The sequence below is a fragment of the Tardiphaga sp. genome, from assembly GCF_041424195.1.
Taxonomy (GTDB): domain Bacteria; phylum Pseudomonadota; class Alphaproteobacteria; order Rhizobiales; family Xanthobacteraceae; genus Tardiphaga.
On record NZ_JBGMOE010000142.1, the window covers coordinates 1 to 57,671 of the forward strand.

Below are 57,671 nucleotides of genomic sequence, written 5' to 3' on the forward strand. Positions count from 1 at the left end.
CCCTATGAATCAGCGATTGAACCTCTTGGGAATCCTGAATGTCGATCGGCCCTAGACCGCGCGCTCGGCCAGCTCAGGGGCGACATCCTCGTCTTCGAACTGTTCGAGAAAGAACCTCTCCATTCGAGGCCGCGGGACAACGGGGCATTTCTGGAACCCGGGGTGCACGGGCCACCATGCTTCGAGGATCGACCGGATCTGGCCGGGCGCCTCGCTTCACCACGTCTGGTTTCGGGAATTATCACCGATGCCGTAGCCGTAGCTGGTCGGCGCCCTCGCATAGGAATCCATCAGCCGCACCGCCGGAGCGGAGGAAGGCACGCTCACGCGGGCCGGAGCATGGACACGCCGCGGCGCGCGACGGGCTGCGCCGATATCGATGGAGAGCCGGGAATCCCCGATCCAGCGATAGGCCCTGTCGGACGCCGCCGAGCTCTCCGCCATGGAGGCCAGCATCACGAAAGCCACGGACGCGGCTACCACGAGCCGCCGCCTGGCCGATTTCACCATCGTCATGCGCGCAGACATTTGAGCGATCCTTTCATAGTGGTTGAGGTAGCGAGATATCTTGAGGAGCGGCCGTGTGAACTATTCATCAAAGGCAGAGACGATCGTGCAAGCGTCCGCCGCGGCGTTTCCGGATACTCCTGAGGAGCATCACTGCTGTCCCGCGAGTTCGGATGTCATCACGTTGTTGCGCCGCCAGGCATTGGGGCTGGCTCCGGTCGCGCGGCGAAACTGGCGGCACAGGTGCGCCTGATCGGAGAAGCCGCAATCGATGGCTATCTCGCAGAGCGATTTGCCGCTGGATTTCATCAGCTCCATCGCGCGTGTCAACCGGCGGGAGACGATATAGGCATGGGGAGACTGGCCAAATGTGGTCTTGAACGCATTCGAGAAGTAACCGCAGCTCAGGCGAGCGATACGCGCGAGATCCGATACCTGGATCGCTTCATCCAGATTTGCATCAATGTGGCGCTTGATACGATCGGTCTGCCAGCGCGCGAGGCCGCCCCGGGCGGGGCTGACGGGCGACGGCTGGACCGGGGCTTCGAGCAACGAAGCGGCCTGTTCGATGCATCTAAGAGCCGCACCGACATCCGATCCGATGGCCTGCCGCGCATCTAGCAGGAGTTGTGCGACCGTCGTAGAACTTGCGTCAGACAATACGCCGACGAACGTGTCAAAACTCCTGGGCTGTGAATCGAGCAGCATATCGGTCTCTCCTTCAGGTGGTGAACGTCATCAACATCGCGATGACTTCGACAATCCGAAGGTGGGAGATTCCGGCCCCATGGACCATTCTACGAGAATAGAGATTCAGGAAACAAAGGTAATCCCACCATATACCAAGGTTTACCGAGGCAGGATGATGCCACCGAGGTCGACGATTTTCCCATCCCCTGCAGAAGGCGGGACCTGCTTCTTGTTTTGCGGCTCACATGACCAATTCTGATCGGGAGCGACGACCCTCACAGCTGCCCATGGCCGTTGCGGCAGCCATCCTGGCCGCAGGCATTTTTGTGTTCGACGCCTTCAGCACATTCGAGATCGCCGTCGCGGCGCTTTATATCGTCGTGCTGCTGATGGCGCTCCGTTTCACCAATGTCACGGGCATCATTCTGATTGCGTTGGGCTGCATCGGCCTGACGCTCCTCGGTTACCTGATCGGCCACGTCAATGCCCCCAATGAGGGAGCGATGCTGCGCGGCATCGTGAGTGTTCTCGCCATTGCTATCGCCGCGGTGCTCTGCGTCCAGATCAGGATGTCGGATGCAAGACTCCGGCAGAGCGAAGAGCGCTATCGCAATATCTTTCAGAGCACGAGTGTCGCCATCTGGGAGCAGGATTTCACGGAGGCGGCCAATGCCTGCGCGCCGATCCTGCAACAAGGCCTGCCCCGACTTCGGGACTATCTCATCGCCAATGAGGACTTCCTCAAGCATTGCCTGTTTCTGGTGCGGACCATCGACGCGAATGACGCCGCGAAGCAATTGATCGGCGATCTTGGCCAGAAGAACGTTCAGCAGTCCTGGGATGCTGCACTTGAGCCGGAGACTTTGGTCGCCTTTCGCGAAATCCTGCTCGCATACCTTGCGGGAGAAAGCTCTTTCACGATTGAAGCGACCATCCGTGCCGTCAACGGCGAATTGCGCACCACCATCGTCACCGCAACCTTCCCGAGCGATCGCTCTCGCTCCGTCCTGATCAATTCGCTCGATGTCACTGCCAAGATCGCAGCCGAGCAGGCACTCCAGCAGAGCATTGCAGAGCTCATCCGCGTCTCGCGCATCGCCACATTGGGCGCCCTGACCGCGTCGATCGGCCATGAGGTCAATCAGCCTCTCGCCGCCGTCGTGACCAATGCGGAGGCGGCCTTGCGCTGGTTATCGCGCGAGCGGCCCAATCTTGGCGAAACCACGACCTGCCTCAAGGAAGTGGTGCAGGAGGGGCGAAGGGCCGGCGATATCATTCACCGGCTGAGGTCCCTCGCCGTAAAGGGCGAACTGGCGCGCGGTCCGGTCGATATCAATGCGATCATCATGCAGGTACTGGCGATGGTCCAGCGCGATCTGGCGCAACATCAGATCGCCGCTGCCCTCGATCTGACGCACGATCTGCCCACCATCGCTGGCGACGAGGTGCAGCTTCAGCAGGTGCTGATGAATCTCGTCAGCAACGCCGTGCACGCCATGAAGGCGAGCGCGACGAAGGAGCTGAGGGTGCGATCGACACGCGACGCGACACAGGGAATTCTCGTCACTGTGCGCGATTCAGGATCAGGTATCCCGGACGACCATGTGCAGCGCCTGTTCGCGCCGTTCTTCACGACAAAGGCCGAGGGGATGGGCATCGGTCTCTCGATCTCCCGGTCCATTATCGAGTCGCATCACGGGCGCATCTGGGCGGAGCGAAACGAGGATGGTGGAAGCACCTTTCATTTCATGATACCGACAGCCACCGCAGAGGGACCCGGCAACCTTGGCTAACGACGCAGAAGCACCTTTGGTCGTCATCGTCGACGACGAAGCCGCCATCCGCACTGCGGTCGGCAGTCTGCTGCGTTCGGTTGGTTATGCCGTCAGTTTCGCCTCCTCGGCCGCCGAGCTGCTCGACAGCGATATTCTCACCAAGGCGAGCTGCCTCGTCCTCGACATCAGGCTGCCCATCGTCAGCGGCCTCGATTTCCAGAAGCGCCTCGCCGATCTCGGCAGCAATACACCCATCGTATTCATGACCGGCCATGCCGATGTGCCGATGACGGTCCGCGCCATGAAGGCCGGCGCCGTCGACTTTCTGGCCAAGCCGTTTCGCGATCAGGAGATGCTCGATGCCGTCGCCGGCGCCGTTGAGCGCGACCGCAAGGCGCGGCAGGAGCGCGATGGGCTGGCCGGTATCAAGGAACGGTTCGGCACATTAAGCGCACGCGAACGCGAGGTGATGGAATTTGCCACCGCCGGGCTGCTGAACAAGCAGATCGCCGCAAAGCTGAACCTCAGCGAAATTACGGTTAAGATCCATCGCGGCAAGATGATGAAGAAGATGGATGCAAAATCCTTCGCCTCTCTGGTGCGCATGGCTGAGGCCATCGGCATGAAACCGGCTCCCGGTACCTCACGATAAACCTCAGTATGATTTCGCTGCACGGCGATATTTGACAATATTCTGGGCGAAACGGCTCAACACTGGGGTCGCTGTCAAAGCTGCCGTGTGGAGATTGCGTTGAACGCTGAACATGCCATTGCCATCATCGACGATTCCTCGTCGGTTCGCCGCGCGCTTGAAAGCCTGCTGCGATCGCTGGGCTTCGCTGTCCTCAGCTTCGAATCCGCCGAGGCGTTTCTGACATCGCCGTCGGCCCTCGATACGTCATGCGTGGTGACCGACGTGGAAATGCCGGGCCTGACTGGCATCGACCTCTATGAGCGCATGCGCTCAGACAACAACGAAACGCCGGTCATCTTCATCACGGCCAATTCCGAGCAGAAAGTGCGTCAGCGGCTGGGCAACACGCCCTGTGTCCTCAACAAGCCGTTTGAAGTTGACGAACTCGCGGACTGCATCAACCAGGCCATCGCAGCGCCATAGCCACCGGTACCCGCCCCGATCATCCTGGCGCCGATCCCCCATGAATGACGGGCTCGCATGCCCTGCACGCCGTCACGCGGCGGTTTTAACCCGCGTGGGTGTCGGATAGTGTGCGCCCACTTGCATGGGGGGAAAGACATGAGCTTGTCCGGAATATTTGCGCGCGTCGTCGCGGTGATCGGTGGCGCGGCGCTGCAGTGGCGTCGTCTACAGGGCAACGTGCACGCGCCCGCCTGGGGCAGCGCGCCGGTGGTGCCGGAGGCAAAGCCGCAAGGCGCCATCCCCACATTGAAGATGCCGACGGCCCAGGGCTGGGCCGCGGGACAGAAGCCCGTGGTCGCCCCCGGGCTCAAGGTCAACGCCTTTGCGACCGGCCTGAAACATCCGCGCTGGATCAACGTGCTGCCCAATGGCGACGTTCTCATCGCGGAGGCGACGCAGGTTGCAGGCCCGGTGCGCAACATGTTCGGCTATGCGATGCAGGCGACGATGCGCCGGGCCGCCGCGCTTGGCGTCAGCGCCAACCGCATCACGCTGCTGCGCGACCGGGACGGCGACGGTGTCGCCGAGATCAGCCAGACCTTCATGGAGGGACTGAACCAGCCGTTCGGCATGGCCCTGCTGAATGACACATTCTATGTCGGCAATGTCGATGGCGTCGTGGCCTTCCCCTATGTGGCGGGCGCAGACAGCATCACCGCCCCGGGCAAGAAACTCACTAATTTCAAGTCAGGCGGCCACTGGACGCGGAGCATCCTGCCGAGCCCGGATGGCAGCAAGCTCTATATCGGCGTTGGCTCGCTGAGCAATATCGCCGAGAGCGGCATGGAAGCCGAAGAAGGCCGCGCGGCTGTCTACGAACTCGATATCGCTACTGGCAAGAGCCGCATCTTCGGCGCCGGATTGCGCAATCCGGTTGGTCTCGCATGGGAGCCCACGACCGGTTCGCTCTGGACCGTGGTCAATGAGCGCGACGGCCTCGGCGACGAGACGCCGCCGGACTACCTGACCTCGGTGCGCGACGGCGGCTTCTATGGCTGGCCCTATTGCTACTGGGGCAAGACGGTCGATGACCGCGTCCCGCAGGATCCGGCGCTGGTGGCCACCGCGATTACGCCCGACTATGCACTGGGCGGGCATACTGCGTCGCTCGGCCTGTGCTGGCTGCCGGCCGGCACGCTGCCGGGATTTCCAGACGGCATGGTCATCGGCCAGCACGGCTCATGGAATCGCAGCACGCTGAGCGGGTACAAGGTGGTCTTCATCCCGTTCGTGAACGGCAAGCCATCCGGGCCGCCGCGGGACATCCTGTCAGGCTTCCTCGCGCCCGACGAGAAGGTGTCCTACGGACGCCCGGTCGGTGTCACGCTCACCTCCGACGGCGCATTGCTGGTGGCCGACGATGTGGGCGATGTGATCTGGCGTGTAACGGGCGCGGCCTGAGGGCTGCGGAATAATCCGGCAGGCTCGTGGAGCACGCGTTAGCCGCGCGCTCCACGCTCCGACCTACTTCATTGTGGGCATCACGAATTCCGGACCCTGCGCAATGCTTGTCGGCCAGCGGCTGGTGACCGTCTTGAGCCGGGTATAGAAGCGAACGCCTTCGGGTCCGTGCATCGAATGGTCACCGAACAGCGAGGCCTTCCATCCCCCGAAGGAGTGGAATGCCACAGGCACGGGGATCGGCACGTTGATGCCCACCATGCCGACGCGGATGCGATGAGCGAACTCACGCGCGATGTCGCCGTTCTGGGTGAAGATAGCGGTGCCATTGCCGTATTCGTTGTCATTGATCATGCGCGCTGCCGTCGCGTAGTCCGGCGTACGCACTACCGCGAGCACAGGCCCGAAGATCTCTTCCTTGTAGATCTTCATGTCCGGCGTCACGTGATCGAACAGCGATCCGCCAATGAAGTAACCACCCTCGTTGGAGCGGAATTCGCGGCCGTCGACGATCAGCTTGGCGCCCTGTTCGACGCCGGAATCGACATAGCCGCGCACCTTGTCGAGATGCTGCTGGGTCACCAGCGGACCCATTTCGGACTCGGCGTTGAAGCCCGAACCAACCTTCAGCGCGCGAATCTTCGGCTCCAGCTTGGAGATCAAGGCATCCGCCGTCTTCTCGCCGACCGGGACCGCGACCGAAATCGCCATGCAGCGTTCGCCGGCCGAGCCATAGGCAGCGCCCATCAGCGCATCGACGGCCTGATCGATGTCGGCATCGGGCATCACCACCATGTGGTTCTTGGCGCCGCCGAGTGCCTGGCAACGCTTTCCGGTGCTGGTCGCGGTCGAATAGATGTAACGCGCGATCGGAGTCGATCCGACGAAGCTGATTGCTGCAACGTCGGGATGATGCAGCAATGCATCGACGGCTTCCTTGTCGCCATGCACGACGTTGAATACCCCGGCTGGCAGGCCGGCTTCAGCCAGCCATTCGGCAATCAGAAGCGACGCCGAAGGGTCACGCTCCGAGGGCTTCAGCACGAAGGTGTTGCCGCAGGCCAGCGCCACCGGGAACATCCACATCGGCACCATGACCGGGAAATTGAACGGCGTGATGCCCGCGACCACGCCCAGCGCCTGACGTACGCCATAGCTGTCGACACGCGTGCCAACATTCTCGCTGACTTCGCCCTTGAGCAACTGCGGCGCACCGACGGCGAATTCGACGACTTCGAGACCGCGCTGGATCTCGCCCTTGGCGTCCGACAGCGTCTTGCCGTGCTCGGAGGTGATCACCGCGGCCAGATCGTCGATGCGATCCTCGCAGATACGCAGGAACTTATTGAGAATGCGGGCACGGCGCAGCGACGGCGTATCGGCCCAGCTTTCGGCAGCCGCGAGCGCGGCAGCAACCGCGGCACCCACTTCGGACGTGCTGGCAAGACCCACCTGAGCCGTCTGCTCACCGGTGGCAGGGTTGAAAACAGGCGACGTCCGGCCGCTGCGACCTGCCACCTGCTGTCCGCCGATATAGTGCTTGATTTCCGAAGCCATCGAACTCTCCTTTGATGCTCCGGCGGTCTTGCGCCGCTTCCCCCGCCCGGACAACGCGAAGTATTGCGGCTTCGATGTGCAGCAAATAAAGTCCCGCGATGGATTGGGACAAAGTTCGGATTTTCCTGGAAGTCGCCCGTACCGGCCAGATTCTCGGCGCCGCCAAGCGGCTGAAGCTCAACCATGCGACGGTGGCGCGCCAGCTCACCGCTCTCGAGAAAGACCTCAAGACAAAGCTCCTGAACCGGCAGACCACCGGGTCTTCGCTGACCCCATCAGGGGTTGCGCTTCTTGCAGCGGCAGAGCGCGCAGAATCCGAACTGCTCCGGGTCGGTTCGCAGCTTACCTCGGCCGCCGACAAGGTTGCGGGCACAGTGCGGATTGGCGCACCGGACGGACTCGGCAATTACTTTCTGGCAGATAAGCTGGGAGGCTTTGCGGCCGCCAATCCCGATCTCATCGTCCAGCTTGTGGCGCTACCGCGCACTTTCTCGCTCGCCAAGCGCGAGGCCGATATCGTGGTGACGCTGGAACGTCCCGATGAAGGCAAGCTGATCTGCACCAAGCTCACGGATTACACGCTGAGCGTCTACGCGTCGGAGGACTATCTGGCCCGATCGACGCCGATCCGCGAGCCCGGCGATCTCGCCGACCACCTGCTGATCACCTATATCTACGACATCATCTACAGCCGCGCCCTCGACTATGCGTCGACCTTCAGCGAACTGATCACACGACGTTTCGAGTGCGGCAGCGTGGCCGGCCAGCTAGAGGCCGTTCGCGCCGGCCATGGCGTGGGCATCCTGCACGATTACGCCGCGCAGCTTTATCCCGAGCTGAAGCGTATCCTGCCGGCCAGCCGCTTCACCCGCAGCTACTGGCTCGTCTCGCATCCCGACACGCATGACACGAGCAGAGTCCGCGAGATCCGCCGCTACATCGTCGCCAGGGTGCGTGAGGCACGCAGCCAGTTCGTTGTGCAATAGCGGGCGTCGCACTCAGCTCGCGGAAACGACTGCGCCGAATTTGGTGAAGAACTCGCCGGCCAGCTTCTTGGCGGTGGAGTCGATCAGACGCCCGCCGAGCTGCGCCAGCTTGCCACCGATCTGGGAATCCACCTCGTAATGCAGGATCGTTTCGTCGTCGCCGGCTGCTTCCAACCGGATGGCCGCGCCGCCTTTGGCGAAGCCGGCCACGCCGCCGGATCCCTCGCCGGTGATCTTGTATCCGTTCGGCGGATCGAGATCGCTCAACGTCACCTTGCCGCCGAACGTCGCCTTCACGGGCCCGACCTTGATTACAACCGTCGCCGTCATCTCGGTCGGCGAGGTCATGTCCAGCACCTGGCAGCCGGGAATGCACTGTTTCAGCACCTCCGGATCGTTGAGTGCGGCCCAGACCTTGTCGCGTGAAGCCGGGACGGTCTGGCTGTCTTTCATCTGCATGGAATCACCTGTCTGCAAGCATGCGCGTCAAACCGCGCAATAACGTTCCTGGATTTCCTTGTCGGCGAGCAATGCGGCCGAGCTGCTTTCATAAACGACCTCGCCCTGATCCATGATGATCGCGCGATCGGCGAGGCGCAGCGCCCATTCGACATTCTGCTCGACCAGCAGCAGTGTGACGCCCTGATCGCGCAGCTTGCGGAACAGCACGCCCATCTCCTCGACAAGTACCGGCATGATGCCTTCCGACGGCTCGTCGAGCAGGATCATCTTCGGCTTGGCGATGGTCGCACGGGCGATGGCCAGCATCTGCTGCTCGCCGCCCGACATGGTGACACCTTCCTGGTCGAGACGTTCCTTGAGGCGCGGAAAGCTCTCGGCGATTTCCTCGATGGCTTCACGTTCATCGATCTTGCCCGCGCTGGCGACGAGGCCGAGCTGCAGATTCTCGCGCACGGTGAGACCGGGAATGATCCGGCGCTCTTCGGGCACGTAAGCGAGGCCGAGCCGGAACCGGTCATGCGCCTTCATCGACACCAGATCGTGGCCATCGAAGGTGATGCTACCGGTGGTCTTCGACATCAGCCCCATGACCGAACGGATCGTGGTGGTCTTGCCGGCACCGTTGCGGCCAACGAGTGCCACGACCTCGCCCTGCGCCACTGAGATCGAGACCCCGTGAAGCGTATGGCTGGCGCCGTACCAGGCGTTCAGGTCTTTGGTTTCAAGCATAGCCATCGTTCTGTCCCAGATAGACGCGACGGACCTCGGGGTCCGTCTGAATGTCACGCGGTGAGCCGTCCGCAATCAGCCGGCCGTGATGCAGTACCAGGATCCGGTCGCTGAGGCCGAGGATCATCTTCATCTTGTGTTCGACCAGCAGGATAGTGCGCTCCGCTGCCAGCTTCTCCAGCAGCGCCACCATTTCCTTGGTCTCTTCCGGCCCCATGCCCGCGGTAGGCTCGTCCAGCAACAGCACTTCCGGATTGGAGATCAGCGCGATGGCGATTTCCAGCGCCCGCTGCTGACCATGCGCCAGAAACTTCGCGGTCTCGTCACGCTTGGCGACCAAACCCACCGCATCGAGCGCGGCATCGGCCCTGGCATCCAGCTCGGTGAACTTGTTGCGGTTGGTCCAGATATTGTAGCGCGAACGGCTGGCTTGTGCCGCGACGCGGACATTCTCGTGGACGCTGAGATCCGGGAAGATGTTGGTGATCTGGTAAGAGCGCGCAATGCCCCGATGCACGAACTCATGCTGCTTCGTGCCCTTGAGGTCCGCGCCCTTGAAGCGGATCGATCCGCTGGAGGGCGTCAGCACACCGGACAGCACGTTGAAGAACGTGCTCTTGCCGGCGCCGTTGGGGCCGATGATGGAAGTGACGCGACCGGGCCGGAACTCCGTCGTCACGCCTTGCAGCGCGACGAAGCCACCGAACCTCACTCCGATATCGTTGACGGCGAGAAGCGGCGCGTTCATCGCATGACCCTTGTGAGAAATGTACCCCAGATGCCCTTGGGCAGAAACAACACGAACAGCACGAAGATGGATCCGACGATGATCTGCCAGTGCGATGTCCACAGCGAGAACACGTCTTCCATCACCAGGAAAACCAGTGCGCCAATGAACGGGCCGAAGAAGCTGCTGGCGCCGCCGAGCAGCGTCATCATCACAATCATGCCGGATGACAGATAGTGCAGTGAGTCCAGCGGCACGAAGGCCAAATGCAGCGCCGACATGGTGCCGCCCAGCGCGCAGATCGTGCCCGACAGGGTGAATGACAACAGCTTGGTGCGCTCGACATTGTAACCGCAGGTCCGGGCGCGCCGCTCGTTCTCGCGGATCGCCTCGATGGCTGCGCCGAAGGGAGAATTGAGAATGCGCGAGACCAGCCATAGCGCCAGCGCCGCGAACACCATCAGCACATAGTATTTGTTGACCGGATCGAGAAAATTGATCTCGAACCCGAATAGATTGATCTTGTTGACGGTGAAACCGCGCAATCCGTTCTCGCCACCCGTCCAGGATGGCGTCTGGAGCGCCACGTAATAGACGAGCTGCGCGAGCGCGAGCGTCACCATCGAGAAGTAGATGCCGCGCGTGCGCGTGGATAGCGCGCCCATGATGAAGGCCAGCAGTGCGCCGCCAATAACGCCCATCAGCACGGCGAGATACCACGGAACGCCGAACTGACCGATGGCGATGCCGGTGATGTAAGCTCCGGTGCCGACAAATGCCGCATGGCCGAATGACAGCAGGCCGGTATAGCCGAACAGCAGGTTGTAGCCGACGGCCACAACGCCATAGATCAAGACATTGACCGCCAGTGCCTTGGACGGCAGCAGCCAGGGTAACAGACAGAGTGCGAGGATCGACAAGGGAACGCGATATTTGGTCATGAGCGATTTGAAGCGCACAGACCTACGCATGCTTGCAGAAGGGGGAACGGCCAGCGCCGGAGATGTCATGGTCCGCTCCGTTACGCGAGTTTGCCGAACAGGCCCTGCGGCCGGATCAGAAGAACAATGGCCATCAGCGCGAACATCACGATGGTCGCCATTTCCGGCGCGAACAGCGCCGTCATGCTGATCACGACGCCGACCAGGAGACCGGCGACGATCGAGCCGAGCAGCGAGCCGAGACCACCGATCACCGTCACGACGAAAGCTTCAGCCAGTACCAGTGCGCCCATTTCCGGATTGACTGACCGCATCGGCCCGGACAGCACGCCACCCAGCGAGGCCAGTCCAACGCCGAGACCGAACACCAGAAGCCAGACCTTGCTGATGTCGACCCCAAGCACCTTCATCATGGTCGGATCGCGCGCGCCGGCGCGCACGATCAGGCCGAACTTGGTCTTCTCGAGCCCGAGCCACAGCAGCACCACGACAAGGAACACGACACCGACGACGAAGATGCGATAGATCGGAAAGAATCCGACGCCGAGATCGACGACGCCGGTCAGTGACGACGGCGTCGGGAACGGAATGCCGTCGCTGCCGAATACGATCCGCACGCCTTCCACCAGCACATAACTGAGGCCGAAGGTCAGCAGCAGCGGGTCATCGATCGAGCGGCCATAGAGCGGCCGTATCAGCACATACTCGATCAGCATCCCGAACGCACCGATCATGATCGGTGCGACAATCAACCCCCACCAGAAGCTCCCGGTGAGCGAGGCGACCCACAGCCCGGCATAGGCGCCGACCATGAACAATGCGCCATGCGCGAAATTCACCACGCCCAGCATGCCGAAGATGATCGACAGGCCGAGCGCGGTGATCACGAGGATCGCACCGAGGGCAACTCCAGAGAAGAGCTGCATCAGGATGAGTTCTGTATCCATGGGAAGGCGCGTACTTTCGTTTAGGTGGGGAAGCCGAGTTCGGTGCAGCTGCGCAGCACATCTTCGGATGGCGCGTCATTGGCGAGGATGCTGAACAGGTCGCTGTCGCTCTTCATGTCGGCCTTTTTCTTCGACTCGAGCACGAGCACCGACTGTACCGACTGGTGATCGCACTTCCGGTAATATTGCGGGCCCTTGGCGACGTCATATTTCAAGGCTTCCAGCGCCGCGATCACCTTGTCAGTGTCAGTACCGCCGGCCACCTGCATCGCCTGCAGCAGCGACGAGACGCCAGTGTAGCCGTAAGCGCCGTAGTCGGTCGGAATCGCGCCGCTATTGGCCGCACGATAAGCATCGTTGAACGCCTTGGCGCTCGGCAACTGGCTCTCGAGGCCCCAATAGTAGTTTGAGCCACCAACGACGCCCTCGAACACTTCCGGGCTGACTGCCAGACGCTGATTGTGCAGCAGCACCGGGACGACGATCCTGGACTGCTGCTTGAGGCCGAAATCCACCGCCTGCTTGATGGAATTGGCCTGGTCGCGGCCGAAATTGCTGATGCACAGCACGTCGGCACGCATCGAACGCAGGCGCGGCATGAAGGTCGAGTAATCGGCCGCGCCGAACGGATGCATGATCTCGCCGACGGTCTCGGCGCCAATTGCGGCCTGTGCGCGTTTGAAGCCGCGCAGCATTTCATGGCCATAGGCATAGTCGGCTACAAGATGTGCGACCTTGGTGCCCTTCTTGAAGGCGTGACGCGCCACCGCGCCAGCGGTCATCGTCGGGTTGAGCGCCTCATGGAACGTATATTTGCTGAAGTCCTTCACCTCATTGATGGTGTCGGACTGGCTGATCGAGACGTAGAGTACGCCGCGCGCGCGGGTGACTTCATTGACAGCGAGCTGCACCGCGCTGGACAGCGATCCGACGATCGCATGCACCTTGTCCTTCTCGATCAGTTCGAGGGTGCGCGTCGCCGCCTCGCCGCCATTGAGTTTGTCGTCGCGCACCAGCAGTTCGACCTTGCGGCCATTGACGCCGCCCTTGTCGTTGAACTGCTTGACTGCGAGTTCGGCGCTCTTGACCTGATCCTTGGCCTCAGCCGCGAACGGGCCGGTCAGGGGCGTCGGAAAGCCGATGCGGATCGTGTCGTCAGCCGCGCGTGCGATCCACGGCATAGCGACGACGCTCGCGCCGGTGCCGAGTGCAGCCAGCACGTGACGACGGGAGATGTGATTGCGCGTGGTGCCTCGAATATCCTTCGTCATGATGTCCTCCGTTTGATTTCTTTTATGGGTCAGATGTGTCCAAGCGCCTTGAGTATTCGTGCAGGTGTCATCGGCACCTGCGCGACCGTGCCTCCGAATGGCTTCATCGCATCATTCATCGCATTAAGCGCTGCTGCTGATGCCGCAGCCGTCCCCGCCTCGCCGACACCCTTGGCGCCGAGCTGGGTGTCCAGGGTCGGCGTCTCCACATGGCCGATTTCGATATCGGGCATCTCCACCGCCATAGGCACGAGATAATCGGCAAGCGAGCCATTGGTGAGCTGGCCGTTGTCCCCGTAGACGCATTCCTCGAAGAAGGCCGCGCCAAGGCCCTGCACGACGCCACCGCGGATCTGCTCGTCGACCAGCAGCGGATTGATCACCCGACCACAATCCTCGACCACCCATAGCTTGAGTATCTTGACCAGGCCGGTCTCGACATCGAGTTCGAGATGGCAGGCCTGAACGCCATTGGTGAATGCGAACGGATAGCCCTGCGGCGCATGATGATGCGCGACCGAGAGTTGCGCCTGGGTGCCGGGCGGCAGCGTGTCCGAGCGGAAATAGGCGATGCGCGCGATCTCGGAGAGTTCAATACGCTGTTGGGCGGTCGCGGCATCCACGATCCAGCCGCCCTGGATGTCGAGCTTCTCCGATTCGTCTTGCAGGATGGCCGCGGCCACCGCCAGCACATTGGCCTTCAGCTTCCTGGCCGCCTGCAACGCCGTTTCACCGCCGATGCCGGCGCCACGGCAGGCGTAGGTCGCGCCGCCATGCGGGGTGGTGTCCGTATCGCCTGTCATCACCTTGATGCGATTACGATCGACGCCGAGATGTTCGGCAACGATTTGCCCGATGATGGTTTCGGTACCCTGCCCGAGTTCGGTCACTGAAATCGAGCAATGAACATCCCCGGACGGCGTGACCTTGATTATGGCGCCGTCCTGCGACGAGATGCGCGCGCCGCCGACGCCATAGAATGCCGGGCCGGGATTGGTGATCTCCACGAAACTCGCAATGCCGATACCGCGATGAATGCCTTTGGCTCGCAGCTCGGCCTGCTCGGCGCGCAGCCCGTCATAGTCCATCATCGCCTTCACCTTGGCGAGGCAGGCGTGATGGGACAGCGCCTCGAACTGATAGCCGGTCGGGGACGTGCAGGGATAGGCATCGTCGGGGATCAAGTTGCGGCTGCGGATGTCGAACACATCCTGCGCCGTCCTGTCGGCGATCAAGTCTACCAGGCGCTCGGTGACGGTGCAGGCCACCGGGTGCCCGACGGCCCGGTACTGACTCATCTGCACCTTGTTCTGGAACACCACCTGCAGATCGGCGCGGTAATTCCTGAACGTATAAGGCGCGCCCATCAGGCGATAGACCTGATTGCCTTCAACGACACTGGTGCGCGGATAGGCGGAGAATGCGCCGATGCCGGTGACATCCTCCACATCCATCGCCAGGATATTGCCATCCGCATCCGCCGCCATGCGGGCACGGACGCGATGATCACGCGCGTGAATGTCGGACACGAAAGATTCGACACGATCGGCAACGTATTTGACGGGGCGGCCAAGCATCATGCTGAGCCCGACCACCGCCATGTCCTCGTGATACACGTGCAACTTCATGCCGAAGGAGCCGCCGATATCCGGTGCGATCACGCGCACGCGGGATTCGGGGATACCGTAGTGGCGAGCATAGATGTCCTGAAATTGATAAGGCGTCTGCGTGGCATGATGGACCGTCAGCTGCCCCTCACTGGCATCGTAGTCAGCGATGATCGCGCGCGGCTCCATGGTCACCGCGGTATGCCGGCCGAAGTGAAATTCTTCTTCCACCACATGGGCTGCGTTGGCGAAGATCTCCTCGACGCCGCCAGTATCGATCTTGCCGTGGAAGCAGAGGTTGCTGCCCAGTTCCGGCGAAATTACCGGCGCCCCCGGCGCACGTGCGGCATCGATATCGACAATGGCTGGCAGCTCGTCGAATTCGATCGAGACCGCCTCGGCGGCATCCTCGGCCAGCGCGCGCGTATCTGCCACGACCGCAACCACCGCCTGACCGGACCAGACCACCTTGTCGATCGGCAGCGGCAGCTGCGGCGGCGACTTCATGCCCTTGAAGTGATCCATGGCACCGACCCATGGCGTGCAAAGCTTGGCGAGGTCCTCGCCGGTGGCCACCAATCGCACGCCGGGCATCCCGCGCGCGGCCTGCGCATCGATCGAGACGATGCGGGCATGCGCATAAGGGCTGCGCACATAAGCGACATGGAGCATGCGCGGCAGCGTCATGTCGGTGACATAGCGCCCACGGCCGGCCAGCAGCCGCTTGGCATTCGGCCGCGGCACCGAACGGCCGATATAGGAATTCGGACGGTCGAGTGAGGTCAGTGCACTCATGCGCCCACCTCCTCGTCCTGTGCGGCAGAGACGCCCTCGTAGCGCTTGCGCGCGACCATCTCGATCGCATCGACGATCGCTTCATAGCCGGTACAGCGACAATAATTGCCCGACAGCGCGTCGCGAATCTCTTCGCGCGACGGCACGCCGGGCTGCGACAGCAGGCTGTGTGCCGTCATCAGCATTCCGGGCGTACAGAATCCGCATTGCAGCGCATTGCGTTGATGGAACGCCTCCTGCAGATCGGCAATCGCTGCGCGCTCCGACAGGCCCTCGACCGTCTCGATGGTCGAGCCGCTCGCCTGCACCGCAAAGGTCAGACAGGAATGCACGACACGGCCGTCCAGCACGACGAGGCATGCGCCGCAGACGCCCATCTCGCATCCGGTATGAGTGCCGGTGAGCTCCAGTGTCTGTCGCAGAAAATCCGCCAGCGTATTGCGCGGTTCGATGCTGCGCGACACCTGGCTGCCGTTCACCGTCATCGTGACTTTGACGAGATCGCTCATGGCGCCTGCCTCGCGATCTGGCCAAGCAGACGCCCGAGCAGAACCCGCGCAAGATGGCGCTTCATTGCCGGCGGCACGTGCTCGTCTTCCGGGGGATCGATGTCGTCGCCGACGAGCGCCTGCGCCGCAGCGATGGCGGCCTGGTCCAACCGCTTGCCCATCAGGCTGTCCTCGGCCTGCCGCGCACGGATCGGTGTGCTGCCAACGGAAAAGAACGCAATGCGAATCTCTTCAACCACGTCATCCGCGAATTCCGCCAGAATCCCGCAGCCAACCAGCGCAAAATCGCCGCGGCGGCGCGCAAGCTCGTGAAAGGCCCAGCGATGGCCGGGCCTGACCACCGGCACATGAATGGCAACGAGAAGCTCGCCCGGTTCGATCGCGGTCTGAAACAGATCGACAAAGAAATCATCGGCGGCGACGCGGCGCGTACCGTCGCGATTGGCGATCTCAAGCTCGGCGCCCAGCGCCAGCGTCATCGCCGGAAATTCGGAGGCCGGATCAGCATGAGAAATGCTGCCGCCGAGCGTACCCTTGTTGCGGATCGCCGGATGCGCCACATGCGGCGCGGCCTCGCTGTAAAGCGGCGCGTGCATGCGAATCAAAGGATCGGCCAGCACTTCGCAATGGCGCGTCAACGCACCGATCCGCAACCAGTCGCCCTGCAGTTCAACGCCGCGCAACGTCTCGATATGAGCAATGTCGATCAGCAATTGCGGAGCCTGCAGACGCAAGGCCAGCGCAGGCACGAGACTCTGACCGCCCGCGATATAGCTCGCGTCCTCGCCAGAACCCTCGAATGCCTCCAACGCCTCCATCACCGTGGAGGGCCTGGCATAGCTGAACGCCCGCGCCTTCAAGCCTGAACTCCCGACCGTTTCACCCGCGCCAAATTTTGTGACCATTTGGTCTGAAATCTAGATCACGCGGAATTGCCCCGGTCAACTTAAAATGACCATTTGGTCTCTTTTTCGAATTGGGTTATTCAGAACTCCCGCAAACTGAAGCCAAAATGGCCAAAAAACCCATCAAGTCAGCCAAAAAGCCGCCGCGCCGCAACATGCGGGCGGCCGAGCGCGAGCGCTTCATCGTCGATGAGGCCGTGAAATTTTTCGCCGAACAGGGCTTTGGCGGGCAGACGCGCGAACTGGCAAAACGCATGGGCATCACCCATTCGGCGATCTACCGACACTTCCCGAGCAAAGAGGCGTTGATCGAACGCGTCTATGAAGAGATTTACCTGAGCCGCTGGTCGCCCTCGTGGGCTGGCCTGATCCAGGATCGCACGCTTTCGCTGCAGGCACGGCTGTCGCGCTTCTATCTGGAGTATGTCGAGCAGGTCTTCGAATACAATTGGGTGAGAATCTTCGTCTTCTCCGGAATGAAATCGTTCGACATCACCAAGCGCTACCTTCAGATCGTCCGCACCCAGATCATCGAGCCGGCCTGCTGCGAACTCCGCCACGATCTGAAGCTCCCGTCGATCGAAGAGGTGCCGCTTTCAGAACGCGAGATCGAACTGTTCTGGGGATTGCATGGCCGTATCTTTTACATGGCCATCCGGCGCTTCGTTTACGACACCCCTACACCCGAGCGGCTCGACGACATCGTAACGGACGCAGTCAGGGTGTTTCTCGACGGCTCAAAACAACTGATGCCCGAGCTTGTGCAAGCGGCATCGTGACGTTGCGACCCTGTGCGACCGCCCTCTTTGGCGATTAGCGCGGTTGTTTCTTGATCTCATCCGAACGCTTGCGATCCCGATAGACCCGCATCGGAACCGCGGCTTCGCCGAGGCTGTTATCGATCGGCCTGCACGACTATCGATCAGCACAGCCGCGCCGACGGACTGATCAAGTTGATCTGAAGTACATTTACGGAGTCTGGCTCTGCCCGAACATTGATGTAGCTCGGCTACGGGTGCGCGTTTTTTCTGCCGAAGGTAGTGAAATCGTACCACGCAGGTATTACTGGCTTTCCGGCGCGCCACACTCGAAGTGAGCACTGCCGCGGCAGAGGAGAGAATCTTGCTATCGTTGTCGCAAGCACAACTGCCGTAGAGGAAGCCGAAACGCGCATCATCGAGTATCATTTCTCTCGGCGAGTCTTATTAGCGCGTTGTGTAGTTCGCTTACCTATCGGGGCTGTTGAGAAATACCACTGCGAACACGCTATAAATCTTTGCGCACCGCGCTACCGCAGCTCTGATACCAGTCTCCAAGTTTCAGCACAATAAACTCACTGTTTTGCCCATTGCTGCGCCAAACTCCCGCCTCAAACGTAAACAAACGTTAATCCACGGGCGCTTCGATCGAAGCTAATGCAGAACTGTAGTTACGTACCTGCACTTTCTTTTACGAAGTTTCTTGGGGGCTTCGTCAACACAATACAGGGGAACGGTATTGGCAACTTTACACTTCGCTTCCGGTAATAACATCAACGCGCAAGGTACATTCACTCCAGCTCAGGCAGGCTTCAATCTCGCCGACGTTTCGTCGGTCGAGGAAGTGAACGCTTTGCCGGCAGGCGTGAAGGGCCTCGTCTGGCTCGATCAGGGTGATGGCGTCACCCAAAGCTTCATCGACGCTGTGAAACCTTACATCGGTAATCCCAACGTCTACGGTTTCTTCCTCAAGGACGAACCAGATCCCACGGGGCAGTGGAATACCCTCGTGACCGCTGCAAACCTAAAGGCAGAGTCCGACTGGATTCACGCCAACGTACCGGGCGCGAAGACGTTCATCACCATGATGAACATGGGATCTTCAGAGAATCCCAGCTTCGCGAATACCTATACTCCGGAGAACACCCACATCGACCTCTTCGGAATCGATCCGTATCCGGTGCGGTCGGATAGCTCGACAGTCGACTACAGCATGATTGACAAGACTGTTGCTGCCGCCAAAGCCGCCGGAATTCCGGAGGCCAGCATGGTCCCGGTATTTCAGACATTCGGCGGCGGTAACTGGGTCACCGATCAGGGTGGTCACTATGTGATGCCGACCGCCGCGCAGGAACAGCAAATGCTCGCCCATTGGGCATCTGTCGTTCCCAATCCGGCTTTCGACTACGCTTATGCCTGGGGATCGCAGAACGGAGACCAGGCGCTCGAAAACTCGCAAGCGCTCCAGAACGTATTTCTGCAGCACAATACGAGCACGACGACGACGGGTTCGACATCGACTGGAAGCACGACTCCGGCTGACACGTCGAGCAGCAGCCCGACGACACCGGTCGACACGTCGCATAGCGACACCTCGACGGGCACGACGTCTTCGAGCGATTCTTCGACGACGCCCACGACCTCCCAGCCAACAACGACGGCGCCGACCACCGATACCAGCAGTTCCGGGCACAACTACCATCACAAGGCTGACTCATCCCAGTCGACAGATGGAAGCACACCGTCCGGATCCGGAGGCGGACACCATCACCACTCGTCAGCCGCAACCGGGTCCGTGAGCGCAGCAGCGGATACCGCTTCCAGCAGCGTTACCGACACTGCGTCGGTCGATACGTCCACAACGACGGACTCGACCTCGTCGACCGGCACTTCGACTGCGCCCACGACCTCCCAGCCAACGACAGCGGCTCCGACCACCGATGTCAGCAGCTCTGGGCACAACCACCATCACAAGCTGGACTTCTCCCAGCTGACCGATGGAAGCACGTCATCCGGAGGTGGACACCATCACCACGGATCCGCGGCAACCGCGTCCGTGAACTTTGCAGCGGACACCGCTTCCAGCAGCGTTGTCGACACCTCGACTGCGGCGGCTACCACCGAGCCGACGACGACGGCTCCGACCACCGACGTCGGCAACTCCGGGCACAACCAGCATCACGGGCTGGACTTCTCCCATCTCACAGATGGGAACAAATCGTCCTGGGGTGGTCATCATCAGCAGGCATCCGCTTCGCCCGCTGCAATCGCAGCAGCGACGGCTGCAACGGATACGGCTTCGAGCGACGTCACCGACGCAACTCTGGCGCCGCATCTGGATCTCGCCAGCCTCCACAACAACCATCATGTGGATCACCATTCGTGGCACTGGTAAGCCCGCAGAACTGAATTTGCGGTAAAGAACGACATATGCGCGGTGATCCGCGCATATGAAAGCGACTTGGGGGGCCTTCATGGCCCCCCATTTGGGGATCATCGCGACCCGTATGGTCGCGAGAGGAATGCGTCTCGCGCAGTGCGGGATGTGTTGCGTACGAGCGCATTCGCGCTCGCTTCTTCGCATATGGCTTCTCTAACGTTAGCGCCGTCCGATTCGGGCGGCCTGGATACACACATGTATACTTCGACAAGACCGCCCGCACTTGCGGATGCGTTCCGCCAGATACGGCCAGGCCTGATTGCCGCGGGCGGGCTGTCTATCTTCATAAATCTCCTGGTGTTCGTTTCGCCGCTCTACACGATGCAGATCTACGATCGTGTGCTGACGAGCCGGAACGCGATGACACTGTTGATGCTCTCGCTGATTGCGCTCGCGCTTTTCATCAGCTACGCGGCACTCGAACACTTTCGCAGCCGCGTTCTGGTTCAGACCGGAATGCGCTTCGACCAGTTGCTCTCAGGAGAGGCTTTCGAAACAGCACTTGCGCAGGCGGTGCGCACGGGCAGCTCGCATCATGTTCAGCTGCTGCGCGATGTCGATACATTGCGTGACGTTCTTTCCGGCGGCGTGATCACGTCGCTGATGGATGTGCCCTGGACCCCGATTTTTCTCGGCATGTGTTTTCTCCTTCATCCGTCGATCGGCCTCGTTGCCCTGACGGGCGCGCTGGCCATCCTTGCGCTCGCCTTTCTCAATGAGCGCGCGACCAAAGCGCCATTGATCGCGGCCTCGTTCAAGAATCTCCACGCTCTGGACCGGTTGACCTCATCGCTTCGCAACGCGGAAGCGATTCGGGGACTCGGAATGGGACCCGCCGTGCGTGCTGCATGGAGTGCCACCCGTGGTCAGGCACTCGTTGAAGGCACCAAGGCCGGAGAGCGCGGCGGCACCTTGATCGCAATCTCGAAGTTTCTGCGGATGGCGCTTCAGGTGGCCATTATGGGTGTGGGAGCTTACCTCGCAATCCATCAGGAGATTTCGGGAGGCGTTCTCTTCGCCGCGTCCTTGATTATGGGTCGTGCTCTCGCGCCGGTAGAGGCGGCTGTCGCGCAGTGGAGAGCGCTCATCTCCGCGCGCACGTCATTTTCCCGCCTCGACGAAGCCCTGCGAACTCGGGCGACGGAAAGACAACCGACGCGGCTGCCGCCTCCGGTCGGCGACATCTCCGTCGAGGCTTTGACCGTCATGGTTCCGGGATCGCAATTGGCGGCGATTGCCGATGTCACTTTCCGGCTGACCGCTGGTGAAGTTGTTGCGATCGTCGGCGCGTCCGGCTCCGGCAAATCATCCCTGGCGCGTGCATTGGTGGGAGCCTGGCCAGCCGCGCAGGGTTGCGTGCGTATCGACGGAAATGACATCCGGCATTTCGACGCCAGCTTCCTTGGGCAAAGTCTCGGCTACCTGCCGCAGGATGTTGAACTGTTCGCCGGCACTGTGCGCGACAATATCGCTCGCTTTCGTGACGGCGCCCTGGATGAGCAGGTCGTCGAGGCTGCCCAACTGGCCTCGGCGCATGCGATGATCCAGCGGCTGCCGCAGGGCTACGACACTGTCATCGGAGAAAACGGGGCCGGTCTTTCCGGCGGCCAGCGACAACGCATCGGATTGGCCCGCGCTCTTTTTGGCAGGCCCGTCTTCGTCGTGCTCGATGAACCAAATGCCAATCTGGACGGCGACGGCGATCGTGCTCTGGCTGACGCCATCCAAATGCTCCGCAAGCAACGCGTGACGATCGTGATCATCAATCACAGACCCAATCTTCTTTCATTGGTCGACAAGATTGTTTTCATGCATGACGGCCGCATCGGGCGCGCAGGCACGCGCGAAGAGCTTCTTCCCTTGCTCCTTGGTGAGACCGTTGCGCCCATACGCCGCGAGTCCCGGGGGGCGGTGGAAGATCATCGAGCTGACAGGGTTTCACGCCACGCGCCATTCTCAAATTCGGCGCGGCCTGTCCATGTGACGAGGCAATGATGAAGATTACCAGATTGCGAGCAGAGATTGCTGCTCAGGACGAACTCGCGCGACTCCTCAGACGTTTGAGCAATGGCGGCCACGCGTTTCGCAGGTCCGACGTCTTGCACCGATTCAGCGAGATCAAGAAGCGGTCGCTGACCTGGCTCTCAAAAGTATGGCTGTCGATATTCCAGAACCGCGACGCTGGAAGCGCAAATGGCGACCCATCGGGCGATTGGCGCACTCCGGCGAGACGGGGCTTTGGTATCGTCTTCCTGACCTTCGTTGTGTTTGGCGGCTGGGCTGCCCTGGCATCGATTGATGGTGCCGTCGTGGCCCCGGGCTCGATCGTCGTCGAGAGCGACCGTAAGACTGTCCAGCACCTTGAAGGCGGCATTGTCAAAGATCTGATGGTGACGGGCGATGCGCATGTCGAGCAGGGGCAGGTGCTGTTGCGCCTCGAACCAACTCAGGACCGGGCACGGGAGGAGATGGCCCGTTCGGCGGTGTATTCGGCAATCGCGGAAGAGGCGCGCTTGCGTGCGGAAGCCGATGGGGCCGACACAATCACGTTCCCATCCGAACTAACGCAGAAGGTCTCCGACCCCTCCGCGCTACGCGCCATCGGTGATCAGAAGCGGCGGTTCGAGGAACGCCGCGCTGCGCGAAAGATCGAGGTCTCTATTCTTGAGGAGAAAATCGGACAAGCGCAGCGCCAGATCCAGGGCAACGCTGCGCAAAGCAAAGCCGCACGAGCGCAGTTCGACAGCATGGCGCAGGAATATACCAAGCTCAAGCCGCTCGCCGACCAGGGAATCGTTCCGTTCGCGCGGATTGCGACTCTGGAGCGCTCCAAATCCGACCTTGAGGGGCGGATTGGTTCATACGAGGCCGACATCGCGCGCTTCGGACGGATCATCGACGAGGCGCGGCTGCAGATCAACCAGGTCGGCCAGAAAGTTCTGGAGGAAGCCACCGGCAAGCTTGCCGACACCCGCGCTCAGCTCGCCGACGCGCGCGAGAAGCTACGCATGGCCGCCGACGTTCTCGGTCGGATGGATGTCCGTGCACCTCGCTCCGGACGTATCGTCAATCTGAAAGTCCACACAGTCGGCGCGGTGATTAGGCCGGGTGACGTCTTGATGGAGATCGTGCCCGACAACGACCTTCTCGTGGTGGCCGCGAAAGTATCTTCTCTCGACGTCAATCATGTACAAATCGGCATGCCTACGGAAGTGCGGCTTCCCTCGTTCAAGGCTCGCTCGACGCCGATCGCCATCGGCGAGGTTCTCTCGGTGGCGGCGGACGCGCTTCGCGACGAAGCCACGCACCAGCCTTACTATGAAGTCAAGGTTTCAGTTGAAGTAACGAAATTTCCCGAGAAAATTCGCGAAAAACTGAAACCAGGCATGATGGCCGACGTGCTGATCGCGACTGGTGAACGCACCGTTCTTGCCTATCTCATGCAACCGATGACCGACGCGATACGACGCGGTATGCGGGAGGACTAAGGAGACCTACCGGCGTCGCGACTTGCCGGGGCCTGCCGCCGGTCGGTCAGGGCGCGGGCCAGCTGCATGCTGTCGCTATCTTGCGCCGGACAGAATCCAGACCGACCAGTTGAAACGTACTTTCATATGGCGGAGCTTTCCCAACGTGGACCCTAACGAGAAGTTGGCTGCCTTCCGGCATTGAGCGGAGCAAGCGAACAACGTCGCCCGGAAAGGCAAGACCTTTCCCCGTTTCCAACGCCCGCCAGCGCTGTTCAACAACTGGCTCTTCGTTGATCCGGTGCGCGACCTTCACCTCGCCATCCGCGCCCTGCTTCCAGGATCCCGTTGTGGAAATGGTCAGCTCTGTGCGATGGGCGCGGCAATGGATGGCGAGCGCGGAAGCAGCATTTTGCGATGCTGTGCGCGCTGCCATCTGCGCCTCAATCTGCGGCTGATAATCCACCGGAGAGGTGGTCTCGCTGATGATCCAGTTCGGACTTGGAGACGGCGTGGCAGCATGGGTTTCGGTCATCTCCCCCAACAGCTCATCGACGCACTTCAAGCGCTCCATGCCTTCAAACTGTGAGCAGGTCTTCAAGCGATCTATGGCGCCACCGGTTTGAGCACACACAGCCTGGCTCATAACCAAGAGCACAGCCAGACCGAGAGTACCCGTGTCCTTCATGGGGACCGTCCCGCTGTTACGGCCTGCGGAAGATCAAGCCATTCCTGCGCCGGCTTAAACCGGGCGAGGCTCGGCACGCTGGCCCGCAGATTGACCTCTTTCCATTTCGGATCGAAACCAGGGGACTGCAACCGGTCGAACCGACCAAACAGGTGATCTACAAGGCGCGCCATGCGCCGGTATCGGTCAGACTGTTGTGGCCAGTTATAGGCCGCAAGAATGGTGGGGACTGCAATCGTCGCTATCCGCTCACCTTTCGGCACCAGACTCGGATAGTCCGCCGCGTCGATGGACGATGGAAGATAGTAGTCCTCAAATTTGGCGCTGTATTCGACGGGAAGGAACTTGAATCCGGGATCCCAGCGTCCCTTCAGAAAGGCGTCCACGGGCTTTGACGTCACAAACACAACGGCCGCGATTTCTCCGCGCTTCATTTGCTCCAATGCGACCTGGTGCGGAATGAACATCTTTTCCACGTTCAGTCCCAGCCGACTGAAGATCAGCGGACCGGAATAGGCGGCTGCCGTGCCTTGCGTATTGAAATTGACCTTTTTTCCCTTGAGCTCTTCGAGCGACCGGATCTCCGGCCGGACGAATATGTGCAGTTCCGACGGAAAGAGGTTCAGAACGTAGGTGATGCGCCGCTCGATAGACGGAACTTGAGCTTTATATTCCTCAAGAGCGTCCGTGTTGATGATCGCCGCATCAACGCCTCTAAGATACAGCAACGAATTGACGTTTTCCGTTGCTCCGCGCGTCACGATCGGGAGGACGTGAAGCTTATCCTCCTCATTTACGACGCGAGCGACCTCTGCCGCGAGACGAAGCGGAGCGCCTTCAATGAGCCCGCCAGCGAGGCCGACAGTCCATGCATTGATGCGCTCTTTCGCGGCCGTTTCGGTCCTTTTCGCCGCCGCCGTAGCCTGCGTCTCGCGCGTCGGGAGAGATTGGGCATGGGCAGCCAGTTGCAGCCCGAACGCCGCTAATGCCATAGCAAATGAGAACTTGATGAGCGACATGCGACTCTCCATTCTCGGGATGACCATCCAGGGCTGACGCGTCAGGAGCTGGCAGCTATTTCAGCGACTCAATCCTCGCCTTCGCATCCTCAATGCCGCCCGCCTGTGCCTTTTCATACAGTTCACGTGCCTTTCTGGAATCACCGAGGACCCCACGAGCGCTCCACGATTTCAGGACGCGGGCGTCGTAGGTCTCCGCGAGCATAAAGGCGGCTCGCGCGCTGCCATGTCCAAGAGCGTGTTCAAGCAATGGGCGCGCCCCGCTGATGTCAGCTTGCCGGAGCAATGCGTTGGCCCGAACAAGCAGTCTCTGTTCGTCCGTCACAGAATAGGGAGCGACACTCGCCAGCACGGTTGCCTCTGATGCCACGGCGACTTGCGGCTCAACACCTGGCACGGCTTCGCGAGCGGTCGACCGTGCTTGCGGTGGCGTTTCCAACACGGACGATCGTTCCGCATATAAAGCGACGGCCTGAGTGGAAGCCCACTGCGGCAAGGCGCTCTTTCCCTCGGGCGTCTTCGCGCGGGGCTCCGCTGTTCCTTCGTTCCGGCCAGAGGGGGCGGGTTGGCGCGAAGCGAGAGTCTGAGAAGCACGCACGGCAGCAAGCTTACGGTTTTCCGCCTCCAATTGGTTCTTAACGAGAGCAAGCTCCTGCACAAGTGCGTCAGCACGCTCGCGCTCGCTGGCAAGAGCTCGCTTCTGCTCTGCTACCGTGGTGTTGCTGGCCTCCGTCACCCGAAGCAGCTCAGCGTGTGCCGCCGCGAGACGGCTGGCATGCTCCTCGATTTGCTGACGCGCCGAGGAGAGCTCGCGGGCGACTGCCTCGGTCCGACTGCGCTCCTTTGCAGATGCGCGCTCTTGTTCGACCTTCGCAGCCTCGACAATCTGCACAGCCTCCGGCGTCGCGGCACGCGCCGCGTCGAGCTCCGCCCGGAGGGAGATCAATTCACGCTTGAGGGCTGCCGCTCCGTCTTGTTGCTGTTTAAGCTGCAGTTCGAGCGCCTGCTTTTGTTCGATCTCCGCCGCGGAGGCTTTTGCGGCGTCCGAAGCTGCGATCCGCATCGTGTCGAGTTCCGCCCGAAGGGAAGCAAGGTCATGAGCGAGCGCGTCTGCCTTTCCCCGCTCCTGCAGTTCGAGCGCCTGCTCTTGCTTGATCTCTGCCTCGGTGGCTTGCACAGCTTTCGAGATCACGATCCGCGCCGCGTCGAGTTCCGTCCGAAGGAAGGTAAGCTCACGCATAAGGTTGATTGTTTTTTCTCGCTCCTGTTCGAGCGCTTGCGTTTGCCTGATCCCTACCTCGATGGCTTGGCCAAATTCCTTTTCCTTGCCTGCCGCCCGCGCCGTCTCGAGTTCCGCTCGGAGGAGCGCAAGGTCACCCGCAAGGGCGTCTGCCCTAGCTCGCTCTTGATCAAGCCCGTCTCTTGGCATGGTGCTGGTCGCTTCAGCCGCCGGCTGCTCCGCGTCGAGTTCTGCTCGGGGGCGCGCAACAAGCACAGGTGCAGGGGTTGCCCTGTTCCGCTCCCGTTCAACGGCCAGTTCCTGCTCCCGTGTTTGAGCGGAGTCGGAGGCCTCCGCGCGGAATTTACTTTCACCGCATAGCCCGTCCGCCGCGGCGCCAATGAAGACCCACAGAATGCAAGCTATTACCGCAGACGAGGCACGCACGGCGGTTCGGCTTGTTACGCGAGAGCCCTCAACAGCTTTGGATCGCGGTAGCCAATGCGATGCTACCTCAACTGCCTGTGACCACATCGTGACAACTCAGGTGAGCTTTTATGCGTGTCCATTTTCATGACACAGCCTTCATCGGCCGTTTGTCGATGTAGCAATGGAAGTAATCACAACGAGGTAGCCGCACCAATCGCGGCAATTAAGTAGATCACGACTGTATTGTCCGAACCATTCTTGACCCGCCTGTTCGCGCACGACTACGCTGTAGCGCACGCTTGAGCCAGCACTCCCAGCACACTCAAGGAAACAACATGAACAGATCACTCGCCGTCTTCGCCAGCGTGGTTGTCATTGGGAGTATCTTGGTGCTGAGCACCCAAACCAGCGGCGCTGTAGAAATCAATACTTCTGCCAAGACTTCTGCCAGAATGAACGTTAACGCCAAGATGACCACTGCCGCCATCCGAACGCAGCCACATCGGCTCGTTGTACAGGTTGACGTCAATGACCCCGCGATAATGAATCTCGCTCTCAACAATGTCAGCAATGTCGCTCAGTACTACAGCGAGATCGGTCAAAAGGTTGGGATCGAAGTGGTCGCTTTTGGACCCGGACTGCACATGCTGCGAGATGACACTTCTCCCGTCAAAACGCGCATCAAATCCATGAGCGAAACCATACCACAGCTGACCTTTTCAGCATGCGGAAACACCCGTGAGAATATGTCAAAAGCTGAGGCGAAAGACATTCCTCTTATCTCGCAGGCCAAGGTCACCAAGTCCGGAGTGATACGGCTCATGGAGCTGCAAGAGCGAGGCTGGAGCTACTTGCGACCTTGATCCAGAGGAGTGCCTCTGCGATCTCCATCGCCTCGCTCCAATCTGTTGGATCTGTTGGTCGAAGATCAGGAACAGGACGACGTGATCGCTCGTTCGATGACCGGTCGGTTGACGGTCAGATGCGGATCGATAACGAGATCGAGATGGCCGCCAGCAATCGGAATGACCTCCAGTTTTGCAAACAGAGAGTCCCATCCGAGATGGGCCGGCACCCCCCGCCGGTTGCAAAGGAATAGCGTTCCGGTGATTGGCAGGCGAGGCTTAGCACTCGCCACCCAGCGGCCGAATTCCTGCATCCGGAGAATCTCCTCGAGTTCCAACTTGAGCATGAAACGGGTGTCGGACAGACGCGTCCAGATCCTCGCATCGAGAATTCTGCAAAACTTCACCTCCCAGCGGAGTCGGACAACGCATTTTGCGATGGAGCGACACAACATTCGGTACATCGTGACCCGGTGCGATCTAATCCGCTGCAACGTACGTGACACTGCTTCACGATAGTTGCGCCTGCGGGGGCCGATATTCGTATCCAGAATACCCAGAAATTTCACCGACCGGCCTTGTGCAATCAACCGGGCGGCCACTTCAAATGCCACGCCGCCGCCCAGAGAATAGCCGATCAGACTTATGTCGCCGCGAGGATGAACGGCGTTGATCTGCTCCAGAGCTGCCGCCGCCATGTGATCGACTGAACCACATCCGGTCAGGGCGGACGTCAAATCCGGGTAGCGGATCGGGATCACATGAGCCGTCTTGCTCAACTGCGCCCCGAACGCCGCCAGACTTGGGCCGTACCCCATCGAACCTGGCAACATCACAAGATGAGGGAGCAGGTCCTCGGCCGGTTGTTTCCGCGGTGCTTTACCTGCTGCAGCAACGATCTGAACCATATCGGCTGCGCTCATGTCCACCGTGAAGGCTTCCATGTTGAGCTCTTCACCGACCAGCTCTTCCAGCTCCATCACGCATCGCAGAAGCTTGAGGGAATCGCCACCTGCCTCGTCCCAACAGCCGACAACGTCGCTCGTGCCGAGAATCCGCGTCCATACCTGCGCCACCATTTTTCCGGCCTGCTTCAATTCGTCGGCTCCGGGTGGCTGAGGTGAGGGCGGACCTCTTCGGTTCTCGGCATCCAGCGCCTTGAGTTTCGCGACGTCTATCTTTCCGCCGGCGAGGCGCGGAAGTTCCGCGATTTCATGCAATCTGGTGGGGTGTAATGCGGAGGGAAGCGTCTGCCTGATGACGTCTCGAACGTCAGCCGTGAATGTTGCATTGGCTTCGGAGCCTGGCGATGCAAAAATAATCAACTCGTTTGAATCGGTGACGATGGCGACAGCGTCACTCACATAGGGAATTCTGCGGACGACAACCTCAAGTTCGGCGGGCTCGACACGCCGTCCATTGATCTTGAGCTGACGCCCCTTTCGCCCCAGCATCTGCATTAATCCGTGCGCATCGACAGTAACAAGATCGCCTGTCGGGAAGATGCGGCAACGGTCGTCATCCGGGTCAGGCAATGCAGGGAGCACCTGACCGTTCTCCCAATAACCAAGCAATACGTGCATGCTCTTGATGATCAGTTCTCCGACCTCGCCGGTGGGCACAGGTGCTCCGTTGTCGTCGACGACGGCAAACGAAATTCCTGGAAGCAAATAGCCAACGGGTGGTGCGTTGAAATCGCTTTCCTTGCAATCGTCGGGAAGAAACCACTGCGTGCCTGTGGTTTCAGTCGACGAATAGCTGATCTGGATGAAGCAGGATGGCCTCACGACCTTTCGGACGAGCGCAATATCCGTCCATAGGACCTTCTCGCCGCCGATGCGGACAACCCGGAGCGATTCGAAATCACCGGTATCGCTCGCGGCAACCACTGCCCTCAGAAGAGCGGGAACGATATATGTGATCGTTATCTGCTGCGATCGGATCTGACGCAGCAAGCCGCGAAGCCCAAGGGCCTCGACATCCGCCATATGCAATCTCGCGCCGGTCAACAGGGCCGTGAGCATCTCTCTGGTGCCCGCAATGGTCGTGGGGCCGCTCAAAGGCATGAAGACGTCGGTGGCGTCTATGTGGCATGCATCCGCGTATTGCTGGACGCGCTGGAGCAAGCTGCGTTGGCTATTCACAACGCCCTTTGGCTGTCCGGTGCTGCCCGATGTGTAGAGCACGAGGGCAGGCGCATCCACCGAAACTGGCTCAAGCGGTGCGGCATCGCCGAAAGGTTCGTTGGCGAGGGCAATATCGATCCAACGCAGGCCGTCTTCGTGGACCCCTTTGGTTGAACTACCGTCGCCCTGCCCGATCAGCACAGAAATCCGTGCATTTGCGGTGATGTGGGCAAGTCGCTGGTCCGGATCGCGCGGATTGAGCGGCACCAGGGGTCGCCCTGCGGCCATACATGCAAGCATGGCGATCGGATGCCAGATCGAATGGCGCAGTAACAGGCCGACGGCGCCCCCCTCTGGAGCTGCCGTTACAATCGCCTGGGCCAATGTCAAAACTCTGATCAAAAAGTCCGAATACGTGATTTGGCGGGTGTCGTCGCTGATGGCTACGTTGTTCGGAAATCTCTTTGCCACCGCATTCAGATGCGCGATGGCGGGCAGGCTGGCAAATTCGGCTCCCAGACAATTGAACGGACGATCAACAGGCCCGCCCAAGTCGAGGGGCAGCTGGGGAGGTTTCATCCAGAGAGCTTCTGCAGATTCCTCTAGATCTCCGGAAGGTACGCGCCGGACAGCGAAGGCCTTCGCGTGTTTCGACAGGGATTCATCGGGGAATCTTTGAAGTTGCATGACGGTACTCACCGTTGCTGGACGAACATCGTAGATTACAACTCGGCGATTAGCGTCCTTCGAGTGAATGATAAAGCTGCACCAACTTTTCCGCCTCGAACCACTTTCCGGTTACCTGGTTGCGGCAGGTCGACGAAGCTCCGCAACGGCGAACAGCAGGCCGGCCGTCATGTTCGCGCGTTTGTAGATGTAGATCGCCATTGCCGTGTTCCAGGCCACATTCGTCGCGGCCGTCGCCACGGCAGCCCCCATCACTCCAAAGAAAGCGATGCCGATCGCACAGGCGACGACGTTCATGACAGCTCCGATCGCTGTGATCGTGGTTGCTGCCCGTTCGTGCCCCGTCATGGTCAGAAGATTCTGTTGCGGACCGGTAGCTGCAGCAAAGATCTGTCCAACGACAAGAATTTGGGCGACCGGGGCTGTCGCAACGAATTCCTCCCCAAAAAAACGGAGCAGCGGCACCGTCAGCAACAAGAGTGGAAGCGCCAGCGCGGCCGTTCCAATCAGCGACAGAACGGTTGCTCGGGCAAACAGGCTCTGAAGCGCGGCCTCATTCCGGTGCGCATGAAGCTTCGAAACGTTTGGTGAAAAGAATGTTCCCACTGCCATGCGAGGAAGAACGAGAAAGAGAGCCAAATTCAAGCCCAGCGCAAAGATGCCGGCCTCGTGAGCATGGCCAATCCAGCCGAGGATGATCACGCCGGCGCGGCTCATGAGAACCTCAACTCCAATCATGATCATGACAGGACAAGCAAGATGCCACCAGTCGCGGGGCGCATAAGCCGGCGCTACCGACCGCAGCTGTGGCGGCCAGAGCTTGCGTATGCTCAGTCCGACCATCCCTGCTGTGACGGCAGAGCTTGCCATCAACGCGATCAGGACCGTTGTGGCATCGATCGGCGTGACGTTGAGTATCACGGCAAGCAGAAGCAGCACGACCATAAGGCCGTCCCGAACGAAGCGTTCGGGCGCAATCGCCGAAATGACGCCACCCAGCGCCCGTGCCGTGGCAGAACCGAGAACGTACAGCGCTACCAATGGGACGGTCGCCATACCGACTGCCAGACTGACGGTCAGCTCCCGCTGAAGCGGCTCCGCCAGGAACAGTGCGGTGGCGACTCCGCAGATTGCAATCAACATCCCGACCAGCAGTGATCGCCCGAATGCAAACTGAATAACTCCGCGCGCCAATGGCCACTTTCCTGTCGCGCTATAGGCTGGCACATATCGCAGCAGAACCGTATTGAACCCGAGTGCTGCGATATAAGAGAGAAGGGTTGTCCAGGCCAAGACGTATGAGTAGATACCGTAACTCGACGCCCCTATCGTGCGGGCAATGACGAGTTGAGCCACGCACGTCAGACCGGCGCCGCCAACATAGATAACGAATGCCCACAGGCTTGCGCTGGCCATGCGCCGAGCCAGCTCGGGTTCAGGCTGAACTGCGAAAGCTCCGATTGTCTCGGGCGCCCGCGGAGGTTGGGCGAAACTCTCGGCACAAGGCTCAAGGCTTTCGCCCTCGGGATCGGGTGACGAACTGACCGTTCCGTTGGGCCTGAACTTGCTGTAAATTTCCTCTTCTATCCGGTCGAGAGCCTTGGACATAAGGTTGGGGTCGAGCGAGTTGATGCAGATCACCTGTTGATGCTCAGCCGCGAGCAATGAGCCCACATAATCAGTAATCGGCTTTGCCTTGAGAAAGGTGCCGACATCAGGCTCGAACCATTTTTCCATATACGTTTTTTGGCGCACTCGCTCATGGAGGCGCTGTTCCAACAATTCCTCCGGAGCATCAAAGCGGATCAGCAGATCTGATTGCGTTCTCATGGCGATGGCATGAGCTATCGTCTTCTCGTTTGCTCGGCTGAAAAGAGCCAAAGTGCAAACGATCTGCACAAAGCCCTGATCGAACAGGACGATGCGATCGGGCTTGTGCGAATCTCCCCACACACAAGAAAATCGCACGACGTATTGGCTAAGCCTGATCCACCAAACGGGGTGGTTGGGTGGCATCAGTCGGAGCAGATCTTTCGCCAGACGTAGCCCTTGGGCATTTGCGATAGGCCGGCACAAGATTGCGGCAGTGGCGAAGATCGCGAGAGAGACGCGTTGCAGCGCTGGAAGAAATCCACCAAAGTTCGGAAAATGATTGGGCAGATGCGGTAACGTAAGTACGAGATCGACCTTGTACCCGTGGTCACGCAGGCGCTGAGCAAGTGCCCGGCTAAAAGTTGTTTTGCCGGCGCCAGGTGGACCGAAAGTCTCGATGATCATGTTGCCCTCAATCGCTTCTTAACCAATTGCGGGGGTTCAGTTTGGACGATCCGGAGCGCTTCAGTTCGATTGCGTCTGTGCTCCACTTTCTCCAGATGGTTGCTCTCTTCGACCACTGGCGGAGTATGCCCCAAACCCTCTCGAACAGTTGCTGTGTGCGCTCACCGAACTGATCCTGTTGCGGTGGTTCGGCACGAGTTAAGACCGTCGAGAATCGCGTGATCTGGGCGGGATTGAGATGTTCCGTCCGCACAAGTTGATGCAGCGCGCTCTGCGCGGTCTCCCGATCGGTGCTTCCACAATGAATGGCGAGTAAAACATGATCGGCCCAACTCGCCAGAAGTCTCGCTTCCGGGGCCTCCAGCAGCGAGGGTCCGTCGATGATCACGAAATCATAGGTGTCGCTCAGTTGTCGGAGCAACGCAGAAATCTTGGGATCAGCGAGAACCCGAAGCCGATGCCCGCCAGACAACGCTGCCGGCAGATAATCAATTCCAGATTCATGGATATGTTCGATGGCGTCTGCAAGCGGGCGGCCATAGGCCAGGACACTGAGTAGGTTGGCGTTCTCGCCACCCGGTCGACGAACAAGTTGACCGAAGTCAATGAGTAGAGTGCGCCACCCGAGCCGGGCGGCGTAGAGACCAAGGCTCCATGCAAGTGTGGTCTTGCCTTCCCCACCGATACTGGAGCCAACGAGGACAACTCGCTGCGATCGAGGGGTTGCCGGGTCGGAGGCCAGTATGGATACCAGAATGGAGCGAATTGCTCTGGAATATTGGCTTGCAGGTTCCTCCAAAACATAATGCGGGTGCTTGCCCGGCTCCAGTGGAATCGACGGTATCAGTCCGACGCATGGAATACGTAGAGCTTCAGCGGCCTCGGCTTCTGTGTGCAGGGTCAAATCGAAGTGATTCAGTATGACTGCGAGAATGCAAGCCAGCAGAGCAGAGACAATTGCCGCAGGAGGAATCATAAGTAACGGGTGTAATGAGGCCGGCTGTTCGGGCGGCGTGGCCGTTGCGAGAATACTGACGTCTGATTGCGCGGTCAGACCTTTTGCAATTAGCTCCTGCCGTCGCCGCAGGAGTGTTTCAAACTGTTGCGCCAGCGTAGTGACGTGCCATTCCAGCGTGGCATCCCGGGAGGGAGAGGACCGGTCAAGACGGGAGGCCTTTAGTTCTTCCTCCGCCTTTGTCAGGTCGCGCTGAACTTTGGATAACTGTGTCGCGAGGGAGCTCAAAGCGTACTCCACATCGCTTTGCTTCTGACGCGCGACCTCATCGACATACGATTGCGCCACCGTATTCGCGATATCCGCCGCTCGCTGCGGATCGGAGGCTGTAGAGGTAATGGAGATGATTCTGGAGCGCCGCTCCTGGCCAACCTTAAGGCTGCGCTTTATCGCAGCGAGAGCGTTCCCGTCCTGGGGCTCGTGGTGCTTGCCAAGCAGCAGCTCTTTGGTTGCTGACCATGTACGACCAAACAGCGCGCGCAGGCTTTGCATCCACGTTCGTGACCTGGCCTCCGCATCGTGCCTCGCATCCTCGAGAGCGCGGAGCGTTGGGAGAAGTCTCCGCAGATACGCGTCGGACAACATTACCGTAACATGTGTATCGATGGTGGATTCCTCGGCAGCCGGTGTCGGTGCTGCGGATACGCCACTGGCATTCAAGGCATCGGCTGCGCCGGATTGCCGGAGATCAACAGCGAGTTGTGCCGTCGCCAAATAAGAAGGTGCCATAAGCAGGCCGGCAATTCCGGCCAGCAAGACGCCGATGACAATCATCCCGACGACCAGCCGCTTGTACTTCCGCACGCTATCCAGCACTCGATTCAATGAGTGGAGACCGTCATTTGAAGCCAGAGATTGTTCCGTCAGGCGCTGCCCAAGTTCGTCCTCTGCGATATCTGGCGAAAGCGCCTGCAACGGCCGAATGCGTCTTCCTACTAACGCTTCCATAGCTCGCTCCTCTACTGTGCGGGCTCGAGGGTGTCTGTCGATCGGGACATTCTCTGTTCAACCATCGTTTCCAGCCATGACTGCAACATCAGGACGGCCCACAGCGTTCGCGAATGATCGCGATGGCCGCTCAGATGGTCATGCCAGCAGGACTGGACTCTCTGTGCATCCAGCAAATTCTGACGACGAAGGCGCGATTCGGAGAGTAGGTCTGCAGCCCATGAGCGCAGTGGTCCCTTCAACCAGGCGCCAATAGGAACGTCGAACCCCTGCTTGGGTCGGTCAATCAACTGGCGCGGCAAGTAACGGTTGAGAACCTGCCGCAAGATCCACTTGCCCTGCCCGTGACGCACCTTGGCCGTGTTCGGCAGTCGCCAGGAGAATTCCACGACGCGATGGTCGAGAATTGGACAGCGCGCCTCCAGGCCTGTCGCCATGGTGGCGCGATCGAGCTTCACCAGAATATCGCCGGGGAGGTAGCCGATCATGTCTCGCAAAATGAAATCGGAGAGAAGATCGTTCAGTGACGGCACCTTGCCTGAATCAGTGACCATCTGCTCCGGGGTCAATTGCAGCTCGGAAAGTCGCATGACTTTCCGGTACATGTCGTCAGCGTCATTGCCTGCAAACAGTTGCGCAAGGCGGCTAATCCGGTCGCTTCCGATCATCCGTCGCAGACGACCTGGAAGAGGCAGCGCGTCGGCGATGTCCTCCCGCACGCCGCGGGCGAGCAATGACACACCCACTCCCGCGGCTCGCCGAAGTGCTCGATTGGAGTTAAGGAGCGGAGCCAGACGGGCAGTCAACAGATGCCTGGAATATCCGGCAAAACATTCGTCACCTCCGTCACCGGAGAGGACAACAGTTACATCCCGGCGGGCGAGGCGGGATAGCAGCAGTGTCGGAATCTGCGATTCGTCGGCGAACGGCTCGTCCCAAACACGGGGCAGTTCGGGTATGACATCTCTGGCCTCCGAGGGAGTGAGACGCAGCTCCGTGTGGTCCGTGCCGAGGTGACGGGCGACGGCCGCGGCACTGGCTGCTTCGTCGAAGGAGGGTTCGCCGAAACCGATAGTGAACGTCCGGACGGGACGGGCGGATTGGGATTGCATCAGGGCGACGACAGTTGAACTGTCGATGCCGCCGGACAGGAACAGCCCGATCGGCACGTCGGCGACCATACGCTCACCGACGGCCTCTCGAAGCAAGCCATCAAGATGCGACACGAGCTGGCAATCGTCCGCGGAAACGAGGTTCTCTCGGCCGTTCCTGGCAATGTCAGTCAGCGACCACCAGGCGTGCGTCTTTGCTTGAAGCTCTGCAGCATCCCGCGACACCAGAAGATCATCGGCGCTGAAGGATAGAATACTGCCGGGTAGAAGTTTGAAGACGTCTTTCCATATGCAATGCTCATCCGGCAACCAGCCGCGGGCGAGAAATTCAGCGACCCCGCTCGGATTGATCTCTGGATGGAAGTCGGGGAACGCGTCGATCGCCTTCAACTCCGAAGCAAAGACAGCGGCGTTTCGCGTTCTGGCGACGTACAGGGGCTTCTTTCCCATTCGATCGCGGGCCAGATGGAGCGTGCGGGTCTGGCGATCCCAGAGGCCGATTGCGAAGATGCCATTGCTGCGCTCCAGGGCCGCTTCGAATCCCCATCTCTCGATCATCGCGAGCAGGACCTCGGTATCGCTGCTGCCGACGAAGTTTTGGCCGAGGCGTTGAAGCTCCTGTCGCAGCGACAAATAATTGTAAATCTCGCCATTGAATGTGATGACGAACCGGCCGCTCTCGGAAAGCATCGGTTGTCGCCCCGCATCCGTGAGGTCGACGATGGCGAGCCGGCGATGCCCGAATGCAATCCCGGCGTCGCGATCGCACCACGAACCGTGGGCATCGGGTCCACGATGGTGCAACCGATCTGTCATTCGGCCGATAGCATCCAGATCGGCGGATCGAGAAGCTCGTGGCATCTGAAGAATTCCGGCGATTCCACACATGATCTAGCTTCCGATGCGCGTGTGCGGCGATGGGGCGGGCGCCGATCCGAGGATCAGGCCGAGAGCAAACGCGAACCACACGATGGGATGACGCAAGATGAAATGGCTTATGCTGAAAATGGCCAGCGCGACAAACAATGCTGCTAAGGCATCGAGCTTCGCTCGGAACGCGAGCAGGAACGCGCTGGCAAAGAGGCTGCAAACAGCGATCACGGCGAGCAGGCCGCCTTGCGTGAATATGTCAAACAGCGTGCTGTGAGCCTCGAAAGGAGTCGGAAGCAACCTGTTGTCGGCGACGTTCGGCTTCTCAAGATGCGGGCCCGGCCCGAGCCCGAGCGATCCGGCTTTCAGCCCTCGATGGAGCGCATCTTCCCAGAGCTGCACTCGCAAGGACGCCGTGCGCTTCGTTGCCTCGCCGCCACGGTCCTTGGCCAGACTGATGGCCAGACCTTCAAACTCATCGGCGGTCGCGACGGCATACGGTGCTAACGTCAGCGCCAGCGGAACGGCGGCAACGATGACCAGAACCGCAACTACAGACCGGAGACTGAATCTGTGTTGCGGCGAGGTCAGCCAACTGCGCAAACGCAGCAGGAAAAAGACCGCAACGGCAGTCACCATCGCAACAAGAAATGTATCGCTTTTAGTCAGGCGGCCGACGATGAAGGTTAGCAGGCAACTGAATGATCCCGCGATGCGGCCAAACCCTTTGGCCGATAGGGCAAGGCTGAGAGACAGCGGCGTCAGAACAGCGCAGTAGAGAGCGATCTGATTGGGATTCTCCGCCCAGCCTCGAAATCGATCCCAGTACCATGGATCGACCGACGGCAGGCTGATGATGGACCAGCCCGCAGCGATCTGCAGGACCAGCGCGATGTTCCAGAAAACGATCAGGAACCATTGGGTTTGACGTAGGGCTACATTGGTTTCCATCGTTGCGACGATGAGGCAAGTAAACGCCGCCACCAGCAGGTACGCGAAGGCGTCATGCAGCATCGAGGGAAGGTCCAGTTCCTGGCTCAGATAGGCCACGCATGTCCCTACGCTCAGGGCGAATGAAAGACAGACCCAAAATGCGCCGATCCGGAGCAAAGCTGTCGCGTTGCAAATCCGGCCGGTAACGACGGCACGCAATGAGACGATGATCAGCCATAGGACGAGACAGATTTCGCCAACACCGAGCGGAATTCCCGGAAGGCGCAGTTGTGAAGCTGTCGTGAGCACGACGCCAAAGGAGAGGAGCGCATTGGTGATCATGGTGCTGCCCCGCTATGCCGGCCAGCCGTTCGATCTTCATGGATATCGCGGGGTAGACCAGTCGGGTCTTCGCTTCGCCTCCCGGTGAAAATCACCTTCCTGTAAAGATCGGCGTAGCGGTCAGCCACAACATTTAGATCGAATTCACGGCGCACGAGTGCGATCGAACGCTGACCCATACTCTTTGCGCGGGCAGGATGCTGAAGAAGATCAAGAATGGCCGCGGCGAGCGCACGCGGATCGCGGGGCGGTACCAGATGGCCATTGCAGTTCTCCACCACAACATCGCCGCAGCCTGGCATGCGCGTGGCGACAATAGGCACACCCGCCAAACCTGCTTCCAGCAGAACGCGGGGAATTCCTTCGCGATACTCCGTCGGGAAGGCAAAGACACTTGCGATTCCCAGGAGCGCAGGAACATCGGATCGCGCACCGAGGGCGATTACGTGTGGTGCATATCGATCAATCAAAGCCTGATCGACGGCAAAGGGACCTTCGCTCTCCCTTGGGCCCACAAGCAGGAAACGTACGCGGGGCCGTGTTTCACGAACAATGGCCGCCGCGTCCAGAAGCGTGGGTATGCCCTTCTGTACGGTCAGTCGGCTCACAGTGAGGACGATTTCGTCGTCACCGAGTCCGAGTTCTGTACGAAGTTGCACGGTGGACGGCGCCTGAGCCCGTGCTGACTCGAAACCATCGACATCGATACCCGAACTTCCGATCAGTACGGCGGGGCTGTTGCCCAGCAGGCGGTAGCGGCGGAAAAAGTCGCTATCCTCCTTATTTTGAAATACCGTTGCCGAGGTCCAGCGGGCTGTCAGCCGCTGCATCGCCAGGTAGGCCGGCCTGAATGCGAGAGCTTTCAGGCCCGCCGAGGAGAATACCCACCCCATTCCGTTGATGGTGCGCACAATGGGGATTGCGCCTCTAACCGCGAGAGGAGCAAGCAGATTTGGTTTGGTATCGAACGTTTGAACAACGTCCGGGCGAATGCCACGCACAAGCTGTGAGAGCTGGCCGATGGCCAGGCGGTCGGCAACACGCGCACCGAATCTATTGAAGTCATAGCGATGATACTCGATACCGCTATTCGAGAACGGGAGTGCAGCGCCAGTTCCGGCAGCACTCACCCGGAAACCACGGCTGCGCAAAGCTGCAAGAAATGGGATCCGCAGGGAATGATCCTCGCCTCCTACGCAAAGCACGTGCAACGCCATGCTAATCCTCTCGGTCGCAATCGGAAGCAGCTCGGTCGAGCGAAAAATCGGCTACAGAACTTCCATGTCCACGAGTCTGATCGGACGATGCGAGCTTACGGGGCGATCACAAAGTGTCTTCATTCGTTCGAATGACGGCGGCGTCGGAAATATTCGGCGATCCTGAAAAGTCAGGGCACCGCTCCCAGAAGGATTACTCCGAAGCGCGTTTGGCATGATGTGCGCAAGCTGAGGCGTCGTATCGTCAAATCCGGAATCAGTTCAAGCGTCGGGCGCGCGAATCTGGCCGGTCGACGACCCGTTTCACTTGCCGCAGCGTCGATGCCTGGGTCGATAAGGAGGCCTGCGTCAATGCTTCTCGGACTCAATTATCGGGAGAAGGCAGGACAGCAACGCGCCCGAGTAGTGCTACCAGCTCCGCCTGCCGCCGCGTCTGTGTCTTGACGAACAAGGAGGCCAGGTGTGAGCGTATCGTCGTCCGACTCAGCCGTCGGGAGCGAGCAATATCAAGTAAATTGTGACCTCGCGCCAATTCGACCGCTAACTGGGTTTCCGCGGCTGTGAAGCCGAACAAGCGCTGGAGCGCCCGGGGGGTCGGCTCTGGATGAGCATCGAGATCGAGCAGGATGATGGTGCTGGTTTCATCCGTCCAAACATTGAGCATCTGGCTTACCAGACTGGTGACGCCTTCCTTGAAGGAGGTCGCGAGCCATGATGTCGAGCCAACGGGAATTTGGGCCCCCGCGCGGTTCACCAACTGCTTTACGGCGCTGTAGAGTGCTTCAGGACTGGTCGCGGACTCGCATTCGCGCTCCAGTATCGCGCGTCCGATGGCGCTCACGTCAAGCACGCAACCACGTTTAAGCAGAACCTGTCCGCAACCAATACGCGCCAGAACCGCGTGTAATACGTCACGTTGCTCGCCAAGACCGGGCTTCTTGTCTGGACTGGCGTCTGGCCGGATAGGGGGAGCGCGATTCGAAATATTGAAGATGGATTCCCTGCAGGGGTGAAGCGATGCAATCGCGCCGGGCAATGTGGCGCTCTGGTTCAAATTCAACATTTCGTCATTCCCTTCGCCGACTACTTCGACCGGATGACAAGGCTTGATCGAACGGAAAGCATTCCAATTTCGACAGGCCATGTAAATGTTCAAATCGAGGTAACCCGGCTGCGCACTTGGCTGAAGCGATCTACTGTTCGTAGGACCTCTGGCGGTCTGAATGACATGGAAGAAATGTCGTCCGGAAAAACGATGCACGTTTCAGCGCGGAGTTTTGTGCAGGCCGTCCGGCCGGATGCCGTAAAAAGCGGTATCCTTTGTGGGTACCTCTGCTTGTACCAATAGCTCAATTGGATGCAGTGGCTACTCCCGACGGGCGTAGCGCAACTTCCACCACATCTCCCGGCTCGACATCGAAATCAACTGATACGGCAATCCTGCTCCATTGCTGGCCGACCTTTCGCGCGATCGTTACCTCTGCCTGGAGATCGCTCGTTCCGACAGGTAGCGCTCCCGCACCACCGACAGGTTGCAATTTCTGGCTCAGCGCCTGCAGTTTAATCCGTAAGTCCGCCATGCGAACGTTTGAATCTTTCAGCTCACGCAACAGATTGATGGTTCGCTGACTGGCGACCCGCTCGATCTGGCGCACGAAGTCGTCGCGCTGACGTTGCAGCCGCATGACTTCGACCATCGTCTGCAGACGCCGCGTCGACGACAACAGAAGAGCGCGTCGACTTTCTGTGACACGAGGACTTGGCAATGATCCCGCGCCGAACAATTTGACTATCCGATCCAGCTCATCCTCATCGGCCTGCACGCCCTTTTCCTCACCATCCTGCTGCTTCCTGAGCGTTGAGAGCTGTGCGTCCGATTGTTTGACAGCATCCTCCAGAAAGCTTCGCTCCTTGCGATAATCCATTTGCGCGGTCTTTAGCGACGCGGCCTCGGATTGCACGATCGGCTCGATGACGGAGGCCGGCAAGGATACATCGCCGGGCACCTTCTGATCGAAGTTGTCATTGCCCTGGATTTCCGCATTGGTGCGAGCAACGTGGAAATACTCCTTGATGTACTCGGTCGATAAAGATTGATAGTCGCGTAACAGATCCGCCGGATCAGTGGCGCCGATCTGACCGCGAGATCGCAACAGGCTAAAGCCGCCGGCGACCGCGACGGCCTGGCGTACGGTCATGGACGCGCGATAGACCAGCTGTCCGGGCGTGAGAACGTCGCCAGTGACGTAGATCGGGCGATACTCCACGACGCTCGTAATCACGTCGCCCGGCTTGATGACGAGCGCCTGCTCACGCCCATCAGGTGAGCGCTGACGCAGGATCCTGGACTGCAGCAGCGTCTCCATGCGGGTCTGAAGTTCCGACGGAGTCAGACCAGCAACCGGCACCGTACCGACCCCAGGAAGAGCAATCGTGCCGTCAATCTGGATCTGAGCTTTATTGCGCTGTTCAGGCGCTCCACCGATCGATATCTCGACAGTATCGCCGGGCGCGAGGCTGTATTGAGCTCCAAGGCAACCGTCGCTGCCTGCCAAGACAGCGATCCCTGCCCAGAAGCTGATAGGGACATAGCTGAAAGCCTTACCGCGCCTGTTGCCCTTCATGACGATCTCCTTGCGCTAAGCTGTCTCCGCTCTCCCGATCGGCCCAGTCGATGCGGGAAACGAAATCGAATACCGGGCCGCCTCGTTGCCCCCAATTACTCGACCAAATGATTTGCGATCCATCGGGAGACGGTGAGCCATGCGTTTCACTCCAATAGTCATACGGAGCGTTGCGCGTATGCGCGAGGCGGCGAAATTCGCCACTGCCATCGATTTTCAGTGCGATGACTTCCTGAGCGAACGGAGCCACTTTCTGACAGTCGGCCGGAGCGAGCGCGGCACCGGCATAACTCACAAAGGCCCAGCCGGGACGCCGTATCGCTCGCATCGATACATGCTGACCTTCGCCATAGGGAGCGAGCGCCGTCACCTGCCCGTCCTTGAGCCGCCGTTTGATGACCTGATACCTGTCGGGCACCGATTTGCTGATACCGACATAGACTTCGTTGCCCTCGAGATCGACGGTCATGTCACCGTGGCCAGGTCGGTGATGCTCGGTCCAGCTCTGCAGGAGATCGCCCTCGATGCTGAGGACAAATGCTTGATCTGTGAAGTCGATGCGAGACTGCTGGCAGAAGATGTACTTGCCCAGCGGCGAGATCCCGCAATAGCTGTTTTTACCGGGAAGTCGCGCCAGCTCGATGTCAGGAAATTTCCGACGATCGGAGAGATCCACTGCAAATGCGATCAACGCGCCCTGCCGGTTGGTGGCCCGCACCACGATGCGGCTACCGTCCCAGGAAGGATTGCCCTTATAAGGGCCGAACTGAAGCTCGCTATATGTGTCCGTCTCCAGAATCACATCTTCGGTGTTGCTTCGCGGCGCCCATCGCGAAATGCGACGCCCGGCGACGCAAATCATGAGCTCTGGATCTTGCGGATGCCATTCGCATTCACCCCCGCGCTGTCGCCGAAACAGCGGAGCATAGGTGTGCCCGTCAAGAAAGCACAGGCCATTGCATCCGTTGACAATCACAAGCAGGCTCTGGTCGGCGTTCCACGCTTGCGCACTCGAATAGCGATGGGTGCAATAGGAGCGCTTGCAAGCCAGGCCGTTTCCCATGGGACTTTCGGGCGTGGTCACACGAACAAAGGTCGTACCGAGGGATGCATCGGTGGCTGGATCAAGATAGCCGGGCAAATCCATGGCAGGCGCCGGGAGGAACTGGGCCTTTGCGATCGATTCCGCCGAAGCGGTTCTGGATGAGACGAGCAAGACAAGGGCGCCGCAGCACAGGAGAGCCCGGGCATAACCCAGCGGGGCCATCATGTGATGAAATCCCTCTGCCGCCGGACTTGCTTCCCCGAAAGGCGATTACGCCACCAGTCAACTGTCCGCTCCAGTCCTTCCTCTAGCTTGACCTGCGGTGACCACCCCGTCGCATGGACGAAGCGGGTGCAATCGGCGAGCAACGCTCGCACTTCCGAATTTGTCGGTCGCAGACGCTTCTCATCCTGAAGCACAGGCTTGTGGCTGGACGTAAGGTCGACGATCACGTCAATCAGGTCGCGGATCATGATCGCCCGCTGACTACCTGCGTTATATGGCTGGCCGTATTCGATCCCCTCGGCCAGTCCGGCAGCCATGAACGCGGCCGCCGTATCGGCAACGAATGTAAGGTCCCGTATGGTTGTTGCGTCCCCGACCATGATCGCAGGGCAAGAAGGATCCAGCGCCTGCCGTATGAGGGCAGCGATGATCGCCCTTTCGCTTTGACGTGGCCCAAACGTATTGAACGGCCTGAGGATGACGACCGGCACGCCGAACGACTTCGCGAAAGCCCCTGCCATCATGTCTGCGGCTATTTTGGAAGCGGAGTAAGGCGATTGTCCCTGCAGCGGATGAGTTTCATCGATCGGCATTGTTATGGCCGTGCCATAGACCTCGCTGGTCGATGTGTGAATGACCCGCTCGGTGCCGTGCTGCCGCGCAGCTTCGAGCACATTCAAGGTGCCGATTACGTTCGTTTCGACATAGGATTGCGCAGCGACGTAGGAATAAGGGATCGCGATCAGTGCCGCGAGATGAAAAACAATCTCGTGGCCGGGCACGAGGCGAGCGACGAAAGCCGCATCGCGGATGTCGCCGCGAACAAGGTTGACTTCCTTTCGGGTCGAATCCGGCAGATCGTCCAGCCAACCATGGCTATCGAAGGAATTATACTGGGCAAGAGCGGTAACGTTGGCTCCTGCCGAAACAAGCGCTTCGGTCAGGTGCGAACCAATGAAACCGTCGGCTCCCGTGACGAGAATTCTGGCACCAAGGTAGCTCATCGCCGTCAATGTCCGGTTTGTTGTCCAGGGGCTTTCGATAGATCCTTCAGCGTGCATTCGGCCCGCGATCCCGCCGCTATTGCCCAGGCCGCACGAACAATCCAGCCGAGATCGGAAACCAGTGTTCGGCGCGGGAAATAGGCGAGATCGATTTTCGCCTTGGTCGGGAACAGAACTTGTCGATAGAAATCCACAGCCGCAACGTCAGCGGGATAAAACTTGCTTTCATGTCGAAACATGACCTGGCACGGACCAAAAAGGCCGGGCTTATGGTCGAGAACCTTCTCGAACCCATTGCGAAAGCAGTCGAAGAATACGAGCGATTCAGGCCGCGGTCCCACGAGCGCCATGTCGCCGCGCAACACGTTCCAGAGTTGCGGTAACTCGTCCAGCTTGCTCGCGGCAAGGATGCGACCAATCATAGTGAGGCGGCCGTCTCCCTCCATTGTGAGCGGATATCCATGCCGGTCGCAATCCGGTCTGAATTTTCGAAATTTGTACATGCGGAACGGTCGGCCATTTTGCCCGAGACGAAGTTGCGAAAAAAAGATCGGCTTTCCGCTCTCGATCCAGATAGCAAGCGCTACGATCAGGAAGAGAGGGGCAAGAATAGCCGCCGCAGCACCCGCAAACAGAATATCAAGAGCGCGCCGCACGCCCACCTGCGTAACAGGAGTGGACGCCAGGAGCTGGTTAGCCGCCCCGCGCATGGCTACGCGATCGCCCCTAGTGGAAACTCCGTGCCAATTGCGGCTGCAAGGGAATTCACTGCCTGTTCCACATCGGCCGGATTCATCCGGGGGTGCAGCGGCAGCGTGAGCTCCCGTTGAGCGAACTCCTCGGTTCGCGGCAGGAACGTATCGGGGTAAAGCTCTCTGTAAAACGTCAGGTGATGTACGGCGGGATAGTGAATGGTGGTCTGTATGCCGCGCTTGCGCAGCCGATCAATCACAGGCTGCCGATCGATTGCCGACGGCAGGACGACCGGCATCAGATGATGCGCCGATGGCCAGGGATTCGCGAAGGGTATCATCACCACCGGGCAATGCTCCGCCATCAACTGGCGATAGCACAGTGACAGGCGCCGTCTGGTGTCATTCCATTCCGGAAGTTTCTTGAGTTGGGCGAGGCCGACGGCAGCACGCAACTCGTCCATACGATAGTTGAATCCAAGGATAGTTACATCGTAATCGGGACGGCGGCTGGTGAGGCGCTGTCGCGTGCTGCTTGTCATGCCGTGAGACCGCGCCCGCCTGATGGTTTCCCTTAAAGCGCGGCTGCGGGCGATAATGGCGCCCCCCTCGGCTGTCGTCATGTTCTTGTTGCCATAGAAGCTGAATGCTGCTGCCTCGCCAAAGGTCCCCACTACGGGCAGTCCGGGCGCATGAGCCGCATCCTCGATCAGGAGCAGGCCCTTGCGACGAGCAAAGGACTGCCAGGTGTCGCGGTGGGCGAGGTAGCCGGCGAAATGGACGAGAATAATCGCCTTGGTTCTCGATGTGCATTTGGCCTCGGCGTCATCCAGCGACATCAACGGAATCTCGGCTGAATCGATATCGACGAAGACGGGACGCGCCCCCACATAGAGAACGCTATTGGCTGTGGCGACGAAGGTCAGTGATGGAACGAGAACTTCGTCGCCCGGCCCAATGCCGAGCGCGTGCAGGATCAGGTGGAGGGCTGCCGTGCACGAACCGACGGCGATCGAATCCTCGGCCTCATGAAGATGGGCGAACGCTTGTTCGAATTCCCGGACGCGGTCTCCCATCGTGACCCAGCCGCTCTCGATGACAGAGGCTAGGGCTGTTTGCTCGTCCGGACCCAGGACTGGCTCTGATACCAATAGCATGTGTTATCTCCGATCCCGGATTCAGCGAAACATCTGGAGTGACACGAGCGACAGCCGTGACATGCGACATCTTCGTCAGGCTGCGGCGGTTGCCACGAACGCCGGAGGCGACTGCTCGTCCCATGCGATATCCTGAGCCTTGAGGAAGTCGTCTACCCGCCCGATGTCGAGCCACATGCCGTTGTGCTTGAATACGTTCACGGGTATTTCCTCCTCCAGCATCTGGGCCATCAGATCATCGAAGCCGAATGGAACACCTGACGGAATGCGATCCAGCACCGAGGGATCCATGCAGTAGATGCCCATGCTCACGAGATGCGACAGTTCAGGCTTCTCGCGAAATCCTGTGACGCATCCGCCCGTCTCATCGATCACGCCGAAGTCCATTTTCGTAGGACGTGTGGCAGTGGCAATGGTGAGAGGCCCCTGGTGTCGCCGATGACAGCTCACGAATTGACTGAGGTTCAGGTCCGTAAGCACATCGCCATTGAGGACCAGAAACGGCGCGTCGAGCTGTTCTCGTAAAAGTGACAGCGGGCCGATCGTTCCAAGCGGTTCCAGCTCCTGCGTGTAAACGATCTGCATGTTCCACTGATTGCCGTCACCGCAAACACTGCGAATAAGATGACCCAGATATCCAGTCGTGATGAACACGTCCCTGATTCCGTTTCGCCTGAGCCATTTGAGCAGGAGTTCGAGAACGGGCCGCGATCCGATCGGCATAAGCGGTTTCGGCAAGATGGATGTATGCGGCCGCAAGCGCATTCCCTTTCCGCCGCATTGGATGACAGCCTTCATATTATCCTCCTGTGTTGCTGGAGCGCGCAATCGTTCATCATGTCAACGCGAAAGCCCGACCTGGCGCTGATGGCCGAACCGGAATGGCATTGAAGAGAAAACTAGACGCGGACTATCAATACGTCTTCGTGCGTTTGCATGAGATGTGGGAATGATAGTTGGAATGACTTGAGCACATGTATCGGAGCGCAATGCCGCAGCTCCACATCGCGCATGACGGGACTGGCCGGGCAGGACTTTGGCTGTCTCGCGGCGTGAATGTCGGAAAGCAAGATTCACATCGTCGCGATTGGAATGGCGGCGACAGCCACGACTTGTAAGCCAGCCTGCCAGCAACTGCCGTCCGGCGTCTGTCGCGCGCGCGACGTTGCATCAGCCGTCACCGAGGATCGCCGGAACGATTCATCGGGTCGCGTCGCGACCGCTGCGCGATTGTCGGCGCCTGACGCACCTGCGCTTGATCGTTCGCCGGTACGAGCACCACCATCCGACAACCATCGATCGGCGCGATCGTTCTGGTCTGCGCAATAATCCCTGGCTATTTGCCGAGCCGTGCCGTGACACAGATCTTTCCGTTGATGCCCTTACGGATCAGACGGTCGATGCTAGAGACTTCAACATGCTTTGACGCATGGTTGATCGTACCCATCGGGGCGGGCGGCTCGCTTTTCTTGATCTCGGAGATCATAGCAACCGGATTTGAAAGCCGGCTGTTCGAATCACCCGATGAAGGCGGAGAGTTGCTGTTTGCTGGTTCTGCCAGCGATCCGTTGTTCATCCCCCAAATCGCTGCCTGTGTCCGATTCTGGACTCGGAGCTTGCGAAGGATCGCCTTGACGTGAACTTTTACAGTTGCCTCGGCGATATGGATCTTCCGCGCGATGCTTTTGTTGGAAGCGCCTTCGATCAGGCACTGCAAAATTGATTTCTCCCGTGGCGACAATTGCGGCGTGGTCGGATCTTCTGTGGTGATAAGAATTGCCTGCTTTTTGTCCTGGTCGTGCGATTCCGCATCGCCCGCATAACTACCTTCGGGAGCAAGAACAGATGATAGAAATGCCGGAGGAAAGATTGTTTCCCCCATCATGATCAATTCGATGGATTTTATGAAGACATCGCACGTCATAACGTTGACGAAGTAGCCGTTAGCACCCGCCCGAAACGCGGCGGCCAGCTCGTCCCTTCGATAGTGATCGGCCACGATCGCAATGCGGCCGTCCGGATGGTGGTCCCTGAAAATTTCGATTTGTTCAATGGCCGCGTCAAAATCATGGCCGGTGTGAACAATAAGAAACAGAGGTTGGTGTGCTTGCAGTTGGCCCGGGAGCAAATCATCGAGACTTGATACTGAGGCAAGGATACGAAAATTTGCTGAGCGTAGAATTCTGGCAAGCCCCTCTCTGAGAAGAATACTTTTTCCAACGAGAATAGTTAAAAAAGATTGCTGCCTCCGCATCGCGACCCTCCCAACCATACGCAAACTGATATTCAAAAAAAAAGAGCTATTGAAATTCGAGTCCTTCTTGGTGATCCGTCGGCGGCTAAGCGCCGCTTCTTCGGCAGGTTTTGGTCTTGAAATATTTTCAGTCGGCAAGAAACTCTGTCATTGTAGAAAGCCTTTCGTGGTCGGATTTTGAAGAAGCCTCCCTTGTCGGTCGTGACGATTTTACGAATGTTAGATGCGAATTCCCGATCTCCCTATATACCTTTGGTTATAGATGATGCGCCGGTACTGAGGGATGTCGTTCATAATAGCAAACCGGGCCATCGCCACAGATTCCGCGGTGTGATTGCGTACTTCGTCACACGGCCGCTATCTTGGAGTGATACTTTTATAAATAGCCACCCAACGTTGCGGTGCAGCGAGCGTGCGTTTTCAGAAAATTAGTGACTCCGGGGTTAAGAAGGAAATATTTGGGGTAGCGTGGAGTTTAAGTGTTGGGGGGCTAGGCTGAGGACCGCCCATGAACTGCACCAGCGTCGTGATCGCAGACCGCCATCCTGTGGTTCTGCAAGGGTTAGCGAGCGTGCTTGAAGCGCGGAACGGCTTCAAGGTTGTCGCATGTTGCAGCACAGGCACGAGCTGTATCGAAGCGATTCGAAATCTGACGCCCGACATCGCCGTTATCGACATCGCAATGCCAGGCCTGACCGGGCTGGAAATAATTACCGTCGCCAACTCCGAGGGGCTTGCCACGCGCGTCGTCTTTTTCACCGCTGTCATTGAGGAACGCCAACTGGCTTTATCGGCTGCGGCTGGCGCCTACGGTGTCATTCTGAAGGACGTAGCTCTCGAAACCCTGGTGCAGTCGTTGCGGGAAGTCGCAACCGGCCAAAGGCTGTTGCCGCCCCCCTCAATCGATCACGCCATACCTTCCGAGCAAAAGAATATCGCCATTACGGAGAGTGTGCTGACGGTGCTGACAGAGCGCGAGCGTCAGATCATGCGCTTGGTCTCCGAAGGGTTGTCAAACAAGGAAATTGGGCGGCGGCTGAATATTGCTGATGGCACCATCAAGCAGCATCTCCATCACATCTATCAGAAGCTTGAAATCAGCAACCGGACAGTGCTTGCGGCGCTTGCTATATCGCACATCGAACGTGGAGGCCTGCTTGAGGATCAGGCACCGATAATTCATTGTGATTGAGCATGAACAGTCCCGCGCTGACCCGCGCGCCATGTCCCCTGTTGGATCCTTCGCCAGATCGAACGCGCGGATGCGCGTATGCGTCTTGTCGCGCGATCGTCAGATATCCGCTGCCAGACATAACTAGCCTTTGACGTCGCTCACGTTGAAGAGCATGCGTGAATAATCGGGCGCGCGCGGGATGACCCCATATTTTACGAACAGATTGGCGGCGTTGTCCAAGATCGGAATCAGTGCTGGCGTGACTGCGTGGAGTTCGCGCGACGCTGGCGGCACGAAGATCGGCGCGACCTTCGGATCAAGATTGCCGAGCTTTTCCCACAGCCTTGCGGTCGCTGCGGGATCCTTGGCCGACTCGGCGGCGCTTTCGCGCAGGGCATCAAATGCTGCCTTGATGGTTCGCGGGTGCTCCTTCGCGAACTGCTCGCGGACGATATAGATCAGCAGGTTCTCCGATCCGACGTCGCGGCCACTGACCAACTTCACGCCATTGCCCTTCGTCTCAGCAGACGCGCCGAACGTCCGCCAGGTCGCGATCGCCTCGACCTGCCCGCCGTTGAAGGCGGCCAGCGCGTCCGCCGGGTCGAAATAGCTGATATCGACGTCTTTTGGGCTGATCCCGGCACGATCCAGCGCCTTCAGGAGGACATGATGGCCCGACCCTCCTTTGTCGCTGGCGATCTTGCGACCCTTGAGGTCGGCGAGGCTGTTGATGCCAGCGCCCTTTTTCACCCAGACCCCTTCGCCGTCGAGGTCCGGCTCCTGATAGCCGAAGATCTTGAACTTGGCATTCCCGAGCACCGCCGGCGCCGCATTCGTCGAGGTGGTGAAAGTCGCATCGACCTGACCGGCGGCGAGCGCCTCATAGGGCGTGCCCGGATAGGGGCCGCGCCACACCAGCCTGGCGCCGGCTTCACCGAGCCTGCGGTCAAATGCGCCATTCTCCTTGGCGAGATTCGAGGTGGTGAGCCCGCGAATGACGCCGAACTGAAAATCAACCGGCTTGGCGCCCTGCGCGGCTAACGGCGCAATATCGGCCAACATCAGCGCGAAGGCCAACCCGGCAAGAGCCGCAGCCAAAAGCAGCGAGTTGAAACGAAGTGACATGATGTCGGTACTCCAAAGGGAAAGGAGGAATCGGACGAGAACGCGACGCGTCTACGCGACGGTCGCCAGGCTTGCGGCGAGTTCACGGGAGAGCGTCCAAATGGCTTTGCTTCGCTCATTAATGGCATCGGAAAGGCGAACCGAGCGCAGTACCCCTGCTTGTGCGAGGACGTCGGCCACCCGCTGCTGTTCGGATCTGAAATCGTCATCAGCGACGGACAGGCCCTCCGCTCCGGTCTGCCGGCGGATGCCACGCTCCAATGCATCGCGCCCGACCGGGCTGCCGTCCTCGAGCAACGCGGCCGCTTCCCGAGGGTTTTGCCCGAGCCAGCGGCCCGCCTGATCCAACGCCGTAACAATCTTCGCAAGCGTTCTGGGCGCGCGGGCCGCGATCTCGCTGCGTACAAAACTGACGCTGCGATTGCTCCAGACGTCGCCGACGGCAACGAGTACCCGCAGCGCAGGGTCGTCGATCTCCTCTGGTCGCGCGACCCATGCGTCGACGCTGGCCGGATCGACCCGGCCCTGGCTATCGACGAAGCTGACCGGAATGATATCGCGGAATGATCGGCCGATGCCGTCCAGCGCGAGGGCAACGAACGCCGTGTGCCACGAGCCGAGGGCAAAGCCGATCCTGCGCCCGACCAGACCGGCGAGATCACGAACCGGCGATGCAGCAGGCACCACGATGGCTCCGGAATGCGGGCGGGGCTGGCCGACCGCGAGATAGGTGATGTCTTGGCCTGCGGCCTGGATGGCGATCGGCGGCGTCGCGCCGGTCAGCCCGACATCGATGGTGCCATCGGCAAATTGCTTCGGCGTCTGCGTGCCGTGTCCGTAATAGACCCACTCGACCTCACTACGCAGCGCCTCGCGGATGCCGGCAAAGGCCGGTGCCCGCAGCAGGATCGGGCCGGCCGGCGACTGCGGGTGAATTCCAACCTTCACACTCATCACCGCACCCCCACGCCGTTGAGTTGGTTGTTGAAGGTGCGCGCGGTGCGCTGCGCGGCCTCTCGCTGGGGATTGACCGGGCTGAGCGGAAGCAACGGCAGCAGGTCGTCTGCAACGCGGAGTGCTTCCTCCGGCAGCGGGTGATGCGACAGGATGAATTTGTCGACCCCGATATTGTGATATTCGATCAGGCGCGCGGCAACCTGGGCGGGCGTGCCGACCAGCGTGATACTCGACCCGACGCGCAACAGGCCGTAGCCCGCCCAAACGTTAGGTGCGATTTCGAGATCGCGCGCATGCTTCGGCAATTTACCCCCATGCAGAGCCGACGCACGTTCCTGTCCCACTGACTGTCCGGCGCGCAAACCGCGCTGAAGCGCATCGACTGCATCCTGATTGGCATATTGCAGCATGTTGTCGACTTCGGCCCAGGCCTGCTGCTCGGTATCGCGAACCACGACATGCACCGTCATCGCGGTTTCGACCTTGCGACCATGTTTGGCCGCTGCTGCACGGAACGTCGCGACATGGGCCGCCTGCTTGTCGAGTGGCTCGGCCCAGCTCGCATAGACGTCGCCGTGTTTCGCAGCGAGATCGATCGCCACGTCCGACGATCCACCGACCCAGATCGGCGGATACGGAGACTGGATCGGCGACCCGACGGGCTGACCGCCGCGAATGTCGAGATACTTGCCCCGGAAATCAATCGGTCCGGAATGGCCGCCAATGAAGCGGCGATACACGTCGAGGTATTCGGCGCCGTGCGCATAACGCTCATCATGCTGCAGATGGACGCCGGACGCGCTCAGGCCGGCATGACCGTTTACAATGTTGATATCGAGCCGGCCTCCTGACAGATGATCAAAGGTCAGGGCCTGCTTCGCCAGCAAGGTCGGCGACAGCAGCGACGGATGGACCGCGATCAGGAAGCGCATTCGTTCGGTATGAGCCGCTAGCGTCGATGAAATCACCCAGGGATCCCAGCCGCCGCCTGCGCCGGTTGCGACCAGCGCGCCATGGAAACCCGAAGCATCGATCGTCGCGCCAAGTGCTTTCAGGTAGCGGCGATCGACGTGACGCGTCTTCGATGCATGCCACGGATGCTGACCGTCGACGTAGAAAACGTACCAATAGACTTCCATTTGTGCTTCCTCACTTATGCGCGTGTGTCGGAATCGGGCCGTTCGGCGGCGTAACGGGCGCGGGCAGCCTCCAGCGGGCGCGGATCAATCCAGGCTTTGAGATCGACCGGCCGGCTGATGAAATCGTGACGCAGCAGAAAGTCGTTCTGCGATTGCAGCGCGGCGAGACTCTCTTCACCGAGATCGATATCGAGACCATCGGCGAGATCGCCGCCCCAGCTCTGATCGACCAGCGCCTCGGATGTCTTGAACTCCTGCGCCATCAGGCGCACCACCTCGACGCGGTGGGCGCGGGCCCAGTCTCGCGCGCGCAGAAGCTGGAGGATGACCCGCTCGACGATTTCGGGGCGCTGCTCGATGAGATTGGCACTCACCGTCAGCACGTCCGGCGTATCGTTGTTGACACGGTCGAGCCGGTCGGGCGCCAGCGAGCGATCGAAGATCGTCGTGGCGCCGATCAGGCCCTCAAATTCGACGCCATAATGCGCTTGGGTGGCGATGGCATCGACCTCGCCGCGCACCAGCGGCAGCAGCAACTCCCGCCTGCGGGCAAGGCTGCGATCGGCAGTCCAAAGCGAACCGTCCGGCGACAGCTTCGCCTGCGCTCCCGACTGGGAGCCCACCTGCGAGATCTGCTCCACGAATTGCACATCGGCGAGACCGAGACCGGCCGAAGCCAGCGCGGCTTCATAGGTGCGCAAGGTCGATGCGCGCCAATAGTCGATCGACGCGGCCGGACTGCGCTGGATCAGAATCCTGCGGCCAGCCAGATCGGCAGGCGAGCGGATGCCGCTGTCAGGCAGCACCTGCACCTGCTGCCGCATAGTGACCCAGGATACGCCGAGCAACCGCGTCTCGGCCCCCTCCGACCTCGCCCAGAGCGGCGGAATGTTGCCGCCATGACGAAACACATCGGCCTTGGCGTGAGTGAAATGCGCGTTGCGGATCGCATCGTCGCGGGATTCCCCGAGCGAACGCCACGGCACCGAGGCGCCGCCGTCCTGACCCGCCAGCGCGTCATGTAGCCAGCCCTGCTTGAGCGCCACCGCGAACGGCGTCGGAACGGGGCAGCGCGAGTACCAGACGTCCTGATCGAAGGCAGCCGGCGGTACAACAACAGTCATATCGGTCTTCCCTTTTGATGGTTCGGCCACAGGAGCGCCCCAACTAGGACGCCGTCGCTTGGCGACGCTGCACGCCATCGTCACCCGTCGCGGACACGCCGAGCTCTTCAAGCAATTGCCGCCGCAGATATTCGAAGCCCGCGGCGGCGCGCGCGCGCGGCCGATCGAAGGTCACGGGAAGATCGACGACGATACGTCCGTCGCGCATGACAAGGACCCGGTCCGCCAGAGTGAGGGCCTCATCGACATCGTGGGTGACGAGCAGAACGGCGGGCCCGTGTGCCTGCCACAGGTCGAGCACAAGCTGCTGCATGCGCAGCCGGGTCAGCGCATCGAGCGCCGCGAAGGGCTCGTCCAGCAGCAGCAGCTCCGGCTGCCGCACCAATGCGCGCGCCAGCGCGACGCGCTGCGCCTCGCCGCCCGACAAGGTGCCGGGCCAGTCATCGATGCGCGCGCCGAGACCGACTTCATCGAGCGCGTGCTCGGCGCGCACCCGGTCTCGGGACAGGCCGAGCATGACGTTGCGCCAGACCTTCCGCCACGGCAGCAGGCGTGCATCCTGAAAGACGATGCCGCGGCGCTCCGGCACACCGATGTCGCCCGCATCCGGCTGGTCGAGCCCGGCGAGAAGCCGCAACAATGTTGTCTTTCCGCAGCCGCTTGCACCGAGCAACGCAACGAACGCGCCTGGTGCGATATCGACATCGATCTGCCTTAGAACCTGCCGATCGCCGAATTGCCGCGTCGCGCCGCGCACGCTGACAACGGGCGTCGCGCGCTCGTTTATTAATCGGGAAACGATCGGCGCCATGACAACAGCCTCCATTCTGCAACGCGCGCCAGGCCATCGGCGGTGAAGCCGACCAGCGCGTAGATCACGACACACAGGATGACGATTTCGGTCTGGGCGAATTCGCGGGCCTGCGCGACCAGAGCGCCAAGGCCAGTGCCGACACCCGCCAGCTCCGAAGACACCAGCGCTGCCAGCGCCCACGAGAAAGACAGCCGCAGGCCGACCAGGATTGATGGCATCGCGCCCGGCATCACCACCTCGGTGACGATGCCAAAGCCATGAACGCCGAACGCTCTCGCCGCCTCGGCGAGCCGCCCATCGACACCGCGAATGCCTGCGACGGTGTTCAGATAGGCCGGAAACACCGCGCCGAAGCAGACCAGCGCAATCTTGGAGGCCTCATCGGCGCCGAACCACAGGCTGAACATGGGAGCCAGCGCCAGAAACGGAATGGCGCGCAGCGACTGCAGCGTCCCGTCAAACAAATCCTCGGCCCGGGCGGAGAGTCCTACGGCAATGCCAAGCGCGATGCCTGCGACGACGCCGAGCGGAAAACCGACCAGCAACCTGAACAACGAGATCTCCAGCCCGGCCTGCAACGCCCCATCGCGGACGAGAGCGCCTCCTGCATCGAGAATGGTCGAAGGCTGCGGCAGCGCGACCGCCGAAAGCCACCCTGCGCGCCCAGCGATCTCCCAGATCGCGAGCAGCAGGATCGGCATGGCCAGCCGACGCAGGCCGAGACGCGCTGGCCAGCGCAGCCATACTGCTCGTCGCCCGGACCCGGGCGCCAGGCCTGCCTCGATCGCCGTCATGAGGCCCGCACGCCATTGCGCCATGACAGCTGCCAGTCTGCAAAATGTTCGGCGCCCTTGTTCGCGGCCCAGCCGAGCACGGCATAGACGGCGATGCACAGGGCCATCACGTCCGTCTGGACGAAGCGGCGAGCATCCCCAAGCAACGCGCCGATGCCGGTGGTGAGATTGATCTGTTCGGCGACCACCAGTGCGATGATCGACATCACCAGCGAATAGCGCAGCCCGACGAGGATCGCCGGCAATGCGCCCGGCACCAGGATCTCGCGGAGCCCTCCCCAGCGGCTCAGACCCATGACGCGCCCGACCTCGATCAGCCGCGCATCGATGTCGCGGATGCCGCCATGGGTGTTGAGATAGAGCGGAAAAAACGAGGCAAAGGCGACAAGCGCGACTTTCGCGACTTCAGATATGCCGAACCAGACGATGAACAGCGGAGCGAGTGCCACGAAAGGAACAGTACGCAGCAGCTGAAGGGTGCCATCGAGCAAATCCTCGCCGCCGCGCGAGGCGCCCGAGACGATCCCGGCAGCAAGACCAAGGCCGCCCCCGATCACGAGGCCGAACAGCGCCCGACGAAGCGACTCGCCGATGGCGATCGGCAGGGTGCCATCGGCTGCGAGCTTCCATGCCGTCTGCGCGGTATGCCACGGCGACGCAAGGACGCCATCCGGAATGGCGCCTGTCGCCGCACCGGCCGACCAGATGGCCAACAAGCCCGTCGGCAACAGCCATTTGAAGTAACGGGGCGCCGCTCGATCGAGCGCGCTGAAAACGCTCATTGCAATATAACTCTCGCAAATTTCGCAATAGCGCTAGATGATTGCCCTATCGCGTTTCAGGCGCTATCAATACCAAAGCTGCCGAGAGCGACTAGGGTACAGTTTTTCGTTTTTCGATCGGGCGCGGAGCAAAAACTTCATGATAGCGAAGAAAAAGGAAATGGACCCCAAATATGCCCGTCTGGCGGGCGAAGACGCGGCTTTGGCGGTCTCCCATGCGGATGGCGGATTCGTTGCCCGGCTCGACCAAATCGTAGAGGCGGCCGGCGGGGCCTCGGGCCTCGCCCGCAAGGCGGGGATCTCGCCGTCCGGCCTCAGCCGCTATCTTGCCGGCGGCGAGCCGTCGCGGCGGGTTCTGGTCGCGCTCGCCGATGCGGCCGGCGTTCGGATCGACTGGCTTGCGCGCGGGGTCGGAGCGATGCGGGATGGCGACACGCCGCCGCTCCCCGGCAGCACCCTGCGGCTGCTGCCACTCATGCCCGGACATGATCGGCACCCGAAGACCGGTAAACCTCAAAGCGACTTCACCGCCCAGGCCTTCTGCTACAAGTGGCTGAATGACAATGGCCTTGATATCACCTCGCTCAAGGTTATGACGGTGCGGGGAGACGGCATGGCACCGACGCTGTGCAACGGCGACACCGTGCTGATTGACACTCAAGACCGCGACATCGAAGACGGCCGCATCTATCTGCTCAATGAGTCCGGGAACATGCTCCTGCGGCGGCTACATGTGGAGGCGGGCAACCGCATTCGCGCGCTGGCAGACAATCCCCAGCACCACGCTTTTGTGCAAGACGCGACGGAGATCGAAATCGTTGGCCGCGTCGTCTGGCGCGGCTCGGTGCTATAGATGGGTTAGTCTGGCCGTGAGCCGGACATCAGGTCCTGTCCGCAGCTGGCCGAAAATTTCTTCCGAAAGAGACCTTGCGAGCACCGAACCGGAACGACCGCTCTATCGCCAAACGCAACGCAGGGGCTGAGATGTGGGCTCCAAAGGGGCTCACGTCAGATGACATTGAGAGATAACGTTTTTCTGGCGTGAATGGCGGAGAGGGGGGGATTCGAACCCCCGATGGGCTTGCACCCATGCCGCATTTCGAGTGCGGTACAATCAACCACTCTGCCACCTCTCCAAGGCGCCAAGAACCCGCAGTCGCCCGCAGGTGGTTGGCGGTGTTCTAGGCGAGGATGACTCGGCAGACAAGCCGGGCGAACAGGAATTTCCGTGATCTTTGCCGATGCCCGGCCAGGTCGCCTTTGGCAGGGGGCTCGCGCGAACCGCGTAACTGGAGCGATAATAAAATGCCACGCGCTGGGCGGATGCCGTGCGGCGCCGTGCATAAGCCACCGATTTCATTACCGTTTCGGTGAAGCTTCCAGCTTCGGCGCGCTCCGTCA

The 57,671-nt window shown here is 60.3% G+C and carries 48 protein-coding genes and 1 tRNA gene; 12 read left to right on the forward strand and 37 right to left on the reverse strand.

Annotation, left to right across the window (positions count from 1 at the left end; all coding sequences use genetic code 11):
* Positions 1 to 216: 216 nt before the first annotated feature.
* Complete coding sequence (locus ACEK02_RS18600; RefSeq protein WP_371423052.1) at positions 217 to 528, reverse strand: hypothetical protein; 312 nt, start codon at positions 526 to 528, stop codon at positions 217 to 219.
* A gap of 129 nt (positions 529 to 657) precedes the next feature.
* Positions 658 to 1,215, reverse strand: a complete 558-nt coding sequence (locus ACEK02_RS18605; protein ID WP_371423053.1) for a helix-turn-helix domain-containing protein — start codon at positions 1,213 to 1,215, stop codon at positions 658 to 660.
* Between the two features lie 269 nt (positions 1,216 to 1,484).
* Between ACEK02_RS18605 and ACEK02_RS18610 the strand changes: the two genes are divergently transcribed.
* The 4 genes from ACEK02_RS18610 (at position 1,485) to ACEK02_RS18625 (ending at position 5,532) form a co-directional block, all read left to right on the forward strand.
* Entirely contained in the window at positions 1,485 to 2,990 is a 1,506-nt protein-coding gene (locus tag ACEK02_RS18610) for a sensor histidine kinase (RefSeq protein ID WP_371423054.1), read from the forward strand.
* Positions 2,983 to 3,624 (forward strand): response regulator transcription factor, encoded by a 642-nt coding sequence (locus ACEK02_RS18615; protein ID WP_371423055.1) that lies wholly within the window; start codon positions 2,983 to 2,985, stop codon positions 3,622 to 3,624. The genes ACEK02_RS18610 and ACEK02_RS18615 overlap by 8 nt, the downstream gene beginning before the upstream one ends.
* A gap of 99 nt (positions 3,625 to 3,723) precedes the next feature.
* Positions 3,724 to 4,089: a response regulator transcription factor gene (locus tag ACEK02_RS18620; protein ID WP_371423056.1), complete on the forward strand. Its 366-nt coding sequence runs from the start codon at positions 3,724 to 3,726 to the stop codon at positions 4,087 to 4,089.
* 138 nt (positions 4,090 to 4,227) lie between these two features.
* On the forward strand, positions 4,228 to 5,532 hold the full coding sequence (locus tag ACEK02_RS18625) for a sorbosone dehydrogenase family protein (RefSeq protein ID WP_371423057.1): 1,305 nt from the start codon (positions 4,228 to 4,230) through the stop codon (positions 5,530 to 5,532).
* Positions 5,533 to 5,595: 63 nt separating this feature from the next.
* Here the strand turns inward: ACEK02_RS18625 and ACEK02_RS18630 are convergent, their stop codons facing one another.
* Positions 5,596 to 7,089 (reverse strand): CoA-acylating methylmalonate-semialdehyde dehydrogenase, encoded by a 1,494-nt coding sequence (locus ACEK02_RS18630; RefSeq protein ID WP_371423058.1) that lies wholly within the window; start codon positions 7,087 to 7,089, stop codon positions 5,596 to 5,598.
* 98 nt (positions 7,090 to 7,187) lie between these two features.
* Here ACEK02_RS18630 and ACEK02_RS18635 point away from each other — a divergent pair, with 98 nt between their 5' ends.
* Positions 7,188 to 8,075: a LysR family transcriptional regulator gene (locus ACEK02_RS18635; protein ID WP_371423059.1), complete on the forward strand. Its 888-nt coding sequence runs from the start codon at positions 7,188 to 7,190 to the stop codon at positions 8,073 to 8,075.
* A 12-nt stretch (positions 8,076 to 8,087) separates the two neighbouring features.
* Here the strand turns inward: ACEK02_RS18635 and ACEK02_RS18640 are convergent, their stop codons facing one another.
* The 9 genes from ACEK02_RS18640 to ACEK02_RS18680 are packed head-to-tail and all read right to left on the reverse strand — an operon-like array spanning position 8,088 to position 16,923.
* The gene (locus ACEK02_RS18640; RefSeq protein ID WP_371423060.1) at positions 8,088 to 8,534 is read right to left on the reverse strand and encodes a CoxG family protein; all 447 of its coding nucleotides are present in this window, start codon (positions 8,532 to 8,534) and stop codon (positions 8,088 to 8,090) included.
* 27 nt (positions 8,535 to 8,561) lie between these two features.
* Complete coding sequence (locus tag ACEK02_RS18645) at positions 8,562 to 9,266, reverse strand: ABC transporter ATP-binding protein (RefSeq protein ID WP_371423100.1); 705 nt, start codon at positions 9,264 to 9,266, stop codon at positions 8,562 to 8,564.
* The gene (locus ACEK02_RS18650; RefSeq protein ID WP_371423061.1) at positions 9,259 to 10,014 is read right to left on the reverse strand and encodes an ABC transporter ATP-binding protein; all 756 of its coding nucleotides are present in this window, start codon (positions 10,012 to 10,014) and stop codon (positions 9,259 to 9,261) included. The genes ACEK02_RS18645 and ACEK02_RS18650 overlap by 8 nt, the downstream gene beginning before the upstream one ends.
* A complete protein-coding gene (locus ACEK02_RS18655) occupies positions 10,011 to 10,964 on the reverse strand; it encodes a branched-chain amino acid ABC transporter permease (RefSeq protein WP_371423101.1) in 954 nt (317 codons plus the stop codon). Before ACEK02_RS18655 ends, ACEK02_RS18650 begins: the two co-directional genes overlap by 4 nt.
* Before the next feature lie 50 nt (positions 10,965 to 11,014).
* A complete protein-coding gene (locus ACEK02_RS18660; RefSeq protein ID WP_371423062.1) occupies positions 11,015 to 11,881 on the reverse strand; it encodes a branched-chain amino acid ABC transporter permease in 867 nt (288 codons plus the stop codon).
* A 20-nt stretch (positions 11,882 to 11,901) separates the two neighbouring features.
* Positions 11,902 to 13,152, reverse strand: coding sequence for an ABC transporter substrate-binding protein (locus tag ACEK02_RS18665; protein ID WP_371423063.1), 1,251 nt, complete (start codon positions 13,150 to 13,152; stop codon positions 11,902 to 11,904).
* A 29-nt stretch (positions 13,153 to 13,181) separates the two neighbouring features.
* Complete coding sequence (locus ACEK02_RS18670; RefSeq protein ID WP_371423064.1) at positions 13,182 to 15,554, reverse strand: xanthine dehydrogenase family protein molybdopterin-binding subunit; 2,373 nt, start codon at positions 15,552 to 15,554, stop codon at positions 13,182 to 13,184.
* Positions 15,551 to 16,063: a (2Fe-2S)-binding protein gene (locus ACEK02_RS18675; protein ID WP_371423065.1), complete on the reverse strand. Its 513-nt coding sequence runs from the start codon at positions 16,061 to 16,063 to the stop codon at positions 15,551 to 15,553. Before ACEK02_RS18675 ends, ACEK02_RS18670 begins: the two co-directional genes overlap by 4 nt.
* Positions 16,060 to 16,923: a xanthine dehydrogenase family protein subunit M gene (locus ACEK02_RS18680; protein WP_371423066.1), complete on the reverse strand. Its 864-nt coding sequence runs from the start codon at positions 16,921 to 16,923 to the stop codon at positions 16,060 to 16,062. The genes ACEK02_RS18675 and ACEK02_RS18680 overlap by 4 nt, the downstream gene beginning before the upstream one ends.
* A gap of 200 nt (positions 16,924 to 17,123) precedes the next feature.
* Here ACEK02_RS18680 and ACEK02_RS18685 point away from each other — a divergent pair, with 200 nt between their 5' ends.
* The 4 genes from ACEK02_RS18685 to ACEK02_RS18700 all read left to right on the forward strand — a co-directional run bounded on the left by ACEK02_RS18685 (position 17,124) and on the right by ACEK02_RS18700 (position 23,654).
* Positions 17,124 to 17,747 carry a TetR/AcrR family transcriptional regulator gene (locus tag ACEK02_RS18685; RefSeq protein ID WP_371423102.1) on the forward strand — a complete coding sequence of 208 codons (624 nt, stop codon included), beginning with the start codon at positions 17,124 to 17,126 and terminating at the stop codon, positions 17,745 to 17,747.
* A gap of 718 nt (positions 17,748 to 18,465) precedes the next feature.
* Positions 18,466 to 20,121 carry a calcium-binding protein gene (locus ACEK02_RS18690; RefSeq protein ID WP_371423067.1) on the forward strand — a complete coding sequence of 552 codons (1,656 nt, stop codon included), beginning with the start codon at positions 18,466 to 18,468 and terminating at the stop codon, positions 20,119 to 20,121.
* A gap of 240 nt (positions 20,122 to 20,361) precedes the next feature.
* A complete protein-coding gene (locus ACEK02_RS18695; protein ID WP_371423103.1) occupies positions 20,362 to 22,161 on the forward strand; it encodes a type I secretion system permease/ATPase in 1,800 nt (599 codons plus the stop codon).
* Positions 22,158 to 23,654 carry an HlyD family type I secretion periplasmic adaptor subunit gene (locus ACEK02_RS18700; RefSeq protein ID WP_371423068.1) on the forward strand — a complete coding sequence of 499 codons (1,497 nt, stop codon included), beginning with the start codon at positions 22,158 to 22,160 and terminating at the stop codon, positions 23,652 to 23,654. Before ACEK02_RS18695 ends, ACEK02_RS18700 begins: the two co-directional genes overlap by 4 nt.
* A gap of 46 nt (positions 23,655 to 23,700) precedes the next feature.
* On the opposite strand, the gene ACEK02_RS18705 is transcribed toward ACEK02_RS18700, so the two are convergent.
* Genes ACEK02_RS18705 through ACEK02_RS18715 form a run of 3 tightly spaced genes read right to left on the reverse strand, consistent with a single transcriptional unit; the run spans position 23,701 to position 26,769 of the window.
* Positions 23,701 to 24,321, reverse strand: a complete 621-nt coding sequence (locus ACEK02_RS18705; protein ID WP_371423069.1) for a hypothetical protein — start codon at positions 24,319 to 24,321, stop codon at positions 23,701 to 23,703.
* The gene (locus tag ACEK02_RS18710) at positions 24,318 to 25,340 is read right to left on the reverse strand and encodes a TAXI family TRAP transporter solute-binding subunit (protein ID WP_371423070.1); all 1,023 of its coding nucleotides are present in this window, start codon (positions 25,338 to 25,340) and stop codon (positions 24,318 to 24,320) included. The genes ACEK02_RS18705 and ACEK02_RS18710 overlap by 4 nt, the downstream gene beginning before the upstream one ends.
* Before the next feature lie 55 nt (positions 25,341 to 25,395).
* Positions 25,396 to 26,769 (reverse strand): hypothetical protein, encoded by a 1,374-nt coding sequence (locus tag ACEK02_RS18715; RefSeq protein WP_371423071.1) that lies wholly within the window; start codon positions 26,767 to 26,769, stop codon positions 25,396 to 25,398.
* Positions 26,770 to 27,323: 554 nt separating this feature from the next.
* Here ACEK02_RS18715 and ACEK02_RS18720 point away from each other — a divergent pair.
* Entirely contained in the window at positions 27,324 to 27,851 is a 528-nt protein-coding gene (locus ACEK02_RS18720) for a hypothetical protein (RefSeq protein ID WP_371423072.1), read from the forward strand.
* A gap of 65 nt (positions 27,852 to 27,916) precedes the next feature.
* Here ACEK02_RS18720 and ACEK02_RS18725 read toward each other — a convergent pair whose 3' ends face one another.
* From ACEK02_RS18725 to ACEK02_RS18790, 14 genes are all read right to left on the reverse strand, one after another.
* Positions 27,917 to 30,646, reverse strand: a complete 2,730-nt coding sequence (locus ACEK02_RS18725) for an AMP-binding protein (protein WP_371423073.1) — start codon at positions 30,644 to 30,646, stop codon at positions 27,917 to 27,919.
* 111 nt (positions 30,647 to 30,757) lie between these two features.
* On the reverse strand, positions 30,758 to 32,923 hold the full coding sequence (locus ACEK02_RS18730) for a polysaccharide biosynthesis C-terminal domain-containing protein (RefSeq protein ID WP_371423074.1): 2,166 nt from the start codon (positions 32,921 to 32,923) through the stop codon (positions 30,758 to 30,760).
* A gap of 7 nt (positions 32,924 to 32,930) precedes the next feature.
* Positions 32,931 to 34,886, reverse strand: coding sequence for an AAA family ATPase (locus ACEK02_RS18735; protein WP_371423075.1), 1,956 nt, complete (start codon positions 34,884 to 34,886; stop codon positions 32,931 to 32,933).
* 11 nt (positions 34,887 to 34,897) lie between these two features.
* Positions 34,898 to 36,886, reverse strand: a complete 1,989-nt coding sequence (asnB, locus tag ACEK02_RS18740; protein ID WP_371423076.1) for an asparagine synthase (glutamine-hydrolyzing) — start codon at positions 36,884 to 36,886, stop codon at positions 34,898 to 34,900.
* 3 nt (positions 36,887 to 36,889) lie between these two features.
* Entirely contained in the window at positions 36,890 to 38,143 is a 1,254-nt protein-coding gene (locus ACEK02_RS18745; RefSeq protein ID WP_371423077.1) for an O-antigen ligase family protein, read from the reverse strand.
* A complete protein-coding gene (locus ACEK02_RS18750; protein ID WP_371423078.1) occupies positions 38,140 to 39,360 on the reverse strand; it encodes a glycosyltransferase in 1,221 nt (406 codons plus the stop codon). The genes ACEK02_RS18745 and ACEK02_RS18750 overlap by 4 nt, the downstream gene beginning before the upstream one ends.
* A 364-nt stretch (positions 39,361 to 39,724) precedes the next feature.
* Positions 39,725 to 40,516: a helix-turn-helix transcriptional regulator gene (locus tag ACEK02_RS18755; RefSeq protein WP_371423079.1), complete on the reverse strand. Its 792-nt coding sequence runs from the start codon at positions 40,514 to 40,516 to the stop codon at positions 39,725 to 39,727.
* Positions 40,517 to 40,709: 193 nt separating this feature from the next.
* Positions 40,710 to 41,984 carry a polysaccharide biosynthesis/export family protein gene (locus ACEK02_RS18760; RefSeq protein WP_371423080.1) on the reverse strand — a complete coding sequence of 425 codons (1,275 nt, stop codon included), beginning with the start codon at positions 41,982 to 41,984 and terminating at the stop codon, positions 40,710 to 40,712.
* A complete protein-coding gene (locus tag ACEK02_RS18765) occupies positions 41,962 to 43,254 on the reverse strand; it encodes a hypothetical protein (protein WP_371423081.1) in 1,293 nt (430 codons plus the stop codon). Before ACEK02_RS18765 ends, ACEK02_RS18760 begins: the two co-directional genes overlap by 23 nt.
* A complete protein-coding gene (locus ACEK02_RS18770; protein WP_371423082.1) occupies positions 43,251 to 44,258 on the reverse strand; it encodes an SDR family NAD(P)-dependent oxidoreductase in 1,008 nt (335 codons plus the stop codon). The genes ACEK02_RS18765 and ACEK02_RS18770 overlap by 4 nt, the downstream gene beginning before the upstream one ends.
* 5 nt (positions 44,259 to 44,263) lie before the next feature.
* Positions 44,264 to 44,968, reverse strand: coding sequence for a sugar transferase (locus tag ACEK02_RS18775; protein WP_371423083.1), 705 nt, complete (start codon positions 44,966 to 44,968; stop codon positions 44,264 to 44,266).
* A 2-nt stretch (positions 44,969 to 44,970) separates the two neighbouring features.
* Complete coding sequence (locus tag ACEK02_RS18780; protein ID WP_371423084.1) at positions 44,971 to 46,107, reverse strand: DegT/DnrJ/EryC1/StrS family aminotransferase; 1,137 nt, start codon at positions 46,105 to 46,107, stop codon at positions 44,971 to 44,973.
* A gap of 75 nt (positions 46,108 to 46,182) precedes the next feature.
* Positions 46,183 to 46,905 (reverse strand): sugar phosphate nucleotidyltransferase, encoded by a 723-nt coding sequence (locus ACEK02_RS18785; protein ID WP_371423104.1) that lies wholly within the window; start codon positions 46,903 to 46,905, stop codon positions 46,183 to 46,185.
* Between the two features lie 538 nt (positions 46,906 to 47,443).
* Positions 47,444 to 48,499, reverse strand: a complete 1,056-nt coding sequence (locus ACEK02_RS18790; RefSeq protein WP_371423085.1) for a LuxR C-terminal-related transcriptional regulator — start codon at positions 48,497 to 48,499, stop codon at positions 47,444 to 47,446.
* A gap of 370 nt (positions 48,500 to 48,869) precedes the next feature.
* On the opposite strand from ACEK02_RS18790, the gene ACEK02_RS18795 reads away from it, so the two are divergent.
* Positions 48,870 to 49,553 carry a LuxR C-terminal-related transcriptional regulator gene (locus ACEK02_RS18795; protein WP_371423086.1) on the forward strand — a complete coding sequence of 228 codons (684 nt, stop codon included), beginning with the start codon at positions 48,870 to 48,872 and terminating at the stop codon, positions 49,551 to 49,553.
* A 123-nt stretch (positions 49,554 to 49,676) separates the two neighbouring features.
* Here ACEK02_RS18795 and ACEK02_RS18800 read toward each other — a convergent pair whose 3' ends face one another.
* The 7 genes from ACEK02_RS18800 to ACEK02_RS18830 are packed head-to-tail and all read right to left on the reverse strand — an operon-like array spanning position 49,677 to position 56,270.
* On the reverse strand, positions 49,677 to 50,660 hold the full coding sequence (locus tag ACEK02_RS18800; RefSeq protein WP_371423087.1) for an ABC transporter substrate-binding protein: 984 nt from the start codon (positions 50,658 to 50,660) through the stop codon (positions 49,677 to 49,679).
* Positions 50,661 to 50,711: 51 nt separating this feature from the next.
* Positions 50,712 to 51,614, reverse strand: a complete 903-nt coding sequence (locus ACEK02_RS18805) for an ABC transporter substrate-binding protein (protein ID WP_371423088.1) — start codon at positions 51,612 to 51,614, stop codon at positions 50,712 to 50,714.
* Complete coding sequence (locus ACEK02_RS18810; protein WP_371423089.1) at positions 51,614 to 52,756, reverse strand: LLM class flavin-dependent oxidoreductase; 1,143 nt, start codon at positions 52,754 to 52,756, stop codon at positions 51,614 to 51,616. Before ACEK02_RS18810 ends, ACEK02_RS18805 begins: the two co-directional genes overlap by 1 nt.
* Before the next feature lie 14 nt (positions 52,757 to 52,770).
* Positions 52,771 to 53,880, reverse strand: a complete 1,110-nt coding sequence (locus ACEK02_RS18815; RefSeq protein ID WP_371423090.1) for an ABC transporter substrate-binding protein — start codon at positions 53,878 to 53,880, stop codon at positions 52,771 to 52,773.
* A gap of 43 nt (positions 53,881 to 53,923) precedes the next feature.
* Complete coding sequence (locus ACEK02_RS18820; RefSeq protein WP_371423091.1) at positions 53,924 to 54,691, reverse strand: ABC transporter ATP-binding protein; 768 nt, start codon at positions 54,689 to 54,691, stop codon at positions 53,924 to 53,926.
* A complete protein-coding gene (locus ACEK02_RS18825) occupies positions 54,667 to 55,512 on the reverse strand; it encodes an ABC transporter permease (protein ID WP_371423092.1) in 846 nt (281 codons plus the stop codon). The genes ACEK02_RS18820 and ACEK02_RS18825 overlap by 25 nt, the downstream gene beginning before the upstream one ends.
* Positions 55,485 to 56,270, reverse strand: coding sequence for an ABC transporter permease (locus ACEK02_RS18830; RefSeq protein WP_371423093.1), 786 nt, complete (start codon positions 56,268 to 56,270; stop codon positions 55,485 to 55,487). Before ACEK02_RS18830 ends, ACEK02_RS18825 begins: the two co-directional genes overlap by 28 nt.
* A 139-nt stretch (positions 56,271 to 56,409) precedes the next feature.
* Between ACEK02_RS18830 and ACEK02_RS18835 the strand changes: the two genes are divergently transcribed.
* Positions 56,410 to 57,123 (forward strand): S24 family peptidase, encoded by a 714-nt coding sequence (locus ACEK02_RS18835; RefSeq protein ID WP_371423094.1) that lies wholly within the window; start codon positions 56,410 to 56,412, stop codon positions 57,121 to 57,123.
* 193 nt (positions 57,124 to 57,316) lie between these two features.
* Here ACEK02_RS18835 and ACEK02_RS18840 read toward each other — a convergent pair.
* Positions 57,317 to 57,406 (reverse strand) — tRNA-Ser (locus ACEK02_RS18840).
* Between the last annotated feature and the right edge of the window lie 265 nt (positions 57,407 to 57,671).

Excerpts from the sequence above, each read along its gene's own strand:
- ACEK02_RS18815 (WP_371423090.1), bottom strand. The coding sequence starts at position 53,880 with ATGACTGTTGTTGTACCGCCGGCTGCCTTCGATCAGGACGTCTGGTAC.
- ACEK02_RS18650 (WP_371423061.1), bottom strand. The coding sequence starts at position 10,014 with ATGAACGCGCCGCTTCTCGCCGTCAACGATATCGGAGTGAGGTTCGGT.
- ACEK02_RS18705 (WP_371423069.1), bottom strand. The coding sequence starts at position 24,321 with ATGAAGGACACGGGTACTCTCGGTCTGGCTGTGCTCTTGGTTATGAGC.
- ACEK02_RS18780 (WP_371423084.1), bottom strand. The coding sequence starts at position 46,107 with ATGCTATTGGTATCAGAGCCAGTCCTGGGTCCGGACGAGCAAACAGCC.
- ACEK02_RS18750 (WP_371423078.1), bottom strand. The coding sequence starts at position 39,360 with ATGGCGTTGCACGTGCTTTGCGTAGGAGGCGAGGATCATTCCCTGCGG.
- ACEK02_RS18765 (WP_371423081.1), bottom strand. The coding sequence starts at position 43,254 with ATGATGGCCCCGCTGGGTTATGCCCGGGCTCTCCTGTGCTGCGGCGCC.
- ACEK02_RS18805 (WP_371423088.1), bottom strand. The coding sequence starts at position 51,614 with ATGAGTGTGAAGGTTGGAATTCACCCGCAGTCGCCGGCCGGCCCGATC.
- ACEK02_RS18610 (WP_371423054.1), top strand. The coding sequence starts at position 1,485 with ATGGCCGTTGCGGCAGCCATCCTGGCCGCAGGCATTTTTGTGTTCGAC.
- ACEK02_RS18820 (WP_371423091.1), bottom strand. The coding sequence starts at position 54,691 with ATGGCGCCGATCGTTTCCCGATTAATAAACGAGCGCGCGACGCCCGTT.
- ACEK02_RS18745 (WP_371423077.1), bottom strand. The coding sequence starts at position 38,143 with ATGATCACCAATGCGCTCCTCTCCTTTGGCGTCGTGCTCACGACAGCT.
- ACEK02_RS18770 (WP_371423082.1), bottom strand. The coding sequence starts at position 44,258 with ATGAGCTACCTTGGTGCCAGAATTCTCGTCACGGGAGCCGACGGTTTC.
- ACEK02_RS18795 (WP_371423086.1), top strand. The coding sequence starts at position 48,870 with ATGAACTGCACCAGCGTCGTGATCGCAGACCGCCATCCTGTGGTTCTG.
- ACEK02_RS18775 (WP_371423083.1), bottom strand. The coding sequence starts at position 44,968 with ATGCGCGGGGCGGCTAACCAGCTCCTGGCGTCCACTCCTGTTACGCAG.
- ACEK02_RS18735 (WP_371423075.1), bottom strand. The coding sequence starts at position 34,886 with ATGGAAGCGTTAGTAGGAAGACGCATTCGGCCGTTGCAGGCGCTTTCG.
- ACEK02_RS18760 (WP_371423080.1), bottom strand. The coding sequence starts at position 41,984 with ATGAAGGGCAACAGGCGCGGTAAGGCTTTCAGCTATGTCCCTATCAGC.
- ACEK02_RS18710 (WP_371423070.1), bottom strand. The coding sequence starts at position 25,340 with ATGTCGCTCATCAAGTTCTCATTTGCTATGGCATTAGCGGCGTTCGGG.
- ACEK02_RS18830 (WP_371423093.1), bottom strand. The coding sequence starts at position 56,270 with ATGAGCGTTTTCAGCGCGCTCGATCGAGCGGCGCCCCGTTACTTCAAA.
- asnB (WP_371423076.1), bottom strand. The coding sequence starts at position 36,886 with ATGTGTGGAATCGCCGGAATTCTTCAGATGCCACGAGCTTCTCGATCC.
- ACEK02_RS18665 (WP_371423063.1), bottom strand. The coding sequence starts at position 13,152 with ATGACGAAGGATATTCGAGGCACCACGCGCAATCACATCTCCCGTCGT.
- ACEK02_RS18675 (WP_371423065.1), bottom strand. The coding sequence starts at position 16,063 with ATGAGCGATCTCGTCAAAGTCACGATGACGGTGAACGGCAGCCAGGTG.
- ACEK02_RS18660 (WP_371423062.1), bottom strand. The coding sequence starts at position 11,881 with ATGGATACAGAACTCATCCTGATGCAGCTCTTCTCTGGAGTTGCCCTC.
- ACEK02_RS18685 (WP_371423102.1), top strand. The coding sequence starts at position 17,124 with ATGCGGGCGGCCGAGCGCGAGCGCTTCATCGTCGATGAGGCCGTGAAA.
- ACEK02_RS18625 (WP_371423057.1), top strand. The coding sequence starts at position 4,228 with ATGAGCTTGTCCGGAATATTTGCGCGCGTCGTCGCGGTGATCGGTGGC.
- ACEK02_RS18605 (WP_371423053.1), bottom strand. The coding sequence starts at position 1,215 with ATGCTGCTCGATTCACAGCCCAGGAGTTTTGACACGTTCGTCGGCGTA.
- ACEK02_RS18645 (WP_371423100.1), bottom strand. The coding sequence starts at position 9,266 with ATGCTTGAAACCAAAGACCTGAACGCCTGGTACGGCGCCAGCCATACG.
- ACEK02_RS18655 (WP_371423101.1), bottom strand. The coding sequence starts at position 10,964 with ATGCGTAGGTCTGTGCGCTTCAAATCGCTCATGACCAAATATCGCGTT.
- ACEK02_RS18810 (WP_371423089.1), bottom strand. The coding sequence starts at position 52,756 with ATGGAAGTCTATTGGTACGTTTTCTACGTCGACGGTCAGCATCCGTGG.
- ACEK02_RS18715 (WP_371423071.1), bottom strand. The coding sequence starts at position 26,769 with ATGCCAAGAGACGGGCTTGATCAAGAGCGAGCTAGGGCAGACGCCCTT.
- ACEK02_RS18670 (WP_371423064.1), bottom strand. The coding sequence starts at position 15,554 with ATGAGTGCACTGACCTCACTCGACCGTCCGAATTCCTATATCGGCCGT.
- ACEK02_RS18640 (WP_371423060.1), bottom strand. The coding sequence starts at position 8,534 with ATGCAGATGAAAGACAGCCAGACCGTCCCGGCTTCACGCGACAAGGTC.
- ACEK02_RS18730 (WP_371423074.1), bottom strand. The coding sequence starts at position 32,923 with ATGATCATCGAGACTTTCGGTCCACCTGGCGCCGGCAAAACAACTTTT.
- ACEK02_RS18635 (WP_371423059.1), top strand. The coding sequence starts at position 7,188 with ATGGATTGGGACAAAGTTCGGATTTTCCTGGAAGTCGCCCGTACCGGC.
- ACEK02_RS18835 (WP_371423094.1), top strand. The coding sequence starts at position 56,410 with ATGATAGCGAAGAAAAAGGAAATGGACCCCAAATATGCCCGTCTGGCG.
- ACEK02_RS18825 (WP_371423092.1), bottom strand. The coding sequence starts at position 55,512 with ATGGCGCAATGGCGTGCGGGCCTCATGACGGCGATCGAGGCAGGCCTG.
- ACEK02_RS18630 (WP_371423058.1), bottom strand. The coding sequence starts at position 7,089 with ATGGCTTCGGAAATCAAGCACTATATCGGCGGACAGCAGGTGGCAGGT.
- ACEK02_RS18800 (WP_371423087.1), bottom strand. The coding sequence starts at position 50,660 with ATGTCACTTCGTTTCAACTCGCTGCTTTTGGCTGCGGCTCTTGCCGGG.
- ACEK02_RS18600 (WP_371423052.1), bottom strand. The coding sequence starts at position 528 with ATGTCTGCGCGCATGACGATGGTGAAATCGGCCAGGCGGCGGCTCGTG.
- ACEK02_RS18695 (WP_371423103.1), top strand. The coding sequence starts at position 20,362 with ATGTATACTTCGACAAGACCGCCCGCACTTGCGGATGCGTTCCGCCAG.
- ACEK02_RS18720 (WP_371423072.1), top strand. The coding sequence starts at position 27,324 with ATGAACAGATCACTCGCCGTCTTCGCCAGCGTGGTTGTCATTGGGAGT.
- ACEK02_RS18700 (WP_371423068.1), top strand. The coding sequence starts at position 22,158 with ATGATGAAGATTACCAGATTGCGAGCAGAGATTGCTGCTCAGGACGAA.
- ACEK02_RS18725 (WP_371423073.1), bottom strand. The coding sequence starts at position 30,646 with ATGCAACTTCAAAGATTCCCCGATGAATCCCTGTCGAAACACGCGAAG.
- ACEK02_RS18785 (WP_371423104.1), bottom strand. The coding sequence starts at position 46,905 with ATGAAGGCTGTCATCCAATGCGGCGGAAAGGGAATGCGCTTGCGGCCG.